The organism is Pseudomonas jinjuensis (genome assembly GCF_900103845.1).
GTDB classification, from domain to species: domain Bacteria; phylum Pseudomonadota; class Gammaproteobacteria; order Pseudomonadales; family Pseudomonadaceae; genus Pseudomonas; species Pseudomonas jinjuensis.
The window spans coordinates 344,298-401,968 of record NZ_FNIJ01000001.1 but is presented as its reverse complement, the minus strand read 5'-3'; the positions used below and the strand labels follow the sequence as shown (position 1 = coordinate 401,968).

The 57,671-nt window shown below is 67.6% G+C and carries 37 protein-coding genes, 1 other RNA gene and 1 pseudogene; 14 read left to right on the top strand and 25 right to left on the bottom strand.

Features of this window, described 5'->3' with window-relative positions:
* Positions 1-36 precede the first annotated feature (36 nt).
* The 10 genes from BLR75_RS01790 to BLR75_RS01745 form a co-directional block, all read right to left on the bottom strand.
* Entirely contained in the window at positions 37-597 is a 561-nt protein-coding gene (locus tag BLR75_RS01790) for a response regulator (protein ID WP_084310294.1), read from the bottom strand.
* A gap of 227 nt (positions 598-824) precedes the next feature.
* The gene (locus BLR75_RS01785; protein WP_139206986.1) at positions 825-1,772 is read right to left on the bottom strand and encodes a peptidylprolyl isomerase; all 948 of its coding nucleotides are present in this window, start codon (positions 1,770-1,772) and stop codon (positions 825-827) included.
* A gap of 16 nt (positions 1,773-1,788) precedes the next feature.
* Positions 1,789-3,351 carry a cytochrome c/ABC transporter substrate-binding protein gene (locus BLR75_RS01780; RefSeq protein WP_174688558.1) on the bottom strand — a complete coding sequence of 521 codons (1,563 nt, stop codon included), beginning with the start codon at positions 3,349-3,351 and terminating at the stop codon, positions 1,789-1,791.
* Positions 3,352-3,353: 2 nt separating this feature from the next.
* The gene (locus BLR75_RS01775) at positions 3,354-4,010 is read right to left on the bottom strand and encodes an SCO family protein (protein WP_084310497.1); all 657 of its coding nucleotides are present in this window, start codon (positions 4,008-4,010) and stop codon (positions 3,354-3,356) included.
* Entirely contained in the window at positions 4,010-4,681 is a 672-nt protein-coding gene (locus tag BLR75_RS01770; protein ID WP_084310297.1) for an SCO family protein, read from the bottom strand. The genes BLR75_RS01775 and BLR75_RS01770 overlap by 1 nt, the downstream gene beginning before the upstream one ends.
* A gap of 28 nt (positions 4,682-4,709) precedes the next feature.
* Positions 4,710-6,629 (bottom strand): YncE family protein, encoded by a 1,920-nt coding sequence (locus tag BLR75_RS01765; RefSeq protein WP_084310298.1) that lies wholly within the window; start codon positions 6,627-6,629, stop codon positions 4,710-4,712.
* Between the two features lie 364 nt (positions 6,630-6,993).
* Positions 6,994-12,750, bottom strand: coding sequence for a manganese-oxidizing multicopper oxidase MnxG (mnxG, locus tag BLR75_RS01760; RefSeq protein ID WP_084310299.1), 5,757 nt, complete (start codon positions 12,748-12,750; stop codon positions 6,994-6,996).
* Positions 12,751-13,180: 430 nt separating this feature from the next.
* Complete coding sequence (mnxG, locus tag BLR75_RS01755; RefSeq protein ID WP_084310300.1) at positions 13,181-18,925, bottom strand: manganese-oxidizing multicopper oxidase MnxG; 5,745 nt, start codon at positions 18,923-18,925, stop codon at positions 13,181-13,183.
* A 358-nt stretch (positions 18,926-19,283) separates the two neighbouring features.
* Positions 19,284-25,064 (bottom strand): manganese-oxidizing multicopper oxidase MnxG, encoded by a 5,781-nt coding sequence (gene mnxG / locus BLR75_RS01750; protein WP_084310301.1) that lies wholly within the window; start codon positions 25,062-25,064, stop codon positions 19,284-19,286.
* 168 nt (positions 25,065-25,232) lie between these two features.
* Entirely contained in the window at positions 25,233-25,847 is a 615-nt protein-coding gene (locus tag BLR75_RS01745; protein WP_084310302.1) for a lytic transglycosylase domain-containing protein, read from the bottom strand.
* 194 nt (positions 25,848-26,041) lie between these two features.
* Between BLR75_RS01745 and gspG the strand changes: the two genes are divergently transcribed.
* Entirely contained in the window at positions 26,042-26,479 is a 438-nt protein-coding gene (gspG, locus tag BLR75_RS01740; RefSeq protein WP_084310303.1) for a type II secretion system major pseudopilin GspG, read from the top strand.
* A 14-nt stretch (positions 26,480-26,493) separates the two neighbouring features.
* Entirely contained in the window at positions 26,494-27,684 is a 1,191-nt protein-coding gene (locus tag BLR75_RS01735) for a type II secretion system F family protein (RefSeq protein ID WP_084310304.1), read from the top strand.
* A 12-nt stretch (positions 27,685-27,696) separates the two neighbouring features.
* Here BLR75_RS01735 and BLR75_RS01730 read toward each other — a convergent pair whose 3' ends face one another.
* From BLR75_RS01730 to BLR75_RS01720, 3 genes are all read right to left on the bottom strand, one after another.
* The gene (locus BLR75_RS01730) at positions 27,697-27,942 is read right to left on the bottom strand and encodes a DUF2790 domain-containing protein (protein WP_084310305.1); all 246 of its coding nucleotides are present in this window, start codon (positions 27,940-27,942) and stop codon (positions 27,697-27,699) included.
* Between the two features lie 326 nt (positions 27,943-28,268).
* Positions 28,269-28,865, bottom strand: a complete 597-nt coding sequence (locus BLR75_RS01725) for a nucleotidyltransferase domain-containing protein (protein WP_084310306.1) — start codon at positions 28,863-28,865, stop codon at positions 28,269-28,271.
* A 211-nt stretch (positions 28,866-29,076) separates the two neighbouring features.
* Positions 29,077-29,988, bottom strand: a complete 912-nt coding sequence (locus tag BLR75_RS01720; protein ID WP_084310307.1) for a LysR family transcriptional regulator — start codon at positions 29,986-29,988, stop codon at positions 29,077-29,079.
* Between the two features lie 107 nt (positions 29,989-30,095).
* Between BLR75_RS01720 and BLR75_RS01715 the strand changes: the two genes are divergently transcribed.
* The 4 genes from BLR75_RS01715 (at position 30,096) to BLR75_RS01700 (ending at position 35,191) form a co-directional block, all read left to right on the top strand.
* Positions 30,096-31,823 carry an amidohydrolase gene (locus tag BLR75_RS01715; RefSeq protein WP_084310308.1) on the top strand — a complete coding sequence of 576 codons (1,728 nt, stop codon included), beginning with the start codon at positions 30,096-30,098 and terminating at the stop codon, positions 31,821-31,823.
* Positions 31,824-31,889: 66 nt separating this feature from the next.
* Positions 31,890-32,966: a C45 family autoproteolytic acyltransferase/hydrolase gene (locus BLR75_RS01710; protein ID WP_084310309.1), complete on the top strand. Its 1,077-nt coding sequence runs from the start codon at positions 31,890-31,892 to the stop codon at positions 32,964-32,966.
* A 71-nt stretch (positions 32,967-33,037) separates the two neighbouring features.
* Positions 33,038-34,357: an MFS transporter gene (locus tag BLR75_RS01705; RefSeq protein WP_084310310.1), complete on the top strand. Its 1,320-nt coding sequence runs from the start codon at positions 33,038-33,040 to the stop codon at positions 34,355-34,357.
* A gap of 102 nt (positions 34,358-34,459) precedes the next feature.
* On the top strand, positions 34,460-35,191 hold the full coding sequence (locus BLR75_RS01700; protein WP_084310311.1) for a TorF family putative porin: 732 nt from the start codon (positions 34,460-34,462) through the stop codon (positions 35,189-35,191).
* Positions 35,192-35,575: 384 nt separating this feature from the next.
* Here the strand turns inward: BLR75_RS01700 and BLR75_RS01695 are convergent, their stop codons facing one another.
* Positions 35,576-36,037, bottom strand: coding sequence for an Lrp/AsnC family transcriptional regulator (locus BLR75_RS01695; RefSeq protein ID WP_084310312.1), 462 nt, complete (start codon positions 36,035-36,037; stop codon positions 35,576-35,578).
* Positions 36,038-36,330: 293 nt separating this feature from the next.
* On the opposite strand from BLR75_RS01695, the gene BLR75_RS01690 reads away from it, so the two are divergent.
* From BLR75_RS01690 to lpdA, 4 genes are read left to right on the top strand one after another with little or no spacing between them, the layout of a single operon-like run.
* Positions 36,331-37,563, top strand: coding sequence for a 3-methyl-2-oxobutanoate dehydrogenase (2-methylpropanoyl-transferring) subunit alpha (locus tag BLR75_RS01690; RefSeq protein ID WP_084310313.1), 1,233 nt, complete (start codon positions 36,331-36,333; stop codon positions 37,561-37,563).
* Entirely contained in the window at positions 37,560-38,612 is a 1,053-nt protein-coding gene (locus BLR75_RS01685) for an alpha-ketoacid dehydrogenase subunit beta (protein ID WP_084310314.1), read from the top strand. Before BLR75_RS01690 ends, BLR75_RS01685 begins: the two co-directional genes overlap by 4 nt.
* Positions 38,613-39,896 (top strand): dihydrolipoamide acetyltransferase family protein, encoded by a 1,284-nt coding sequence (locus BLR75_RS01680; RefSeq protein ID WP_084310315.1) that lies wholly within the window; start codon positions 38,613-38,615, stop codon positions 39,894-39,896.
* A 6-nt stretch (positions 39,897-39,902) separates the two neighbouring features.
* Positions 39,903-41,303 carry a dihydrolipoyl dehydrogenase gene (lpdA, locus tag BLR75_RS01675; protein WP_084310316.1) on the top strand — a complete coding sequence of 467 codons (1,401 nt, stop codon included), beginning with the start codon at positions 39,903-39,905 and terminating at the stop codon, positions 41,301-41,303.
* A gap of 156 nt (positions 41,304-41,459) precedes the next feature.
* On the opposite strand, the gene BLR75_RS01670 is transcribed toward lpdA, so the two are convergent.
* The 4 genes from BLR75_RS01670 to dnaX all read right to left on the bottom strand — a co-directional run bounded on the left by BLR75_RS01670 (position 41,460) and on the right by dnaX (position 45,802).
* Complete coding sequence (locus tag BLR75_RS01670) at positions 41,460-42,608, bottom strand: acyl-CoA dehydrogenase family protein (protein WP_084310317.1); 1,149 nt, start codon at positions 42,606-42,608, stop codon at positions 41,460-41,462.
* Between the two features lie 69 nt (positions 42,609-42,677).
* Positions 42,678-43,277, bottom strand: coding sequence for a recombination mediator RecR (gene recR / locus BLR75_RS01665; protein WP_084310318.1), 600 nt, complete (start codon positions 43,275-43,277; stop codon positions 42,678-42,680).
* Positions 43,278-43,404: 127 nt separating this feature from the next.
* Complete coding sequence (locus tag BLR75_RS01660; protein ID WP_017516839.1) at positions 43,405-43,731, bottom strand: YbaB/EbfC family nucleoid-associated protein; 327 nt, start codon at positions 43,729-43,731, stop codon at positions 43,405-43,407.
* 37 nt (positions 43,732-43,768) lie between these two features.
* On the bottom strand, positions 43,769-45,802 hold the full coding sequence (gene dnaX, locus BLR75_RS01655) for a DNA polymerase III subunit gamma/tau (protein WP_084310319.1): 2,034 nt from the start codon (positions 45,800-45,802) through the stop codon (positions 43,769-43,771).
* Positions 45,803-45,949: 147 nt separating this feature from the next.
* On the opposite strand from dnaX, the gene BLR75_RS01650 reads away from it, so the two are divergent.
* From BLR75_RS01650 to BLR75_RS01640, 3 genes are all read left to right on the top strand, one after another.
* Complete coding sequence (locus BLR75_RS01650; protein WP_084310320.1) at positions 45,950-46,672, top strand: substrate-binding periplasmic protein; 723 nt, start codon at positions 45,950-45,952, stop codon at positions 46,670-46,672.
* Positions 46,673-46,771: 99 nt separating this feature from the next.
* Positions 46,772-47,581: a DUF2092 domain-containing protein gene (locus BLR75_RS01645; RefSeq protein ID WP_084310321.1), complete on the top strand. Its 810-nt coding sequence runs from the start codon at positions 46,772-46,774 to the stop codon at positions 47,579-47,581.
* Positions 47,578-47,796 (top strand): hypothetical protein, encoded by a 219-nt coding sequence (locus BLR75_RS01640; protein WP_084310322.1) that lies wholly within the window; start codon positions 47,578-47,580, stop codon positions 47,794-47,796. The genes BLR75_RS01645 and BLR75_RS01640 overlap by 4 nt, the downstream gene beginning before the upstream one ends.
* Positions 47,797-47,856: 60 nt before the next feature.
* On the opposite strand, the gene ffs is transcribed toward BLR75_RS01640, so the two are convergent.
* An RNA gene (ffs, locus tag BLR75_RS01635) (signal recognition particle sRNA small type) lies at positions 47,857-47,953 on the bottom strand.
* A 220-nt stretch (positions 47,954-48,173) separates the two neighbouring features.
* On the opposite strand from ffs, the gene BLR75_RS01630 reads away from it, so the two are divergent.
* Positions 48,174-48,503, top strand: coding sequence for a hypothetical protein (locus BLR75_RS01630; RefSeq protein WP_084310323.1), 330 nt, complete (start codon positions 48,174-48,176; stop codon positions 48,501-48,503).
* 43 nt (positions 48,504-48,546) lie between these two features.
* Here BLR75_RS01630 and BLR75_RS01625 read toward each other — a convergent pair whose 3' ends face one another.
* The 6 genes and pseudogenes from BLR75_RS01625 to BLR75_RS01600 form a co-directional block, all read right to left on the bottom strand.
* Complete coding sequence (locus BLR75_RS01625) at positions 48,547-48,921, bottom strand: hypothetical protein (protein WP_084310324.1); 375 nt, start codon at positions 48,919-48,921, stop codon at positions 48,547-48,549.
* A 49-nt stretch (positions 48,922-48,970) separates the two neighbouring features.
* A complete protein-coding gene (locus tag BLR75_RS01620; protein ID WP_084310325.1) occupies positions 48,971-49,249 on the bottom strand; it encodes an HU family DNA-binding protein in 279 nt (92 codons plus the stop codon).
* A 42-nt stretch (positions 49,250-49,291) separates the two neighbouring features.
* Complete coding sequence (ligA, locus tag BLR75_RS01615; RefSeq protein ID WP_084310326.1) at positions 49,292-51,676, bottom strand: NAD-dependent DNA ligase LigA; 2,385 nt, start codon at positions 51,674-51,676, stop codon at positions 49,292-49,294.
* A gap of 92 nt (positions 51,677-51,768) precedes the next feature.
* Positions 51,769-52,641, bottom strand: coding sequence for a cell division protein ZipA (gene zipA, locus BLR75_RS01610; protein ID WP_084310327.1), 873 nt, complete (start codon positions 52,639-52,641; stop codon positions 51,769-51,771).
* Between the two features lie 261 nt (positions 52,642-52,902).
* Complete coding sequence (smc, locus tag BLR75_RS01605; RefSeq protein ID WP_084310328.1) at positions 52,903-56,391, bottom strand: chromosome segregation protein SMC; 3,489 nt, start codon at positions 56,389-56,391, stop codon at positions 52,903-52,905.
* Positions 56,392-56,563: 172 nt separating this feature from the next.
* Positions 56,564-57,520 (bottom strand): annotated as a pseudogene (locus tag BLR75_RS01600) (LysR substrate-binding domain-containing protein).
* Between the last annotated feature and the right edge of the window lie 151 nt (positions 57,521-57,671).

Below are 57,671 nucleotides of genomic sequence, written 5' to 3'. Positions count from 1 at the left end.
CCCGACGCCACAACCATGCCCAGCGCACCGGGTACTTCATTTATTGTAGTTGTGACCCTTTTCCCCGTTCGGCCGCCGATCGCCCTCATCACCCTCGGATTCCGGCTCCGAACGCCGGCGATCCGTGAGTACCCAGCTGCCGTCGTAGAGGCGCAAGGGGAAACTTTCCGCTGTTGCCTTGCGCCGCTCGACGAACTCCTCGGCTCGTACTGCTCCTTCCTCTGGCCCGGTGTCGCTCCGCCTGCCCAGCAGCCTGTTGATGACCCCAGCCAGTTCAACCAGGGGAAAGGGTTTGAACAGGATGTGGCCGATTCCCAACTGCGCTGCCCGTTCACACACCTCGCTGGTCGGATGACCTGTCATCAGCACGAAGCGGCAGTCCCGCTCCTTGCGGATGGCGGCGAGTACTTCGAACCCTTCCATGTCGGGCAAACGGTAATCGAGCACCACCACCGCCGCCGCGAAGCTTCTTGCCACGCGGATGGCACTCCCGCCATCGAAGGCGATCTGAACCTCCATGCTCTGTGCCTCGAGGTACGCCCCCAGGTTCTGAGCAAGGATCTGTTCATCCTCGACTACCAGAATTTTGTTCCTCAAGGTGGACTCCTGTATCTGGGTAGATCCCGCTTCCCGGCCAGGGAGCACCAGCCTCGTCCTGACCGATGCACTCCCTGTACCAAGTATGGAATCTTCCGCTCGCGGCCTTGTTACGCGGGATTGCGCCCATCTCGCGGCGCCAGCCCCTCCGGCTTTCCCCACTTCCGAGGGGAACTTTGACCCACCCGAAACGCTTTTCCCCGGAAGCGGGGGAATATCCCCAATTGCTACTGCCCCCTGGCCAGCTCGATCCTGCTGGCATCCCGCAGGCGCTGCAGCGCCTCCTCGCTGGCGCGGCTGCGGTTCTGTTCGGCAAGGTAGTCGCGCACGATCGCCAGGCCCTGGCTCTCCTCGATCGGCTCGGCCGGCTGGCGGCCCTCCAGGCGGATCAGGTGCCAGCCGTACACGGTGCGCACCGGCATGCTGGTTTCACCCGGCTGCAGGGCGAAGGCGGCTTCCTCGAACGGCGGCTGCATGCTGCCGCGGGCGAAGAAGCCGAGGTCGCCGCCGCTGGCCGCGCTGGAATCCCGGGAATGCTTGCGCGCCTCTTCGGCGAAGTCGGCGCCGGCGAGGATTTCCCCGCGCAGGGCGAGGATGCGCTGCTCGACTTCCGCCGCATCCTGGCCCGGCTCGATCTTCAGCAGGATGTGGCGGGCATGGACCTGCTCCGGCCGCTCCAGGCGCGCGCGGTTCTCCTCGAAGAAGCGCCGCACCTCTTCGTCGCTGGGCGGCTTCGGCTGGCTCAGCTCGGCGAGCATCCGCTGCGACACCTGCTCGCGGCGCAGGTACTCCGTGTAGCTCGCTTCGTCGAAGCCATCCTCGGCCAGCCGCTCGGCGAAGCGCTGCTCGTCGCGGAAGGCCGCGCGGGTCGCCTGGAACTGCTGCTGCACCGCCGCCTCGTCGGCCACCAGGCCGCGGCGCCGGGCCTCCTGCCAGAGCAGTTCCTTGTCGATCAGCTCGTCGAGGGCGGCGCGGCGCAGGCGCTTGTACAGGTTGGGGTTGCGGATGGCGCCGATGCTGCGCCCCTGGGCTTCCAGGTAGTCGTTGAAATAGCGCTCCAGGCGGAACTCGCCGATCTCCGCGCCGTTCACCCGTGCCACCGCCTGGCCGTCGTCGGCCTGGGCCAGGGCGGCACTGCCCAGCAGCAGCGCCGCAAGAAGATTCGCGTACGTCATCATCCCTGCTCCACTCCTACAGCGGCGTATCCAGCCGGATCAACGGCCCCACCGGACGGAAACGCTGTTCCACGATGTCCACTTCCACCACATGGGCGCCGTCCATGCCGACCCGCTGCCCGGGGCCGAAGCCCAGCGGCGGGGTCAGCCCGGTAGCGAAACCCTGCAGGCCTTCCAGGGCCTGCACCAGCTTCTCCCGGCTGAGATCGCGGCCGGCACGCTTGAGCCCCTCGCTCAGCAGCATCAGCGAGCAATAGCTGGCCACCTGCATTACAGCGTAGCGGCCATCCAGCCCGCTGCGCTGGCGAATTGCCTGCAACGCCTGGGTGCCGGCCGGCGTCCAGTCGCCGGGGACGAAGGGATAGGCCAGCAGCAGGTGGCCGTTGAAGCGCTCCGGCAGCCGCGCCAGGGCGCCGGCGACCTGGGTCGAGGCGGCGAACAGGTACGGCGTCTGCCCCGCCTCGCGGAAGGATTCGGCGAGCCCGCTGAAGTCCGCCGCGCTGCCGAGGAAAAACACCGACTCGACCGGCTCCTGCGCCAGCTCGGCGCCCGGCCCGCCGCTGCGGTAGCCCTGCAGGCGCACCGAACTCCAGCCCTGCCCGCGCAGGCGTTCGGCGAGGTTGCGGGCGAGGCTTTCCTGGCTGTCGTCCAGCGGGTAGGCCACCAGCGCGTCGCTGCCGTAGCGCGACAGTTCGGAGGAGGCGTAGTTGCCCAGCACCAGGATCTGCTCGCGCACGCCGGGCAGCGGCTCGAAGACCATCGGGCTGTCCTCGCTGGCGCCGAACAGCGACTGCACGCCCAGCAGCGGCACCTTGCGCGGCTCCAGCAGCGCGCCCAGGCCGTCGCCCAGGGCCGGCGCCAGCGGCGCGACGAGGGCGAACACCTGTTCCTCGTCGAGCAGCCGGCGCAGCGCGGCCTCGGCGCCCAGGCGGTCGGCGCCGGGGTCGGCGACCACCAGCTCCAGGCGCCGGCCGTGGATGCCGCCGGCTTCGTTGATCGACTCGATGCCGCCGTTGAGCACTCCCGCCACCGTCTCCGCCACGCCCGCCAGCGGGCCGCTGGACGGCAGCAGGGTGCCGATGCGCAGCACGCCCTGCTCGATGCCGGGGTCGCGCTCGTCCTGCAGGCGCTTGAGATAGGCGATCAGGTTGGCCTGGTCGCGCATGGACAGGACGAAACGCGGCATCGCCGGGTCGAGCGGATTGCCCGCCGGGTCGACGCCCTCGCCGATGGCGCGGCCGAACGCCGCCGCGTCGTAGGCCGGATAGCTGCGGCCGTTGGCCAGGGTCTGGCCGTAGGGAGTGGTCAGGCGCTGCCAGGTGATGTCCGGCGGGCGGATGCCGCCTTCCGGACGGCCGCGGCCGTCGTTGCCGTGGCAACTGGCGCAGGGCACCGCGCTGGCCGGCAGCAGCATGCCGCTGCCGAGGCCGACCCGTGCGCTGATCTCGTCGCCGCTGGCGGAAATGCCCTGCTGGAACACCCGCTTGCCGGCCGCCTCCTCCGGCGTCAGCTCCAGCGCCGCCAGCGGACCGGACACGGCCAGCCAGGCGCCGAGCAACAGCGCTACCGGGCGCAGCATGGTCAGCGCCCCGCCACGGGCTCGGCGAGGAACTGCAGGCGCTGGGCGATGGCCGCCGGCGGCGAGTCCGGGCGCACCTTGCTCCAGCGCTTGTTGGCCACGTCGCCGACCACGATCAGCGTGGAATGCTGCTCGGGGGTCGGCACCAGCTGGCCGAGGCGCGACAGCACCAGGTCCATGGACATCTTGTCGCCGGTAAGGAACAGCCAGTTCGGATCATCCGCGCCATTCTTGCGGGCGAACTCCTTGAGCTTCTCCGGCGTGTCGTTGGTCGGATCGACGCTCAGCGAGACGAAGTACACCCGCCTGGCCAGGTCCTCGCCCATCGCCGTGCGCACCTCCTTGAGCTTGCGGGTGATCAGCGGGCAGGCGTCGCCGCAGCTGGTGAACACCACGTTGAGCAGCACCACGCGGTCCTTCAGCACGTCGCTGTAGAAGCGCAGCTCGCGGCCGTCCTGGTCCTGCAGCAGGCTGTCGGTGAAATAGGTGGCGGCGTCGCGGGTCGCCGCGCCGGGCTGGCCCGGCGGGATGGCGGGTGCGGCCTTGACGGCCTTGTCCTTGCCCTCGGCGCCGTGCCCGGCGTGTCCTTCGTGGGCGGTGGCGCTGCCGGCGAGCAGGCAGAGGCCGAAGGCGAGGGCCTGCAGCGGGGAACGGCTCATCATTGCGCCCCTCCGCTGACGTCGGTCACGCCGGCGGCCTTGAAGCCGCGCAGGGTCTCGAGCTCCCTGACCTTGGCGACCAGCACCGAGGGATCGGTGAAGCCGTAGAAGCGCGTCCAGTGCTGGCTGTTGCCGTCGCCGACCATGATCAGCGGCGGGTGGCTCTCGTAGTCGGCCGACCAGGCGCCGAGGGCCCTGAGAGTTTCCTCGATGTTCGGCTGGGTGCCGGTCACCCAGCTCCAGCCCGGCCCCGCCTTGTAGCGCCGGGCGTAGGCCTCCAGCCGCGAGGGCGTGTCGCGCTGCGGGTCGACGCTGATCGACACCAGCTGCACTTCCGTGCCGACGCGGTCGCCCAGCTCGGCCTGCACCTTGCTCATGATCGACGACACCAGCGGGCAGATGGTCGTGCAGCTGGTGTAGACGAAGCCCATGACGACGATGCGGTTTTCCACCAGGTCCTGCTTCAGGTGGATCTCCCTGCCCCGCTGGTCGAGCAGCGGCACGTTGGCGAAGCTGACCTCGCTGGCTTCCTGGTGTTTCACCTCCTCCATCATGTGCCCGGAGTGGCCGGCGTGCTCTCCATGTTCGCCGGTCGAATGGGCATGGCCGTTGGCGCTGAATGCCAGCAGGCCGAGGAATGTCAGTGCGATACCCGCGGGGAACCTGTTCATCGCCTTCTCCTTGACTCGTTCGTCGTCTTCAGCGGACCAGTCCGGTGGCTACCGACTGCTCCGGAACCACTCGCAGGCTGGAGAAGGTCTGTTCCTTCGGCCCCAGCCCGAGTGACTGGGAACGGACATGCAAGTAGTAGGCCCCCGCCTCGTCCAGCTTCACCACGGCCTCGTAGACGCCGTCCCCGGCCTCCTTCGCCGGCACTTCCAGCGGCCGCGACGAGGGGGCGAGGAAGTAGCGCAGGCGCAGGTCGGTTACCCCGGTTCTGGGGATATCCCCCCGACCCTGGACGATCTGGAAGCGCACCGGCACTTCGCTGCCGGCCTTCACCACCGGCTTGTCGATGAGGAACTTGATGCGCGGCGCCACCAGCCGCTGCTCCATCGCCGGGTCGACCGCCACCTCGGTGGCGAAGCAGTGGACGATCTGCGGCTGGTTGAGGATGAAGGCGACGTCGAAGCGGCCGGCGGCCGGCAGCTTGATCCGCGCGCTGTACACCCCCGGCTGTTCCTCGCGCAGGCTGTGGTCGACGATCCGCGCGCCGCGCGGGGCGTTGCCGCGGTTGAGGTAGCCGGTCATCGGCGCGTTCATGCCCTCGGCGTAGTAGTAGGTGGTGTTGTCCACCGGGTTGACCACGAACACCGACTGGTCGTCGCGGCCCACCGTCAGGCCGTCCGCCAGCGGCAGGTTGCCGGCCGCCCGCGGCGCCGCCGGGCCGGCATCGAAGGCCTGCAGGATCGGCTTCTTGCCCTTGCCCAGGGAGGACAGGTTGAGCATGGTCACCTTCTGCGTGGCCAGCCCGCGGATGAAGGCATAGGCGCGGGTGAACACCAGCTGGTAGGGCTCGGCGGCGACTTCCAGATCATGGATGATCTCGTCGCTGGCGGCGTCGATCACCTCGGCGCGGTTCTCCAGGGTGTTCAGCACGATGGCGAAGCGGCCGTCGCGGCTGAAGCGCATCGGCCCCAGGCCCTGCCTGCTCCTGATCACCTTGCGCAGCTCCAGGCTCTGCGCGTCGATCACGACGATGCTGCCGTCCTTGCCGTCGGCCACGTAGACCGCCTGGGACAGCGGCGAATAGGCCACCGACAGCGGGTGCGCGCCGGTCTCGATGGTCTTCAGCAGCTTCTGCGTGGTGACCTCGTAGACGCTCAGGGTGCCGCTGTCGCGGTTGCTGACGAAGGCCAGGCGCGAGTCGCCGCTGAAGGCGATCTCGTGGTGGCCGGCACCGCTCGGCAGGTGCGCCACGGTCTTCAGGGAGCGGGTGTCGATCACCGTCACCCCGCTCTTGTCATCCCTGGCGTTGTTGCCGACCCACAGGTAGCGCTCGTCCGGCTGCAGGACCACGCGCACCGGGTTGCTGCCGGCGGGGATGTTGCCGACCACCTGGAACTTCTCGGTATCCACCACGGCGATCTCGCCGGATTCCGGCATGCTGACGAACACCCGCTTGCTGTCGGCGGTGCCGACCCAGTCCATCGGCGTGCCCTTCAGGCGGATGCTGGTCAGGGTGCTGGTGGTGCCGCCGACCAGCACGGTGGGGTCGATCACCGTCAGGCTGTTGTCCTTGTTCAGCACCATCAGGTAGTAGCTGTTGAGGTCGAGCAGCGGGCGGATGCCGATGCTGCTCTTCAGGTAGAGGCCGGTGCGCGCGCGGCATTCCTGGTCGCTCTGCTCCTTCGACAGGCCCGACTTGGCCTGGTCGAGCCAGGCGCCGGGGACGATGCCGGACAGCGGCTGGCCGGAGTTGCTGTCGGTGATGCGGAAGCGCAGGTCGGCGAAGGCGCCTTCGGTGAGCTGCTCGCCGGCGTTGAGCGGCTTCGCCTCGAACTCCACCGTCACGCCGTCGCGCACCAGGCGCTGCGCGCCGGAGGCCGCGATGGACGTGGTATCCGGCGGTGCGGCCTTCTTCTGCTCGACCGGCCGGGGTTTCACCTGGCTGGCCATACCTCCGATGATCAGGCAAAGAAGCAGAGCAAACAGAACGCAAAATCCCTTGAGTACGGCATTCACTTCTGTGTCCCTCCATGATCGCCCACCCCGCGCGGGCGCTTCGTGACAGCCGGAAGACCGCCATCGCAGCCTTCCGCACCTCTGCCAGAGTGTCTGGTGCAAGCGTTATGCCATCGACATTTTTCCAGGAAATTCAGTGAGTTGCTCTGGGGAGCGAAAACAGGATTGGGGAATTGACCCAGGTTTTCCCCACTTGATCAGGACTCCCGTAGGGCGAATAACGCGCCAGCGTTATCCGCCGAAAGAATCGCAGCCGGGAATGGCGGATGACGCCTGCGGCGTCATCCGCCCTACTTCCTCACCGCACCGGCACCTGCGCCGGGTCGGGTTCGTCGCTCACCCGCAGGATGCCCCACAGTCCGGAGAGATTCCCGAATCCAGCATAGTCGCGGAACAGGTAGTCGCCCGGCACCGCGTTGACGCCACCCGCGCTGGGGAACATCAGGCTGAGGTGGGACGCCGGCAGGACGCTGTCCTGGGCACCGATGTACTTGGACAGCGGGTTGTAGCCGAAGCGGGTCGAGCTGACCCCGGTCGGATACATCGCGTAGCCCTCGCCATCGGTCTTCTCCGACTGGTAGGGGTTGAACGCCCAGACGTGGCCGCCGAGCTGGAAGGTGGTGCCGCGGCTGCCACCGATGCCCATCAGGATGTGCATGCGGAACGGCTGGCCAGGCTTGACCTTCAGCACCGGGGTGAGCGGATCGCCGCCCACCAGGGCGTTGCTGTGCGCCATGTGCGCGTCGACGATGTCCGCCAGGCCGAAGCCCTGGGCGCTCGGGAACGGCGAGTCCGGAGCGACGCCGAAGCGGTACCACAGCGGTTCGGTCCGGTAGTTGATCGCCATGTTGGTGTTGTCCTGCGGGTCGGTGGCCAGACCCGCGCCCTCCGCGGCGATGTTCTCCACCGGCGCGCCGTTGGCCCAGCGCATGTTCAGCGCCTTCTGCCAGACCATGGTGAAGTCGCGGTACGGCACGCCCGGCGCCACCGGTTTCACCGTGGCGTTGGCCCGCGAATTGGTGTCCTCGGTCCAGGTGGATGCCAGCGGCATCACGCCCATGGCGCCGGCCAGGCCTTTCTGCGGCTGCTTGATGACGTCGGCCGGCGACAGGTTGAGGGCACCGAACTCCACCGGAGTGGCGATGATGTTGTCGACGTTGCGCCCGGACTGGGTGACCGGCTTGCCTTCGCGCTCCAGGTGACCCGCGTAGTACTGGTAGCTGCGGGTCGGCCAGGCGCCGCTGCTGCCGGCGCGCGGCGGCACGGTCTGCACCCAGTTGCGGCCGACGTTGACGCCGTCCGACTTGGTCACGTCGTAGGCCAGCAGCTGCGCATGCAGGCCGACGTGGCTGGAAGGACGCATCAGGTTGTTGCCGAAGGTGGTCGCGCCATGCGAGTCGAAGCGGTTGCGCTTGACCACGCCATGCATGGTGGCGAGCGTCGGCAGGTCCGGCATCACTGTCGGCAGGCGGTTCTCCAGGGTGACGTTGATGCAGTCGCCGGCGTTCACCCGCAGGGTCAGCGGCTCGATCGGTACCCCCGGCTTGAGCTTGCCGGTGGCCGGGTCGAGATCGGCCTTGCGCACGTACATGATCGCGGTCGGGTCATGCAACGGACCGGACTGCCCGCCGATGGTGATCACCTCGCCCTCCTCCGGCTCGACGATGGTCACCTGCGGGATGCTCACCGGACGCGGGTTGTACACCAGGGTGCCGCCGTTCGGGTTGAGCGGGCCGCCGACGTGCTCGGTCGGACGGGCCGGATCGCCGATGGTCAGGCCCAGCGGGTTGGGCAGGATGTCGTTGACCAGCGCCGCCACCACCTCGAAGTTGCGCTTCACCGTCGGCCGGCTGCCGATGCCGGTGGGGTTCGGCGTGACCCGCGGGCAGATGCCGTCGAACGCGGTGGTGTTGCGCGCCACCAGCGGCCGCGGGTTGTTCGGCAGCGCCGCCAGGTCGGTGCGCGGGGTCGAGTAGTTGCGCATCACGCCCCAGATGCCGTTCCAGTAGCCCTCCAGCGAGGCGTCCATGGAGTACAGGTAGTCGGCGGTGTCGCCGTCCGAGCTGGACATCATCGCCACCGGGGCGATGAAGCCCATCTGCTCGGATATACCGACCATCTGCGCCGAACGCCAGCCCGAGTTGGAACTGCTGCCGTAGCCGGTGCCCTGGTGCAGCCACTTCACGCCGTGCAGGGTGACGTTGTGCTCCTCCTCGTAGCCGCCGGCGTTGACGCGCAGGCGCACGTTGTCGCCGGTGTAGGCGCGCAGCATCGGGGTGAAGGGATCGCCCGGCTCGTCGCCCTGGTTGATGTGCGGCGGGAAGGTGGTGGTGCCGCCGGTGGGGCCGACCGCGTAGGTCACCTCGCTGGGCCGCTTGTTGAGCGCCTCGATCCTGCGGTCGGTGCGGCTCTGCAGGGCGAAGGCGAGGTCGCCGGCATCGCCGTCGGCCTGCATGCCCGCCTTGCCGTCCGGGCCGACCTTGAGCGGATCGTAGATGCGCAGGGCGAGCGGCTCGTTGCGGTAGTTGACGGTGAACATGCCGGGGTCGTCCACCGAGATCGCCTGCGGGCAGGGACGGATCGGGCAGAACGGCAGGCGGCTGGTGTTGAGCTCCACGTTGCCGTCGAGCAGCGTGCCCTGCTGGCCACGCACCGGCGGGTTGATGGTGTAGCGGAAGGTGTCGGTGGTCACCGGATAGGCCGCCCCGTTGGGGATGCCGTCCGGCCCCGCGCCGACATACACGCCGGCCTCGAAGGCATGCTGGAAGTCGCTGTACTCGAGGAAGAACTCGCGGAAGCTGTCGTTCTTGCCGTCGCCGTCCAGGTCGCCGGTGGTGATCATCGCCTGCCACGAGGTCGGCCCGCCGTCATGCCGGGTGTACAGCGGTTCCCCGGTTTCCGAGTGGGCCCAGGTGGAACCGGCCGGTTCCGCCAGCACCGTGGCGTAGAGGCCGAGCTGCTGGTGGGTGGACGGGCCGAAGTGGTCGTGGGTGAAGATGTTGCCCAGGCCACGGTCGATGCCGCGGACGTTCACCACCGGGTCGGCGAACCAGCGCTGCATCGCGGTGCGCGCACCCAGCCAGTCGCCGCGGCCGTAGTTGCCGAAGAACGGGTGCTGCCTGGCTTTCGGGCAGGTGGCGGACTCGTCGCCTTCGGCGCACTGGTTGAACTCGCGGATCGCATGGATGCGCTCGACCACGGTGGCCGGGGAAAGCACGCCATCCTCGTAGTTCCAGCCGTTGGCGGCGCCGTCGGCGGATACCACGTCCCACTTCGGCAGGTGGATGTGCTGGCCGACCACGTCGGTCGGGGTGCGCACCTGGTAGTCGTCCAGCTCGTAGTAGGACGGGATCAGGTTGGTCTGCTGGTACATCACGCAGTCGAAGGTGTTGATCCGCATGACCAGCGGCTCCGGCGCCTTCTGCTTGGTGATGATCGGCCAGGCGTCCTCCCACAGGGCGACGCTGCGCGCCTGCGGGAAGTGGTAGCCGACCTTGTTGAACACCGCGTCGAACTGGATGTTGGCGGCCTTGTATACGCGCGGGCGGTCGGCGCTGAACGGCGAGGCGCCGCTGAAGCTCATCGCGCCCAGGCTTTCGCCGCTGAAGAACTGGCCGGCGCCGGCCGACAGGGTCAGGCGCTTCTGCCGGTCATCCATGCACGGCTCGTAGAACGGCGCACCGGCCACCGGCGCCGAGCCGTTGGTGCGGAACGCCGCCGGCTGCGGCTGCTGTCCCGGCAGCAGCTTGTAGCTGGCGTGCTCGGGCTTGGCGTGGTAGGCCATGGCGGCCTGTTCGACGTCGGTGCCCTCCTCCGGCAGGAAGATCGCCTTGGCGCGGGTGATCTCCTTGGAGAAGTCCAGGTGGGTCATGGCGAACACCGCTTCACCGCCGGAGGCCACGCCATCCAGCACGTGCCGCGACAGGCCGCCGTCCCAGCCGGCCACCTGCTCGGGGTCGAGGTTGGCCCACAGCGGGTTGCCGGAATCGCGCAGGGCGCGGGCCTTGTCCGGGTCGAGCATGTCCAGCGGCGGGGTCGGCGGACGCTGGCCGACGCTGCTTTCCATGCCGCCGATCCAGAACGGGTAGCCCGGGTTCTTCAGGCTGCCGTCGGCGTTGTAGTTCTCCGGGCTGCGGTCGATCTTCGCCAGCGAGCCGATGGCGCCCATCACGCTGGAATGGTCGTCGCCGCCTTCCTCGCCGTCGTCGTCAGCCACCAGCCGTTCGCCGATCTTCGGCACCACGCTCACCTTGCCCGGCATCGGCGGCATGGCCTTGCCCGGCAGCGGGACGATGGCCGGAATCGGCGTGCCGGCGATGATCTCGCCATCCGGCAGCGCGCGGGCGCCCGGCGCCGGCAGGCCGCTGCGCAGGGCGAACGGGGTGTCGTGGAAGCCGTCCTCGCCTTCCTGGGAGACCGCCAGTTGGGTGCCTTCCTCGAAGACGTCGTGGACCCGCCACATGTTCCACATGCCCTGGGCGAAGTGCGGATAGAAGTGGCAGTGGTAGATGGAGTCGCCGGATACGCGGTTGCGGTTGCCGGAACCGCCGTTGGCGATCTCGTAGGTGTAGGCGCCACCCGGGCCGATGGCCTGGGCGTCCATGTAGTCGGAGTTGTCGTCGTTGGGGTTGAACAGCCACTGGTGCGAATGCAGGTGGAAGATGTGGTGTTCGTAGCCCTGGTGGGTGTTGTGGATCTTGACGAAGTCACCGATGTAGCTGTGGTTGACGTTGGACGGCTCGGCCGGATACAGCGCCATGCTCGCCTTGATGCCGATGGCTTCCGGCGGCGGCGCCTGGCCGGGCGGCAGGGTTTCCAGGCCGACGTTGGCCGGGACGTCCACCAGCATGCCGGCATCGCCCACGGTATGCGCGCTGAGGAAGAACTCCTCGTAGGCGCAGGACAGGCAGTCGTGCATCGGCCCGACGCCCAGGCGGTTGCCGATCAGCTCGGCGCCGATGGCGTTGGAGCCGTAGTTGATGAAGAAGGAATCGCGGGTCGGCTCCAGCACGTGGCCGAACACCGGGTCCGCGTAGAAACCCGGGAACGCCTGGGTGACCACGGCCTCGTCCTGGAACATCACGGCGAAGTCGCGGAAGGCTTCCAGTCGGTTGGGCAGCGCCGGGTTGCGCTTGCCCTTGCTTTCCAGCGGGTAGGTGGACGGCGGGAAGCTGCCGTCGGCCTCCGGGCCCATGACCAGGGCATCGCTGTTGCTGGCGACGATCTCGCTGCCGTTGACCATGTTGATGATCGGCAGCCCGGCCCGGCCTTCGCTGATCCACGGCTCGCTGTTCGGGTAGCGCGCCTCGTAGTCGATCACCGGCTGGCCGGTGGCGGTGCGGCCGGTGGTGGCCAGGCGCATCTCTTCCTCGGTCAGGGTGTTGCGGTAGGCGCGGCCTTTCTTCGGCAGCACCACCACCTGGGCGAACAGGCCGTTGCCGACGTTGCCGGCACTGCCTTCGCCACCGAAGCTGGTGGCCGGGTTGCCGACGGCGAAGGCGCCTTCGCGCTCGGCGTAGAGGGTGTAGCTGCGGCTGCTGCCCGGCAGAACCATGTAATTGCCGTTGCGGCCGACGTTGCCGGCGACATCCTCGATGGAATTCACCGCCTGCATGCCGTTGACGTGGAAGCCGACGTAGCGGTTGGCGACCTGGTCGTTGGCTTCCAGCGGCAGGAGTTCCGGCTCGTGCTCTTCCAGCCCGCCCTCGGGGTGGCTGCCGTTGGGGTTGGCCTGCAGGGCCAGGAGGTTCTGCAGGTTCACCTGCAGGCACTCGCCGGCGGCCAGGCGCAGCACCAGCGGGCGCGGACGCTTGTCCGGGCGCAGGCTGACCCTGCCGGGAACCGCCGCGCCGCCGCGGCTCAGGGGCACGCCCTGGTCGTCCACCACGTCGCTGCGCAGGGCGTACATCATGCCGTTGATGTTCTGCGCGCCCATGCGGTTGAACATGAGCGGCTGGTCGAGCGCGACCACGTTGGCGACCAGGGTGCGTTCGCAGCTGGCTGCCGCTTGCGCTTCTTCCGCCTCACCGCCTGCGAACAGAAGCGCCAGGGTCATCAGTCCCTTGCCGCCCCAGCGGGCAAGGACCCTGTCCCTGAAAGTCGATAGATGGCTTTGCATGACGTGTCTCCCCTGAGCTGTGCATTCACAGTCCTGCAACAGGCCAGGTGCAATCGCTATGCCATCAGATTTTTTCTTGCGGATTCAGTGACTTGCGGATTCAAACCAAAAAATAAGGGGGAAACCACCCGGTTTCCCCCACCCACTATCGGCGAACCTCGGCAAACTCGATTTCTGTGGCAACGTAGAGTGGATCACGCTTCATCGATCCACCATGGCCGCCCACGCGGCCCAGGAATGGTGGTGCTTTTGTAGGAGCGAGCTTGCTCGCGATCCGGTGTTTCCCCAGGTGATGGGGTGCCGGTCGAAACCACGGATCGCCAGCAAGCTGGCTCCTACACGTCCTCCGCCCTACGTCGCGGCCACCTCACTGCACCGGTTCGTCGCTCACCCGCAGGATGCCCCACAGCCCCGAGAGGTTGCCGAAACCGGCGTAGTCGCGGAACAGGTAGTCCCCCGGAACCGCGTTGGCGCCCCCGGCACTGGGGAACATCAGGCTGAGGTGGGTGGCCGGCAGGATGCTTTCCTGGGCGCCGATATAGAGCGCCATCGGGTTGAGGCCGAAGCGCGTCGAGCTGACCCCGGTCGGGTACTGCGGATAGCCCTCGACATCCGATTTCTCCGCCTGGAAGGGGTTGGACGCCCACAGGTGGCCGGCGAGCGCGAAGGTGGTGCCACGGTTGCTGCCGGTGGCCATCAGCACATGGGTGCGGAACGGCTGCCCCGGTTTCACCCGCAGGATCGGCGTCACCGGATCGCCGCCCACCAGCGCATTGGCGTAGGCCATGTGCGCGTTGGGCACGTCCGCCAGGCCGAAGCCCTGGGCGCGGCCGAACGGCGCGTCCGGCGCCAGGCCGAAGCGGAACCACATCGGCTCGGTCCGGTAGTTGATCGCCATGTTGGAGTTGTCCTGCGGGTCGGCGGCGATGCCCAGCCCTTCCGCCGCCGAGTTCTGCACCGGGGTTCCGTCGGCCCAGCGCATGTTCAGCGCCTTCTGCCAGACCGTGAGGAAGTCGCGGTACGGCACGCCCGGCGCCGCCGGTTTCACCGTGGCACTGGCCCGCGAGCTGGTGTCCTCGGTCCAGGTGGATGCCTGCGGCATCACGCCGATGGTGCCGGCCAGGCCTTTCTGCGGCTGCTTGATGACGTCGGCCGGAGTCAGGTTGAGGGCGCCGAACTCCACCGGAGTGGCGATGATGTTGTCGACGTTGCGCCCGGCCTGGGTGGCCGGCTTGCCTTCGCGCTCCAGGTGCCCCGCGTAGTACTGGTAGCTGCGGGTCGGATACGCGCCGCTGCTGCCGGCGCGCGGCGGCACGGTCTGCACGTTGTTGCGGCCGACGTTGGCGCCGTCCGACTTGGTCACGTCGTAGGCCAGCAGCTGCGCATGCAGGCCGACGTGGCTGGACGGACGCAGCAGGTTGTTGCCGAAGCTGGTGGCGCCGTGCTGGCCGAAGCGGTCGCGCTTCACCACCGGGTGCAGCGCGGCCATGGTCGGCAGGTCCGGCATCACTGTCGGCAGGCGGTTCTCCAGGGTGATGCTGATGCAGTCGCCGGCGTTCACCCGCAGGGTCAGCGGCTCGATCGGCACGCCCGGCTTGAGCTTGCCGGTGGCCGGGTCGAGGTCCGCCTTGCGCACGTACATGATCGCGGTCGGGTCATGCAGCGGGCCGGAATGACCGCCGATGGTGATCACCTCGCCCTCCTCCGGCTCGACCACGGTCACCTGCGGGATGCTCACCTGGCGCGGGTTGTAGACCAGCGTGCCGCCGTCCGCCTTGAGCGGGCCGCCTACGTGCTGGCCGGTGTACAGCGGGTCGCCGATGGTGAGGTTCAGCGGGTTGCCGAGGATGTCGTTGGCCAGCGCCGCCACCACCTCGAAGTTGCGCTTCACCGTCGGCCGGCTGCCGATGCCGGTGGGGTTCGGCGTGAACCGCGGGCAGATGCCGTCGAACGCGGTGGTGTTGCGCGCCACCAGCGGACGCGGGTTGTTCACCAGCGGCGACAGGTCCGGACGCGGCGTGGCGTAGTTGCGCATCACGCCCCACACGCCGTTCCAGTAGCCCTCCAGCGAGGCATCGATGGAGTACAGGTAGTCGGCGGTCTCGCCCTCCGAGCTGGACAGCATCGCCACCGGGGCGATGAAGCCGAACTGCTCGGAGATGCCGGCCATCTGCGCCGAACGCCAGCCGGAGTTGGAGCTGTTGCCGTAGCCGGTACCCTGGTGCAGCCACTTCACGCCATGCAGGGTGAGGTTGTGTTCCTCCTCGTAGCCACCGGCATTCACCCGCAGGCGCACGTTGTCGCCGGTGTAGGCGCGCAGCATCGGGGTGAACGGATCGCCCGGCTCGTCGCCCAGGTTGATGTGCGGCGGGAACAGCGTGGTGCCGCCGGTGGGGCCGACCGCCGCAGCGATCTCGCTGGGCCGCTTGTTCAGCACGTCGATCTTGCGGTCGGTGCGGCTCTGCAGGGCGTAGGCGAGGTCGCCGGCATAACCGTCGGCCTGCATCCCCGGCTTGCCGTCCGGGCCGGTCTTCAGCGGGTCGTAGACGCGCAGGCCGAGCGGCTCGTTGCGGAAGTTGACGGTGAAGATGCCGGGCGATTCGACATCGATGACCTGCGGGCATGGACGCTGCGGACAGCCGGGTTTCAGCCCGCCCTGCAGTTCCACCACGCCATCGATCAGGGTGCCCTGCTGGTCGCGCACCGGCGGGTTGAGGGCATAGCGGAAGGTCTCGCTGGTCGCCGGGAAGGCGTTGCGGTCGGGGATGCCGCCCGGCCCGGCGCCGACGTACACGCCGGCCTCGTAGGCGTGCTGGAAGTCGGTGAACTCCAGGAAGAACTCGCGGAAGCTGTCGTTCCTGCCGTCGCCGTCCAGGTCGCCAGCGGTGATGGTCGCCTGCCACGAGGTCGGCCCGCCGTCATGCCGGGTGTACAGCGGCTCGCCGGTTTCCGAGTGGGCCCAGGTCGAGCCGGCCGGTTCCGCCAGCACCGTGGCGTAGAGGCCGAGTTGCTGGTGGGTGGACGGGCCGAAGTGGTCGTGGGTGAAGATGTTGCCCAGGCCACGGTCGACGCCACGGGTGTTCACCACCGGGTCGGCGAACCAGCGCTGCATGGCGGTGCGCGCACCCAGCCAGTCGGCCCGGCCATAGTTGCCGAAGAACGGGTGTTCCCTGGCTTTCGGGCAGGTGGCGGACTCGACGCCATCCGCGCACTGGTTGAACTCGCGGATCGCATGGATGCGCTCGACCACGCTGGCCGGGGAAAGCACGCCGTCCTCGTAGTTCCAGCCGTTGGCCGAACCGTCGGCGGAGGTCAGGTCCCATTTCGGCAGGTGGATGTGCTGGCCGATCACGTCGGTCGGGGTGCGCACCTGGTAGTCGTCCATCTCGTAATAGGACGGGATCAGGTTGGTCTGCTGGAGCATCGCGCAGTCGAAGGTGTTCAGGCGCATGACCAGCGGCTCCGGCGCCTTCTGCTTGGTGATGGTCGGCCAGGCGTCTTCCCACAGGGCGATGGTGCGGGTCTGCGGATAGTGGTAGCCGACCTTGTTGAACACCGCGTCGAACTGGATGTTCGCCACCTTGTACACGCGCGGATTGTCGGCGGTGTACTGCGACGAACCGGCGAAGCTCACCGCGGCCAGGCCTTCGCCGCTGTGGAACAGGCCGGCGCCGGCGGCGCTGGTCAGGCGCTTCTGGCGGTCATCCATGCACGGCTCGTAGAACGGCGCGCCGGCCACCGGCGGAGCGCCGTTGGTGCGGAACGCCGCCGGCATGGGCGGCTGCCCCGGCAGCAGCTTGTAGCTGGGATGTTCCAGCTTGGCGTGGAAGGCCATGGCCGCCTGTTCGACATCGGTGCCCTCTTCCGGGAAGAACACCGCGCGGGCGCGCAGCAGCTCCTTGGAGAAGTCCAGCGGCGTGGTGGTGACTGCCGCCTCGCCGCCGGCGGCCACGCCATCCAGCGCATGCCGCGGCAGGCCGCCATCCCAGCCGGCCACCTGGTTCGGGTCGAGGTTGACCCACAGCGGGTTGCCGGAATCGCGCAACTGCTGGGCCTTCTGCGGGGTCAGCATGTCCAGCGGCGGGGTCGGCGCGCGCTGGCCGACGGTGGCTTCCATGCCGCCGATCCAGAACGGGTAGCCGGGGTTCTTCAGGCTGCCGTCGGCGTTGTAGTTCTCCGGGCTGCGGTCGACCTGGGCCAGCGAGCCGATGGCGCCCACTACCGTTTCGCCGTCGCCGCCGTCGTCGTCAGCCACCATGCGCTCGCCGAGCTTCGGCACCACGCTCACCTTGCCCGGCATCGGCGGCAGCGCCTTGCCCGGCAGCGGCACGATGGCCGGAATCGGCGTGCCGGCGATGATCTCGCCATCCGACAGCGCGCGGGCGCCCGGCGCCGGCAGGCCGCTGCGCAGGGCGAACGGGGTGTCGTGGAAGCCGTCCTCGCCCTCCTGGGAAACCGCCAGCCTGGTGCCTTCCTCGAACACGTCGTGCACCCGCCACATGGCCCACATGCCCTGGGCGAAGTGCGGATAGAAGTGGCAGTGGTAGATGGCATCGCCGGACACGCGGTTGCGGTTGCCGGAACCGCCGTTGGCGATCTCGTAGAGATAGGCGGCGCCCGGACCGATGGCCTGGGAGTCGATGTAGTCGGAGTTGTCGTCGTTGGGGTTGTACAGCCACTGGTGGCTGTGCAGGTGGAAGATGTGGTGCTCGTAGCCCTGGTGGGTGTTGTGGATCTTGACGAAATCGCCCAGGTAGCTGTGGTTCACGTTCGACGGCTCGGCCGGGTACAGCACCATGCTGGCCTTGACGCCGGTGGCTTCCGGCGGCGGCGTCTGGCCGGGGGTGAGGTTTTCCAGGCCAACGTTGGCCGGCACGTCCACCAGTTGGGCGATATCCCCCACCGTGTGCGCGCTGAGGAAGAATTCCTCGTAGGCGCAGGACAGGCAGTCGTGCATCGGCCCGACGCCCAGGCGGTTGGCGAGGATTTCCGCGCCGATGCCGCCGGCGCCGTAGTTGATCATGAAGGAGTCGCGGCCGGCCTCCAGCACGTGGCCGAACACCGGGTCGGCCCAGTAGCCGGGAAAGGCCTGGGTGACCGCGTTCTCGTCATGGAACATCACGGCGAAGTCGCGGAAGGGTTCCAGCCGGTTGGGCAGCGCCGGGTTGCGCTTGCCCTTGCTCTCCAGCGGGTAGGTGGACGACGGGAAGCTGCCGTCGGCTTCCGGGCCCATGACGATGGCATCGCTGTCGCTGGCGACGATTTCCGTGCCGTTGACCATGTTGATGATCGGCAGCCCGGCCTTGCCTTCGGCGATCCAAGGCTCGCGGTTCGGGTAGCGCGCCTCGTAGTCGATCACCGGCTGGCCGGCGGCCGTGCGGCCGGTGGTGGCCAGGCGCATTTCTTCCTCGGTGAGGGTGTTGCGGTAGGCGCGGCCCTTCTTCGGCATCACCACCACCTGAGCGAACAGGCCGTTGCCGACGTTGCCGGCGGTGCCCTCGCCGCCGAAGGTCGCTCCCTGGCTGCCGACGGCGAAGGCGCCTTCGCGCTCGGCGTAGAGGGTGTAGCTGCGGCTGTTGCCGGGCGCGACGAGGAAGTTGCCGTTGCGGCCGACGTTGGCGGAGATGTCCTCGATGGAGTTCACCGCCTGCATGCCGTTGGCCAGGAAGCCGACATGCCGGTCGGTGACCTGGTCATCCACCTTGAAGGAGTTCTCGCCCTGGTTTTCCTCCTCCAGCTCGCCTTCCTCTTCCTCGAACTCGTCGTGATCGCTGTTCGGGTTGGCCTGGAACGCCAGCAGGTTGTGCAGGTTCACCTGCAGGCACTCGCCGGCGGCGAGGCGCAGCACCAGCGGGCGCGGACGCTTGTCCGGGCGCAGGCTGACCTTGCCGGGAACCGCCGCGCCGCCGCGGCTGAGCGGCACGCCCTGGTCGTCCACCACGTCGCTGCGCAGGGCGAACATCATGCCGTTGGCGTTCTGCGCACCGAGGCGGTTGAACATCAGCGGCTGGTCGAGCGCGACCACGTTGGCGACCAGCGTGCGCTGGCAACTGGCCGCGGCGGCCTGCGCTTCTTCCGCCTCGCCGGCGGCGAACAGGCAGGCCAGGGCCATGAATCCGGTGCCGCTCCAGCGGGCAGCAGCCTGTCGGTGAATGTTGGTTTGTCGCATCGCATGGCGAATCCCTCCCCTCCCGAAGTAGCGGGATATCACCATGCAATCACCAAGCCATTAAATTGACGCGTTAAAATTCAAATACTTGTGAAATCCGCCATTGAAAAACTGGGGAATCGACGGGTTTATGTCCCCAATTCCGGTATGACACCCCTGTGACAGCCGGCAGCCGCCGCGACCCACGGCCCGGCGGTCTGCCGCACACTCCCCCCTGCCATTGGCCGAAGCTCCCACGAGGTCCCTCCCTGCCTCAATCGTTCCCACGCGGGAGCGTGGGAACCATGGGATTCCCCTGCCCTCACTGCCCCGCCTCATCCGTCACCCGCAATATCCCCCACAGTCCCGAGAGGTTGCCGAACCCCGCATAGTCGCGGAACAGGTAGTCCCCCTTCACCGCGTTGGCGCCCCCGGCGCTGGGGAACATGAAGCTGAAGTGCGCCGCCGGCAGGATGTTCTCCTGCGCGCCGATGTAGGCGGCCAGCGGATTCAGCCCGAAGCGCGTCGAGCCGACGCCGGACTGCGCCAGCGGGAATCCCTCGGCATCGGTCTTCTCCGCCAGGAACGGGCTGGACGACCAGACGTGCCCGGCCAGCTGGAAGGTGGTGCCGCGGCTGCCGCCGCCCGGCAGCAGCAGATGGGTGCGGAACGGCTGCCCCGGTTTCACCCGCAGCACCGGCGTCACCGGGTCGCCGCCCACCAGCGCGTTGCTGTAGGCCATGTAGGCGTTGGGCAGGTCCGCCAGCCCGGAGCCGCCGGCATGGCCGAAGGGCGTGTCCGGCGCCAGGCCGAAGCGGAACCACAGCGGCTCGCTGCGCGAATTGATCGCCATGGCGCCGCTGTCCTGGGTGTCGGCGGGAATGCCGGCGCCCTCGCCGCCGATGTTCTCCACCGGCGCGCCGTCGGCCCAGCGCAGGCCCAGGCTCTTCTGCAACACCAGGGCGAAGTCGCGATAGGCCGGCTCCGGGGCCGGCGGCTGCACCGTGGCGCTGGCCCGCGAGCTGGCGTCCTCGGTCCAGGTCGCGCCGGCCGGCAGCACCACCATCGCCCCGCCGAGGCCCTTCTGCGGCTGCTTGATGAGGTCCGCCGAGGTCAGGTTGAGGGCGCCGAACTCCACCGGGGTGGCGGTGATGTTGTCGACGTTGCGCCCGGCCTGGGCGACCGGCTTGCCTTCGCGCTCCAGGTGGCCGGCGTAGTACTGGTAGCTGCGGGTCGGATACGCGCCGCTGCTGCCGGCCCGCGGCGGCACGGTCTGCACGGCGTTCAGGCCGACGTTGAAGCCATCCGATTTCGTCATGTCGTAGGCCAGCAGCTGCGCGTGCATGCCGACATGGCTGGACGGGCGCATCAGGTTGTTGCCGAAGGTGGTGGAGCCGCGGGCGTCGTAGCGGTCGCGCTTGATCGCGTTCTGCGTCACCGCCATGGTCGCCAGGTCCGGCATGACTTCCGGCAGGCGGTTCTCCAGGGTGACGTTGACGCAGTCGCCGGCATTCACCCGCAGCACCAGCGGCTCGACCGGCACGCCGGGCTTGAGCCTGCCGCTGGCGGGATCGAGGTCGGCCTTGCGCACGTAGAGGATCGCGGTCGGATCGTGCAGCGGGCCGGCGTGACCGCCGATGGTCGATACCGTGCCTTCTTCCGGCTCCACCACAGTGACCTGCGGAATGCTCACCGCGCGCGGGTTGTACACCAGGGTGCCGCCGTCCGCCTTGAGCGGCCCGCCGACGTGCTGGCCGGCGTTCCGCGGATCGCCGATGGCCAGGTTCAGCGGGTTGGGCAGGATGTCGTTGGCCAGCGCCACCACCACCTCGAAGTTGCGCTGCGGCGTCGGCCGGCTGCCGATCCCCGTCGGATTCGGGGACAGCCGCGGGCAGATGCCGCTGAACGCGGTGGTGTTGCGCGCCGCCAGCGGTTTCGGATTGTTCGGCAGCGCCGCCAGGTCGGCGCGCGGGGCGGTGTAGTTGCGCATGATCCCCCAGATGCCGGACCAGTAGCCTTCCAGCGAGGCATCCATGGAGTACAGGTAGTCGGCGGTGTCGCCGGCCGCGCTGGAGAGCATGCTCACCGGCGTGTTGAAGCCCATCTGCTCGGAGATGCCGATCATCTGCGCCGAGCGCCAGCCGGAATTCGGGCTGCTGCCGAAGCCGCTGCCGGAATGCAGCCACTTCACGCCGTGCAGGGTGACGTTGTGGGTTTCCTCGTAGCCGCCGGCGTGCACGCGCAGGCGCACGTTGTCGCCGGTGTAGGTGCGCAGCATCGGCGTGAAGGGGTCGCCGGGCATGTCGCCCTGGTTGATGTGCGGCGGGAAGGTGGTGGTGCCGCCGGTGGGGCCGACCGCATGGGTGATCTCGCCGGGCCGCTTGTTCAGCGCGTCGATCCTGCGGTCGGTGCGGCTCTGCAGGGCGAACGCGAGGTCGCCGGCATAGCCATCGGCCTGCATGCCGGCCTTGCCGTCGGGCGCGGTCTTCAGCGGGTCGTAGATGCGCAGGCCGAGCGGCTCGTTGCGGTAGTTGACCGAGAACATGCCGGGGTCCTCGCCGTCGATGATCTGCGGGCACGGCCGGCTCGGGCAGCCCGGCATCAGGCCGCCGGCGAGGTCGGTGCCGCCGTCGATGAGGCTGCCGGAACCGCCGCGCATGGGCGGGTTGATCGCATAGCGGAAGCTGTCGCCGCCGGCCGGATAGGCCGCCGGGTCGGGCACCCCGTCCGGCCCGGCGCCGACGTACACGCCGGCCTCGTAGGCGTGCTGGAAGTCGGTGTATTCGAGGAAGAACTCGCGGTAGCTGTCGTTCCTGCCGTCGCCGTCGAGGTCGCCGGTGTTGATCAGCGCTTCCCAGGAGGTCGGCCCGCCGTCGTGCCGGGTGTACAGCGGCTCGCCGGTTTCCGCCTGGGCCCAGGTGGAGCCGGCCGGCTCGGCCAGCACGGTGCCGTAGAGGCCGATCTGCTGGTGGGTCGAGGGGCCGAAGTGGTCGTGGGTGAAGATGGTGCCGAGGCCGCGGTCGATGCCGCGGGTATTCACCACCGGGTCGGCGAACCAGCGCTGCATGGCGGTGCGCGCGCCCAGCCAGTCGGCGCGGCCGTAGTGGCTGAAGAACGGATGCGCCCTGGCCTGCGGGCAGTCCGCCGTGCCGTTGCGCGGGTCGTTCGGCTGGCAGGCGTCGTACGCGCGGATGGCGTTGATCCGCTCGACCACGGTGGCCGGGGAAAGCACGCCGTCCTCGTAGTTCCAGCCGTTGCCGGAGCCGTCGGCGGCGGTCAGGTCCCACTTCGGCAGGTGGATGTGCTGGCCGACCACGTCGGTGGGCGTGCGCACCTGGTAGTCGTCCATCTCGTAGTAGGCGGGGATCAGGTTGGTCTGCTGGTACATCACGCAGTCGAAGGTGTCGATGCGCATGACCATCGGCTCGGGCGCCTTCTGCTTGCTGATCACCGGCCAGACGTCCTCCCACAGGGCGATGGCGCGGGACTGCGGGAAGTGGTAGCCGACCTTGTTGAACACCGCGTCGAACTGGATGTCGGCGGCCTTGTACACGCGCGGGTGGTCGGCGGTGAACGGCGAGGCGCCGCTGAAGGTCATGGCGGCGAGGCTTTCGCCGCTGTTGAACAGCCCCGCGCCGGCACTGCTGGTCAGGCGTTTCTGGCGGTCGTCCATGCACGGTTCGTAGAAGGGCGCGCCGGCCACCGGCGGGGCGCCGTTGGTGCGGAACGCCGCCGGGCGGGTCTGGCGGCCGGGCAGGATGGCGTAGCTCGGGTGGTCGAGCCGGGCGTGGTAGGCCATGGCCGCCTGCTCGACGTCGGTGCCCTCCTCCGGCAGGTAGATGGGCCTGGCGCGGGTGATTTCCTTGGTGAAGTCCAGCGGCGAGGTGGTGACCAGCGCTTCGCCGCCGGCGGCGATGCCGTCCAGCGCATGCCGCGGCAGGCCGCCGTCCCAGCCGGCCACCTGGTTCGGGTCGAGGTTGGCCCACAGCGGGTTGCCGGAATCGTGCAGGGCGCGGGCCCTGTCCGGATCGAGCATGTCCAGCGGCGGGGTCGGCGGGCGCTGGCCGACGCTGCTCTCCATGCCGCCGACCCAGAACGGGAAGCCGGGATTCTTCAGGCTGCCGTCGGCGTTGTAGTTCTCCGGGCTGCGGTCGATCTTCGCCAGCGAACCGATGGCGCCCACCACGGTTTCGCTCTCATCGTCGCCAGCCACCAGGCGCTCGCCGAGCTTCGGCACCACCGTCACCTTGCCCGGCATCGGCGGCATGGCCTTGCCCGGCAGCGGGACGATGGCCGGGATCGGCGTGCCGGCGACGATTTCCCCGTCCGGCAACGCCCGCGCCCCCGGCGCCGGCAGGCCGCTGCGCAGGGCGAAGGGCACGCTGTGGAAGCCATCGGCGCCCTGGGCGGAAACCGCCAGCCTGGTGCCTTCCTCGAACACGTCGTGGACCCGCCACATGTTCCACATGCCCTGGGCGAAGTGCGGGTAGAAGTGGCAGTGGTAGATGGCGTCGCCGGCCACGCGGTTGCGGTTGCCCGAGCCGCCGTTGGCGATCTCGTAGGTATAGGAAGCGCCGGGGCCGATGCCCTGGGCGTCCATGTAGTCGGAGTTGTCGTCGTTGGGGTTGTACAGCCACTGGTGGGCGTGCAGGTGGAACACGTGCTGTTCCTTGCCCTGGTGGGTATTGCGGATCTTCACGAAGTCGCCGATGTAGCTGTGGTTGACGTTGGACGGCTCGGACGGGAACAGCGCCATGCTCGCCTTGACGCCAGTGGCTTGCGGCGGCGGCGTCTGCCCCGGCCCGACGTTTTCCAGGCCGACGTTGGCCGGCACGTCCACCTGCATGCCGACGTCGCCCACCGCGCTGGCGCTTAAGAAGAACTCCTCGAAGGCGCAGTCCAGGCAGTCGTGCATCGGCCCGACGCCGAGGCGGTTGGCGACGATCTCCGCGCCGATACCGCCGCTGCCGTAGTTGATCATGAAGCCGTCGCGGCCCGGCTGCAGCACGTGGCCGAACACCGGGTCGGCCCACCAGGCGGGGAACGCCTGGGTCACCACGCCCTCATCCTCGAACAGCGCGGAGAAATCGCGGAAGGCTTCCAGGCGGTTGGGCAGCGCCGGGTTGCGCTTGCCCCTGCTCTCCAGCGGATAGGTCGAGGGCGGGAAGCTGCCGTCGGGCTGCGGGCCCATGACGATGGCGTCGCTGCCGCTGTCGATGATCTCGTTGCCCTCGACCATGGCGAGGATCGGCATCCCGGCCCTGCCTTCGGTGATCCAGGGTTCGCGGTTCGGGTAGCGCGCCTCGTAGTCGATCACCGGCTGGCCGGCCGGCGTGCGGCCGGCGCTGGCCAGGCGCATCTCTTCCTCGGTGACGGCGTTGCGGTAGGTGCGGGCATTCCTCGGCTCGACCACCACCTGGCCGAACAGCCCGTTGCCGGCGTTGCCGGCGCTGCCCTCGCCGCCGAAGGTGGCGCCCTGGCTGCCGACGGCGAAGGCGCCTTCGCGCTCGGCGTAGAGCACGTAGCTGTGGCTGGCGCCGGGTTCGACCAGGTAGTTGCCGTTGCGCCCGACGTTGCTGGCGATGTCGGCGATGGAGCCCACCGCCTGCATGCCGTTGACGTGGAAGCCGACGTGGCGGTCACTGACCTGGTCGTCCTCCTCCACACCCGGCTCCGGCGCCTCGTCCTCTTCCTCCCCTATGCCGCCCTGCCCGTGGCTGCCGTGCGGGTTGGCCTGGTAGGCGAGCAGGTTCTGCAGGTTGACGGTCAGGCAGTCGCCGGCGGCGACGCGCAGCACCAGAGGGCGCGGGCGCTTGTCCGGGCGCAGCGCGACCCGGCCGGGAACCGCCGCGCCGCCGCGGCTCAGCAGCACGCCCTGGTCGTCCACCACGTCGCGGCGCAGGGCGTAGATCATGCCGTTGACGTTCTGCGCGCCGAGGCGGTTGAACATCAGCGGCTGGTCGATGGCGACCACATTGGCCACCAGGTTGCGCTGGCACTGCACCGCCGCCTGCGCCTGGCCGCCGCCCAGCAGCAGCGAGAGGACCGCCAGCCCGGTGCCGCTCCAACCGAAAATCCCCTGCTGCCGACCGCGTTCGCTCATGACGCTCTCCCCCAGGCCTCCAGGGCCGATATGAGCGCCACGTCAATTAGCGTGCCATCCATTCGGAATGGCGGAAGTCGCTGTATTTCAATTTGTTTCCAAACATGTGGAAACTTTCCACTGGGGCAAATCCCCCGATGCGGGGGGCAGCTTTCCCCAATCAGCGGGTCAGAGCGGAGCGTCCGGTTTCAATCCACGCAAGCGCCGATATTCGCCCAGCACGCTGGGCACGTAGCGCTGGGTTTCCGCATAGGGCGGGATCACCCGGCCGCTGCGGGCGACGGCGGTCGGTCCGGCGTTGTAGGCCGCCACCGCCAGGGGAATGTCGTTGTCGAACATCTGCAGCAGGCTCTTCAGGTAGCGCGCGCCGCCCTGGATGTTCGCCGCCGGGTCCCAGACGTCGGCCACGCCCATGTCCCGCGCGGTGTCCGGCATCAGCTGCATCAGCCCGGCGGCGCCCTTGGGCGACAGCGCCGAGGCGTTGTAACGCGATTCGGTACTGATCACGGCATGCAGCAGGGCCGGCGGCAGGTCATTGGCGTCGGCCGCGGCGCTGACGATTTCCGCGTAGGGCCGCTGCTCGGCGGGACGCTTGTCGACGGCGGCTTTCGCCGCCACGCGCACCGGCGGCGGCTCGCGCACCACCCTGATGTAGCTGCGCCCGGGACGCTTGATGTTCGACAGCGTGAGGCTGCCATCGGCGCCCTGCGACACGTAGATGTCCGCGGCGGCCTGGTTGCCGGCGACCAGGGCGAGCAGCAATGCGGCGATGAGTCCACGCATCCCCCGAACCTCCTGTGTTGCGCACTCCGGGGAAATTCCCCACTGCCGAAACACCGAGGCAAGGCCCGTGCCGCCCCTGTATCGCCGGCGTTACAAGCGCTCCACGGCATTTCGACGGGTTCGTGCATGGCTCTTGCAGGGACGGACTATGCTCGGTCATGCAGCATCAGAAAAAAACAGCATTGGAGGCGACCATGAATTACCGCGCACGGTTCGCGCATTCCCGCCAGCGTGCTTTCACCCTGCTTGAACTTCTCGTCGTGCTCGTGGTGCTCGGCCTGCTGGCCGGCATCGTCGCGCCCAAGTACTTCAGCCAACTGGGCCGCTCAGAAGTAAAGGTAGCCCGTGCGCAGGTGGAAAGCCTGGGCAAGGCGCTGGATCTCTACCGCCTCGAACTCGGCCACTACCCTTCCACCGAACAGGGTCTGCAGGCGCTGGTGGTGCGCCCCAATGACGAAGCGAAATGGCAGGGTCCGTACCTGCAGAAAAGCGTACCGAAGGACCCCTGGGGTCGCGACTACCTGTACAAGGCGCCGGGCGACAACGGCGACTACGACCTCAGCTCGCTGGGCAAGGACGGCCAGCCGGGCGGCGATGGCGAGAACGCGGACGTGAACAGCTGGCAGCAGTAGGCGGGGGCATCGGCATGCGCTTTCTCGTGAAGGGTGTCGGAAAGCAGTCCGGGGTGGTGTCGCTGGTGGTCGACGCCAACAGTGCGGCCGACGCCCGGCGCCAGGCCGAGGACCAGGGGGTGCGGGTCCTCGCGCTGCACAACGAACAGCGCTGGTCGCTGGCCAGCCTGCGCGGCAAGGAACAGTTCCCGCTGGTGCTGTTCAGCCAGGAACTGACCACCCTGCTGAACGCCGGCCTGCCGCTGATCGACGCGCTGGAAAGCCTGGCGGAAAAGGAATCCTCGCCAGGCGCGCGCAAGACCCTCGAAGAGCTGGTGCGCCTGCTCTACGAGGGCAAGTCGTTCTCCCAGGCGCTCACCCAGTTCCCGGCGATATTCCCGGCGCTGTACGTGGCGCTGGTGCAGTCCAGCGAGAAGACCGGCGCGGTGGGCGACGCGCTGGGCCGCTACGTGGCCTACCGCAACCGCATGGACGAGGTGCGGCAGAAGATCGTCAGCGCCTCGGTCTACCCGCTGCTGCTGCTGCTCGTCGGCGGCGGCGTGATGCTGTTCCTGATGGGTTACGTGGTGCCGCGCTTCAGCCTGGTATTCGAAGGGCTGGGCTCGAACCTGCCATGGCTGTCGCGGGTGCTGATGAATACCGGGCTGTTCCTCAACGCGCACCAGACCGAAGTGTTCGGCGGCGCCGCGCTGGCCCTGGCGGTGCTCGCCCTGCTCTGGCGCCAGCCACGCTTCCGCGCCCTGCTCGGCCGGCAACTGGAGAGGATCCCGGCGGTGCACCAGCGCCTGCTGATGTACGAACTGGCGCGCTTCTACCGCTCGCTGGGCATCCTGCTGCAGGGCGGCATCCCGATCGTCACCGCCATGGGCATGGTGCGCAATCTGCTGGGCGCAGCCTCCCGCAGCCGCCTCGACCACGCCGCCGCCCGCATCCGCGAGGGCTATGCGCTGTCGCGTGCGCTGGAGGAATACGGCCTGTCCACCCCGGTCTCGCTGCGCATGCTGCGGGCCGGCGAACAGTCGGGAAATCTCGGCAAGATGATGGAACGCACCGCCGACTTCTACGACGAGGAGATCAGCCGCTGGATCGAATGGTTCGTGCGCCTGTTCGAACCGCTGCTGATGGCCTTCATCGGCCTGATCATCGGCGTCATCGTCATCCTGATGTACATCCCGATCTTCGAACTGGCCGGGAGTATCCGCTGAGTACGACGGGACTCAGACGTCGCTGCACATCTCGGTCTGGCGCAGGTATTCGAGGACGTGCACCTGCCCTTTCGAGTCGACGTAGGTCATCTGCGCCGGGCTCACTTCGCAACGGTCGTTGGGCTGCTCGATGCTGATCACATGGTCGATGTCGAGCTGCATGCCGTACTGGTAGACGACTGGGGTTTCGGCAGCGCCGGCAGCCATCCCGTACAGCATCAGCGGCGCAGCCAGCAGGCAGAGTGAAGTGCGTTTCATGGTGGAACCTCCGGTGTTCGGGCCACGAGCGATGCGCCCCGGCCACACCTGCAATCTAGTGTAGGACGCGTCTGACACACAGAGGGGTTTTGGAAAGGGATTGGTGCGCAGGTTGCAATAATCGAGGGTTGCGTTCGGGGATGGCGTTGTATTGATACGTCCCGCAAAGGACGCAGGAGCGTCCGGGATGCATTCCCACGCGCGTGGGAACGATGAACGACGGTGGTGCCGGCTGGCGTAGGGTGGATGAGGCTTTTTTCATCCACCTCCTGCACGGCACGATGGCTCGATCGCTTCCAGCGACAGGCCGAGAAGATTTTCGAGAGTCATCCTTGTGCTCCGATCATGTGGAGTTCGTCCTCGCTACCCAATACGAACAGCCGGGACTTGCCGAGGACATCCCGAACGAACGCCCCCTGCTGAACGACCAGATTCTGCCATTCAGCCACGCTGTAGACCTTGGGGTTGATCTCACGACGCAACTGCGCCTGCAGCGGGTACAGCCGCTCGACCACATCCGCGAAGCCGCAATCGCCGATCAGCATCAGGTCGATATCGCTGCTGGCGGAAGCCTTGCCGCTGGCCATCGAGCCGAACACGAAAGCTGCCTCCACCTGTTCGGCGATCCCCAGCAGCGCTTCCCGCAGGACATCGGCGAGCCCGCTGGTCTTGCGGAGGATGCTCGCCAACTCCTCGAAGACCGGGCATTCCCGGTTCGCCGAATAGAGCAGTTGATTGCCCTGGCGCTCCTTCAGCAACACGCCGGCATCGGCCAGCTTGCCCAGTTCGCGCGTGAGCGTGCCCGGCTGGGTTCCGGTAAGGCGGGAAATCTCCCTCAGGTGATAACGCGCCTCGGGATGCAGCAACAGCAGCCCCAGCACCTTTCGCCGATAATCGCTGAACAACAAGGTCGCCAGAGACATGCCCACTCCAATTTCGTTGCCTTAACAGCAACATTTGTAGCCCAAAAGGCAACAGATGGGGAAGTGATCCATATTGGCGGCGCGATTCATCGGTTCGAACGCATGGGCGATGAACGACGGTGTTGCCGGCTGGCGCAGGGTGGATGAGGCTTTTTTCATCCACCTTCCGCACGGCACGATGCTCGATCGATGGAGCGCGATTCCTACCGAATCAAAGGCTCCGCTCCCGCCAGTGCTCCTTCAGGTATTCGATGAACACCTTCACCTTCCGCGTATTGCGCCGGTGGAACAGGTAGAGCATGTAGACCCACGGCCCGAAGTCGCTGGGTTCGCGCCAGTACTCCGGCATCACCTCCAGCAGTTCCCCGCGCGCCAGGTAGGGCGCGGCGCTCCATTGCGGGATGAACTGCAGCCCCTGGCCGTCCAGCAGGCAGGCAAGGAGGAAGTCGTAGTTGTCGCTGGCCAGGCGCGGGACCGGCTGGGTCAGGCGGATGCGCTGGTCGCCCTGGGTCACCCACCAGAAATGCCGGTTGAGCAGCGGGTGGCGGAAGATCAGCCAGTCGTGCTGCTGGTAGTTCTCCAGGGTCACGTCGCCACCCTTGCGCTGCAGGTAGGCCGGGCTCGCGCAGAGCAGGATGCGGTTCTCCACCAGCGGCTGGGCGATGACGCCGGGCAGGTCGGTGGGACCGTCGCGCAGGGCGAGATCGCAGCCGCCTTCCACCAGGTCGACATAGGTATCGCTCAATTCCACTTCCAGGTTCACCTGCGGATGGTCGCGCATGAAGCGGCAGCACACCCGGGTGAGGAAGGCCGGGCCGAACGACGGCGGCGCGGTGATGTGCAGGCTGCCGCGCAGTTCGTGCTGCAGCTGCTCGACGCCCTCGCTGGCCAGGCGCAGCTGCATCAGCGCCTGACGCGCGCCTTCCAGGTAGAGATGACCGGCTTCGGTCAGCGCCATCCGTCGGGTGGTGCGCTCGAACAGCCGCGCGCCCAGCTCGTCCTCCAGCTGCGCCACGGCCTTGGTCAGGGCGGAAGGCGTCCTCCCCAGTTGCTCGGCGGCGCGGCTGAAATTGCCGTACTCGGCGGTGGCGACGAACATGGTCAGGGCGCTCAGTTTGTCCATCGATCTATTCCTGACAGGCACAGAAGTTGTGCGGGAGATGGCATTCTTCAATCGCCACCGGTTGTTTAGCCTTCGCTACAGACTAACAAAAACCGAAGGCCAACCCGATGAAGCCGATCTTCCCCTTGCTGCTCACCAGCGCGCTCGCCTGTTCCCCGTTGGAAACTATGGCCGCTGTCGACCTGATCCTGCACAACGCCAGGGTCTACACCGCCGAACCGGGCCAGCCCCTGCAGCAGGCGGTGGCGGTGGAGGACGGCAAGCTGCTGGCGGTGGGTTCCGACGCCGAGGTGCTGCGCCTGAAACAGCCGTCGACCCGGGTCCTCGACCTCGACGGCAAGGTGCTGATGCCGGGCTTCATCGACTCCCACGCCCACGTCGCCAAGGGCGGGCTGCAGATGCACCAGGCCAATCTCGACGGCAAGCTGCTGCCTCTCGACGAACTGGAGCAGCGCCTGCGCCAGTGGCGCGACGACGGCAAGGCGCGTCGCGGGGAATTCCTCGTGGTGGGCGGCCTGCCGACCAGCTACTGGGACCGGCTCGACGAACTGGAACGGCGCTTCAACGCCGGCGAGTGGGCCGCCACGCCGATCCTCTTCGCCGGCTGGGACTTCCACACCGGCTGGGCCAACCAGGCCATGCTGAAGCGCGCCGGCATCGACGCCGCCAGGGTGAAGAGCCTGAAGGGCGAGGAACTCGCCACCATCGGTCATCACCCGGACGGCCGCCCCAACGGCTTCCTCGTCGACGCCGGCCTGTACGCCGCGCAGGAACTGCTGCCGCTGCCGAGCGACGAGGAACTGCTGACCGGCGCGCGGGATGCGCTGCGCTACTACAACAGCCTCGGCATCACCGCCTGGATGGACCCGCTGGCCAACGAAATCCCCGGCGGCCCGATCGGCAACAATTCCCTCGGCGTGCTGCCGACCTACCGCACGCTGGCGCAGAAGGGCGAACTCAGCGCCCACGTCGCCGCGCTGCTGATGGCCGACTCGAAAGCCAAACCGGCCGACCTCGACGAACTGGACAAGGTGCGCCAGCAGTTCCGGGGCGTGCCCAACCTGACCCTGCCCGGCATCAAGGTCTTCGCCGACGGCGTCGCCGAGCACCCGGCGCACAGCGCGGCCATGCTCGAACCCTACAGGGGCTCGGAGAAGAGCGGCGAGTTGCTGTTCGATCCCGAGGGCTTCGGCGCGCTGGTCGACGCCGCCGATGCCCGCGGCTGGCTGGTGCACGTGCACGCCATCGGCGACCGCGCGGTGCGCGAATCGCTGAACGCCATCGAGCACGCCCGCAAGGCGCGCAGCAGCGGCATTCCCCACTCCATCACCCACCTGCAGATGGTCAGTCCGCAGGACTTCGCGCGCTTCAGGCCGCTCGACGTGATCGCCTCGATGCAGCTGTTCTGGGCCAGCGCCGACGAGCTCAGCGTCGACCTGGTCAAGCCCTACGTCAGCGACACCGCCTTCCGCTACCAGTACCCGGCGCATTCGCTGCTGAAGAACGGCGCCACCATCGCCGGCGCCAGCGACTGGCCGATCACCACCCCCGATCCGTGGCCGGCCATCTACCAGGCGCTCAGCCGCAAGGGGCCGGAAGGCGTGCTGAACGCCGACGAGGCCATCGACCGCGAGACCATGTTCCAGGCCTACACCCTCAACGCCGCCCGCGCGATCCGCCTGGACGACAGCATCGGCTCGCTGAAGCCCGGCAAGCAGGCCGACATGATCCTGCTCGATCGCGACGTGTTCCAGGCCGAAGCGGAAGCCCTGCGCGACACCCGGGTACTGCGCACCTGGTTCGCCGGCCGCGAAGTCTTCGCCCGCAATCCCTGATCCCTCGCCTTGCCGCCGGGGCGCTCCGGCGGCGTTTTTTCGTCAATCCGAACAGGTACACCCGCAGTGAAAGTCCATACCTTCGTCACCGAAACCCGAGACCCGCAGGCCCGTGGGCGCCAGATCGGTGAGCAATGGGCGGAGCAGATCCGCCACACCACCTCGCTCTACCTCGACTTCTTCACCCAGGTCGGCGTGGAGCCGGAGCGCGTGCGCAGCCTCGGCGAAGCCAGCCTGGGCAGCCTGGAGGCATGGAGCCCGGCCCTGGCGCAGGAAGTGGCGGCGGTGGCCGACGCGGCGCAGTTGCCCCTCTGGCAACTGGCGAGCCTGAATGCGCGCACCGAGATCCTCGCGGTGATGCCGGCCTCGAAGGAAGGCGAATGCTCCACCGCCGTGTTCGCCCCGCGGGGCGCGCAGCTTCCGCGGACCATCCAGACCTGGGACTGGCACGATTCGCTGGTGCCCCACGGCCTCATGCTGCAGCTCGTTGGCAGCGCCGGCCACAGCGTCAAGCTGTTCACCGAATTCGGCATGCTCGGCAAGATCGGCGTGAACAGCGCCGGCCTCGGCCTGCACTTCAACATCCTGCACCACGCCAGCGACGACGGCAGCGCCGGGGTGCCGGTGCACGCCATCGCCCGGCGCATCCTCGAGGAGGCGACCAGCGTCGACGAAGCCATCGCCCTCGCCCGCTCCGCGCGGGTCAGCGCTTCCACCGTGCTGACGGTGTTCTCCCGCGAGGATGCGTCGCCGCGGGTGGCGAGCATCGAGATGTCGCCGCAGGCCATCGCCGCGGTGCCGCCGCGCGCGGATGGCTGGATCACCCACACCAACCACTTCCTCGATGCCGGCCTGACCCTCGGCGAGCGCACCGCCGACGTCTCCACCACCTACGCCCGTCTCGACCATGTGAACGCGCAGCTCGAACGGATGACCACCGCCGACCTGCGCGCCCGCGCCGACGCCATGTGCGGCGCCGCCGGCGAGAACGCGCCGATCTGCTTCACCCCGGACCCCGGCCTGCCGGCCACCGAGCGCTGGGAGACCCTGCTGACCATCGCCATCGATACCGGGAACTGCGCGCTGGAATACGCCGCCGGCAATCCGAAGTTCCTCGCCGCGAACGGCTACCAGCGCTTCTAGCGCCCAACTGCGAGCCGCCGGAAACGGCGGCTTCGCGCATGGCCCCGACAAGTACAAGAAAGGTAAGGCAAATGACCAACGACAATCAGGCGGCGCCCTCCGCGCTGCGGACGTTCTTCGTCTCCGGCATGGGCACGGCGCTGGAGTTCTACGATTTCGTGATCTACGGGACGGCGGCGGCGCTGGTCTTCCCGCAGGTGTTCTTCCCCGACATGGACCCGCTCACCGCCACCCTGGTGGCGTTCGGCGCCTTCGGTTCCGGCTTCTTCGCCCGCCCGCTGGGCGGCATGGTCTTCGGCCACTACGGCGACCGCATCGGCCGGCAGAAGGCGCTGGTCATCACCCTGCTGCTGATGGGCCTGAGCACCCTGCTGATCGGCTGCCTGCCCAGCTACTCCTCCATCGGCCTCGCCGCGCCGGCGCTGCTGGTGCTGCTGCGGCTGATCCAGGGCTTCGCCGCCGGCGGCGAATGGGGCGGCGCGGCGCTGTTCGGCATCGAGTCGGCGCCGCCCGGCAAGCGCGGCCTGTGGGGCAGCTTCACGAGCATGGGCATCGGCATCGGCGGCATCCTCGGCGCGGCGGTGTTCGCCATCGTCAGCACCGCCTTCGACGACGACCTGGCCAGCTTCGCCTGGCGCATCCCGTTCTGGCTCGGCGGCGTGCTGGTGCTGATCGGCCTCTACGCGCGCCTGCAGAACCCGGCGCAGAAGAAGGCCCTGGAGCACCGGGAGCCGGCGCACATCCCGCTGGTCGAGGCGTTGCGTTCGCGTCCGCGGGAGATGCTGCTGTGCACCGGCATCGCCTTCGGCTACGTGACCATCGCCTACATCGGCAGCACCTTCTTCCTCGCCTACGCCACCCAGGTCGGCTACGGCAGCACGGAGGCGCTGATGTTCGACCTGGCGCTGTCCGTCGCCATCGTCATCACCGCGCCGCTGTTCGCCCTCCTCTCCGACCGCCTCGGTCGGCGCAGGGTGATGATCCTCGGCTGCGTGATCATGGCGCTGGGGCTGTTCGCCTTCTTCCCGCTGGTAAACCAGCACAGCCTGCCGCTCTCCTGCGCGGCCTACATCGCGGTGGGCGCCTTCATGGGCGCGACCCAGGGCCCGATCCCGGCCTTCCTCGCCGAGCAGTTCCCGCAGTCGATGCGCTATTCGGGGATGTCCGCCTGCTACCAGATCGGCGCGGCGCTGGGCGGCGGCACCGCATCCAGCGCGGCCACGGCGATCCTCATCGCCACCGGCCACGACACCCTGGGCGTTTCGCTGTACGGCGCCTTCGCGCTGGGCATAGTCGCGCTGTGCTCCTTCCTGCTGCGGGAAACCGCCGCGCTGAGCATGGCGGAGATCGACGAAGAAGCGTGGACGCCCGCGCCCTGCCCCACCTCCTGATTCCCCTCCCGCAACTCCATCGCAGCACGGGTCCTCCTGCCGGGAGGGCTGCCCGGGGCCCGTGCGCATCCGCAGTCATCACAATAACAACGGAGACTTCCGATGAAACGCTGCATCCCCCTCGCACTCGCCGGCAGCCTGCTGGCGTCCTGGACGCCGGCCCAGGCCATCGAGCTCGACGACGACTTCAGCCTGGCGCTGGAAGCCGGCCTGTTCAGCGACTACCGCACCCGCGGCATCTCGCAGACGCAGAACGACCCGGCCATCCAGGGTTCGGCCACCCTGATGCATGCCAGCGGGCTGTACCTCGGGGTCTGGAGTTCCAACGTCGACTTCGGCTTCGGCAGCCGCACCCGCCAGGAACTGGACTACTACGCGGGCTACTACTGGCAGATCAGCGACGATATCGCGCTGGATGTGTCGTACATCGACTACGTCTATCCGCGCCTGAGCGACTTCAACTACAGCGAGTACCACGCGGACCTCAACGTCTACGGCGCGCGCGTGGGCGCCTACTACTCCGACGACCTCGCCGGCGACCAGAGCATGCTCTACAGCTACCTCGGCTACGGCACCACGCTGCCCTGGGACGTCGGGGCGGAAGTGCGCTACGGGGTGGTCGACTACAAGGACCCGCTGCTCGTCTCCCGTGGCGGCAGCGCGCGGGACAGCTATCACGAATGGGAAGCCAAGTTGAGTCGCACGCTGCTGGGGCTGGACTGGTCGTTGAGCTACATCGACACCGACCTGTCCGAGGCGGAGTGCGCCAGCTACATGGGCTTCGATGACGTCTGCTCGGCGACGGTGGTGGCGGGGGTCAGCAGGAGTTTCTGATATCCCGCAGGAACGGGCCATGCCGGCGCCGCCGATGTCGCGGGCATGGCCCGCTCCTACAGGACATTCGGCGTTGGGGATTCCCTCACCCCAGCCCTCTCCCAAGGGGAGAGGGGGCAGATTGGCGTCAGGATAAATGACGTGCCAACCGGCAACTCAGGACAGTCCCCTCTCCCTCCGGGAGAGGGTTAGGGTGAGGGGCTGCGCCGCGCAGATGTGAAGACAGTTGCTCCTACACGATTCCGCTGGAATGTCCGGGTAGGGTGCATAACGCGCCAGCGTTATCCGCCATCCCATCGGCGTGGCGTTATCGGCGAAGACCGTTGCTCCTGCAGGAACCAGGCGAATCCCCAGCATCGTTCCCCCGCGCCCGCTCCGGCCCCGCTAGATCGGCGGCGCCGACCTCAGCATCACCGACTTCAACGCGAACGCCGACTTGATCCCCGCCACCCCCGGAATCTGCGTCAGGGTATTGGTGAGAAACGCCTGGTAGGCCGCCAGGTCCTTGACCACCACGCGCAGCATGTAGTCGGCGTCGCCGGTCATCTGGAAGCAGCTCATCACCTGCGGCGCGTCGACGATGCGTTCCTCGAAGCGGGCGAGGTAGTCGCCAGTCTGCTTTTCTAAGGAGACGGAGACGAACACGCTCATCGCCCCGGACAGGCGCTCCTCGTCGAGGCTCGCGAAATAGCCCTGGATGTAGCGCTCCTCTTCCAGGCGGCGCACCCGGCGCAGGGTCGGGGTCAGCGACAGGCCCACCTTCTGCGCCAGATCGCGCCAGCTCAGGCGGCCGTCCTCGGCCAGGGCGCGGAGAATCTTCAAGTCGATGCGGTCGAGTTCGGCCATGGCTGCTCAGTTCTACCAATCAAGGATTTTATGGTTCAAAGATACTAATCAGACAGGTTCCACCTAGTCAATTTGGAGCAAAAAACTAGCAGCCGAAGCATATACTGAATTCACAAGAACAAACGACGAGGGCCTCACCATGAGTGATGTCACGCACCAACACCTCCCCCGCCGCACCCGCGCGCATCGTTTCTCCCCTCCCGCCCGGCCGGGCCCGCTGCATCCGCCCGCCACGCTCGTTCGTTCCTGATCCCATTCGATCAACCTTGAGCCATCGAGGCTGGAGGCAACCCATGAGTGACTACGCACCCTTGCGCCTGCACGTGCCGGAACCGACCGGACGACCGGGCTGCAAGACCGATTTCTCCTACCTGCATCTGTCCGACGCCGGCACCGTACGCAAGCCGGCCATCGACGTCGAGCCGGCGGCGACCAGCGACCTGGCCTACAGCCTGGTGCGCGTGCTGGACGACGAAGGCCGCGCCGTCGGCCCGTGGAACCCGCAGCTGGGCAGCGAGCAGCTGCTGCGCGGCATGCGCGCCATGCTCAAGACGCGCATCTTCGACGCGCGCATGACCACCGCGCAGCGGCAGAAGAAGATGTCCTTCTACATGCAGTGCCTGGGCGAGGAAGCCATCGCCACCGCGCACACCATGGCGCTGAAGGACGGCGACATGTGCTTCCCGACCTATCGCCAGCAGGGCATCCTGATCACCCGCGAGTACCCGCTGAAGGACATGATCTGCCAGCTGCTCTCCAACGAGGCCGACCCGCTCAAGGGCCGCCAGCTGCCGATCATGTATTCCAGCCGCGAATACGGTTTCTTCTCCATCTCCGGCAACCTCGCCACCCAGTTCATCCAGGCGGTGGGCTGGGGCATGGCCTCGGCGATCAAGGGCGACACGAAGATTTCCTCGGCCTGGATCGGCGACGGCGCCACCGCCGAAGCGGACTTCCACACCGCCCTCACCTTCGCCCACGTCTACCGCGCGCCGGTGATCCTCAACGTGGTCAACAACCAGTGGGCGATCTCCACCTTCCAGGCCATCGCCGGCGGTGAAGGCACCACCTTCGCCAACCGCGGCGTGGGCTGCGGCATCGCCTCGCTGCGGGTCGACGGCAACGACTTCCTCGCCGTCTTCGCCGCTTCGCAATGGGCCGCCGAACGCGCCCGGCGCAACCTCGGGCCTAGCCTGATCGAGTGGGTCACCTACCGCGCCGGCCCGCACTCGACCTCGGACGATCCGTCGAAATACCGCCCGGCGGACGACTGGACCAACTTCCCGCTGGGCGACCCGATCGCCCGCCTGAAGCAGCACATGATCGTCCTCGGCATCTGGTCCGAGGAGCAGCACGAAGCGCTGCAGAAGGAGCTGGAAGCCGAAGTGATCGCCGCGCAGAAGGAAGCGGAAAGCCACGGTTCGCTGGTCGACGGCCACGTCTTCAGCGCCGCCAGCATGTTCGACGACGTCTACAAGGACCTGCCGGAACACCTGCGCCGGCAGCGCCAGGAGCTCGGGGTATGAATGCCATGAACCCGCAAACGGAAAACGCCCAGGCAGTGACCAGCATGACCATGATCCAGGCGCTGCGCTCGGCGATGGATGTCATGCTCGAACGTGACGACAACGTCGTGGTGTTCGGCCAGGACGTGGGCTACTTCGGCGGCGTGTTCCGCTGCACCGAAGGCCTGCAGAAGAAGTACGGCACCTCGCGGGTGTTCGACGCGCCCATCTCCGAGAGCGGCATCATCGGCGCCGCCGTCGGCATGGGCGCCTACGGCCTGCGCCCGGTGGTGGAAATCCAGTTCGCCGACTACGTCTACCCGGCCACCGACCAGTTGGTGTCCGAGGCGGCGCGCATCCGCTACCGCTCGGTGAACGATTTCATCGTGCCGATGGTGGTGCGCATGCCCTGCGGCGGCGGCATCTACGGCGGCCAGACCCACAGCCAGAGTCCGGAGGCGATGTTCACCCAGGTCTGCGGCCTGCGCACGGTGATGCCGTCCAACCCCTACGACGCCAAGGGCCTCTTGATCGCCTGCATCGAGAACGACGACCCGGTGATCTTCCTCGAACCCAAGCGCCTGTATAACGGCCCGTTCGACGGCCACCACGACCGCCCGGTGACGCCCTGGTCCAAGCACCCGGCCAGCCAGGTGCCGGAGGGCTACTACAGCGTGCCGCTGGACAAGGCGGTGATCGCCCGCCCCGGCTCGGAGCTCACCGTGCTGACCTACGGCACCACCGTCTACGTGGCGCAGACCGCCGCCGAGGAGACCGGCATCGACGCCGAGATCATCGACCTGCGCAGCCTCTGGCCGCTGGACCTGGACACCATCGTCGAGTCGGTGAAGAAGACCGGCCGCTGCGTCATCGTCCACGAGGCCACCCGCACCTGCGGCTACGGCGCCGAGCTGATGTCGCTGGTCCAGGAAAACTGCTTCCACCACCTCGAAGCCCCCATCGCGCGCGTGACCGGCTGGGACACCCCCTACCCGCACGCCCAGGAATGGGACTACTTCCCCGGGCCGGCGCGGGTCGGCGCCGCCTTCAAACGTGCCATGGAGGTCTGAATGGGCATTCACGTCATCAAGATGCCGGACATCGGCGAAGGCATTGCCGAAGTGGAGCTGGTGGAGTGGCACGTACAGGTCGGCGACGAGGTCCATGAGGACCAGGTGCTGGCCGAAGTCATGACCGACAAGGCCACGGTGGAGATCCCCTCGCCGGTGGCCGGGAAGATCCTCGCCCTGGGCGGCCAGCCGGGCCAGGTGATGGCCGTGGGCGGCGAGCTGATCCGCCTGGAAGTGGAAGGCCAGGGCAACCTGAAGGAAGCCGCGCAGCCGAAGGCGCAGGAAGAAGCGCCGGCCAAGGCGGAAGCGGTTGCGCAGCCCGCACCTCAACCAGCCAGGGCTGAACCGCGCGTGGAGCACAAGCCGGTCGCCCCGGCAGTCCGCCCTGCTCCAACACCGGCTCCGCGCCGGGCGCCGGGCGAGAAGCCGCTGGCCTCCCCGGCCGTGCGCCAGCGCGCCCGCGACCTGGGCGTCGAGCTGCAGTTCGTACAGGGCAGCGGCCCGGCCGGACGCATCCTGCAGGACGACCTGGAGCATTACCTGACCCACGGCGGCGCCACCGTGGCCTCCGGCTACGCCGCGCGCCACGACGAGCAGAAGATCCCGGTAATCGGCCTGCGCCGGCAGATCGCCCGCAAGATGGCCGAGGCCAAGCGGCGCATTCCGCACTTCAGCTACGTCGAGGAAATCGACGTCACCGACCTGGAAGCCCTGCGCCAGCACCTCAACGGCAAATACGGCGCGGCGCGCGGCAAGCTGACCCTGCTGCCCTTCATCGCCCGCGCGATGGTGGTCGCCCTGCGCGAGTTCCCGCAGCTCAACGCCCGCTACGACGACGAGGCCGACGTGGTCACCCGTTACGGCGCGGTGCACCTGGGCGTCGCCACCCAGAGCGACAGCGGCCTGATGGTGCCGGTGCTGCGCAATGCCGAATCTCGCGACCTGTGGGGCAACTCCGCGGAAGTCGCGCGCCTGGCGGAAGCCGCGCGCCACGGCAAGGCCAGCCGCGAGGAACTGTCCGGCTCGACCATCACCCTGAGCAGCCTCGGCGCCCTCGGCGGGATCGTCAGCACGCCGGTGATCAACCATCCGGAAGTGGCCATAGTCGGGGTCAACCGCATGGTCGAGCGGCCGATGGTGGTCAACGGCCAGATCGTCGTGCGCAAGATGATGAACCTGTCCTCGTCCTTCGATCACCGGGTGGTCGACGGCATGGACGCGGCGGCCTTCATCCAGGCCGTGCGCGCCCTGCTCGAACACCCCGCCACCCTGTTCCTGGAGTAAGCGTCGATGGCTCAAGTAACTGAAACCACACTCCTGGTCATCGGCGGCGGCCCCGGCGGCTATGTCGCCGCCATCCGCGCCGGGCAGTTGGGCATCCGCACCGTGCTGGTGGAAGGCGCCGCCCTCGGCGGCACCTGCCTGAATATCGGCTGCATCCCGTCCAAGGCGCTGATCCACGCCGCCGAGGAATACCTCAAGGCCCGCGAGTTCGCCGGCAAGTCGGCGCTGGGCATCAGCGTGCAGGCGCCGGGCATCGATATCGCCCGCACCGTGGAATGGAAGGACGGCATCGTCGACCGCCTGACCACCGGCGTCGCCGCGCTGCTGAAGAAGCATGGCGTCAGCGTGGTGCATGGCTGGGCCAGGATCGTCGACGGCAAGACGGTGGAAGTCGATCTCGCCGATGGCGGCAGCCAGCAGATCCATTGCGAGCACATGCTGCTGGCGGCCGGCTCGAAGTCGGTGGAACTGCCCTTCCTGCCGCTGGGCGGCAACGTCATCTCCTCCACCGAGGCACTGGCGCCCAAGGCTCTGCCCGGGCGCCTGGCGGTGGTCGGCGGCGGATATATCGGCCTGGAGCTGGGCACTGCCTATCGCAAGCTGGGCGTCGAGGTGACGGTGGTGGAAGCGCAGCCGCGCATCCTGCCGACCTACGACGAGGAGCTGACCAAGCCTGTCGCCGCCGCGTTGCGCAAGCTGGGCGTCGAGCTCTACCTCGGCCACAGCGTGATGGGCCTGGAACCGGGCGGCCACGGCCTGCGCGTGCGCGATGTCCAGGGCGCACAGCGGGTGATCGAGACCGACCAGGTACTGGTCGCGGTCGGCCGCCACCCCAACACCGCCGGCTGGAACCTGGAAGCCCTGCACCTGGACATGAACGGCCGCGCCGTGAAGATCGACGAGCAGTGCCACACCTCGATGCGCAACGTCTGGGCCATCGGCGACATCGCCGGCGAACCCATGCTGGCGCACCGGGCGATGGCGCAGGGCGAGATGGTCGCGGAAATCATCGCCGGCAAGCGCCGCGCCTTCACCCCCACGGCGATCCCGGCGGTGTGCTTCACCGATCCGGAAGTGGTGGTGGTCGGCCTGTCGCCGGATCAGGCCAAGGCCGCCGGCCACGACGTGCTGACGGCGACCTTCCCCTTCGCCGCCAATGGCCGCGCCATGACCCTGGAATCCCACGACGGCTTCGTCCGCGTGGTGGCGCGCAAGGACAACCACCTGATCCTCGGCTGGCAGGCCGTGGGCAAGGCGGTGTCGGAGCTGTCCACGGCCTTCGCCCAGTCGCTGGAAATGTGCGCGTGCCTGGAAGACATCGCCGGCACCATCCACGCCCACCCGACGCTGGGCGAGGCGGTGCAGGAAGCGGCGCTGAAGGCACTGGGGCACGCCCTGCATATCTGAGTCGATACAAGGCGGGCCATCAACGGCCCGCCTTCGTATCAGAGCGGCGAAACGCCGCTGCTCCCTTCCCCGATACCGGCGCCTCCAGCCAACGTATGCAGCGTACCGAGCCGCACTACTACGTCGGCTCGCTGACCGCGCGCCGGACCGTTCGCCTCACAGGCCAAGCTGCTTGCCGATGATCTCGTTCATGATCTCCCGCGTGCCGCCGCCGATGGAGAGGATGCGATTGTCGCGGTACAGGCGCTCCACCAGGCTGCCGCGCATGTAGCCCATGCCGCCGAGCAGTTGCACGGCGTCGTGGACCACGCGGTCGGAGACGTCGGTGGCGAAGTTCTTGGCCATGGAAATTTCCCGGATCGCACTCTGCCCTGCCGCCATCCGCGCCGCCTGTCGATAGGTGAACTCGCGGGACACCTCGACCTGCGTGGCCATTTCCGCAAGGCGATGGCGCAGCACCTGGAAACCGGCCAGCGGCTTGCCGAAGGCTTCGCGCTCGCCGGCCCAGCGCAGCGATTCCTCCAACGCCAGTTGCGCGGTCATGTTGGCCATGATGGCCAGCGCCAAACGCTCGCTCTGGAAGTTCGCCATGATGCAGGCGAAGCCCATGTTTTCCATGCCGATCAGGTTTTCCGCCGGCACGCGGCAATCGTCGAAGAACAGTTCGGCGGTGTCCGAGGCCCACCAGCCCATCTTCTTCAGCTTGCGGCCGACGCCAAGGCCCGGTGTGCCCTTCTCCACCAGCAGCAGGCTGACGCCGCCGTATCCCTCGCTGCCGGTGCGCACCGCCACCGTGTAGTAGTCGGCACGAACGCCGCTGGTGATGAAGGTCTTGCTGCCGGTAACGCGGTAGCAGTCACCATCGCGAACTGCGCGAGTATTCAGGTTGGCGACGTCGGAGCCGCCGGACGGCTCGGTCACCGCCAGCGCCATGATCTTCTCACCGGCCAGCACCTGCGGAACCACTCGCTCACGCAGCTCCGGCCGTCCCCATTTGAGCAGCGGCGGCAGGCCGATATCCAGCGAACAGAGCCCCGCCACCAGACCGCCTGAACCCGAGCGCATCAGCTCCTCGCTCGCCGCCACCTTGGCGAACAGGTCGAGCTCATGACTGCCGCCGAACGCTTCCGGATAACCGATGCCGAGAATGCCGGCAGCGCCCGCCTTGCGGTACAGCTCGCGGGGGAATTCCTCGGCCTCTTCCCAGTCGTCGATGTACGGCAGGATTTCCCGCTCGACGAAACGGCGAACGGAATCCCGCACCAGTTGATGCGACTCGTCGAAGTATTTCTGGAATACGGGCATGGCGAGGTTCCTGGATGAGATCCAGGAAACTTACCTAGCGCTTGCTTGGTTTACAAGATCAGCGGGATTTCACGACCCGATCGGGCGCCGTCCCGCGAGGGCATGGGCAAGCGTGCCGCCGTCCACCAACTCCAGCTCGCCACCCAGCGGTACGCCATGGGCGATGCGCGACAACACCAGTCCCTTGCCGGACAGCAGCTGGGCGATGTAGTGGGCGGTGGCCTCGCCTTCCACGGTGGGGTTGGTGGCGAGGATGACCTCGCTGAACTGGCTGGCATCGACGCGCGCTTCCAGTTCGGGAATGCCGATGGCTTCCGGACCGAGGCCATCCAGCGGCGACAGGTGCCCCTTGAGCACGAAGTAGCGGCCGCGATAGCCGGTCTGCTCCACGGCGAACACGTCCAGCGGGCCTTCCACCACGCAGAGCAGCGAGTCGTCCCGGCGCGGGTCGGCGCACTGCGGGCAGAGATCCTCTTCGCTCAGGGTGCGGCACTGCTTGCAATGTCCGACCCCTTCCATCGCCCGGGTCAGCGCCTGCGCCAGCCGCAACCCGCCGCTGCGATCACGCTCCAGCAGTTGCAGCGCCATGCGCTGGGCGCTCTTCTGCCCGACTCCGGGAAGAATGCGCAGGGCGTCGATCAGTTGGCGGATCAGGGGGCTGAAGCTCATGGAAGGAACCGGGAAGAATGGGTGGGCTGGATAGACGCAGGAGCGAGCTTGCTCGCGAACGCTCTGCAAGGAAGCCATTCGCGAGCAAGCTCGCTCCTACAGGATGACGATTCTGCGCGGGACGGGCTCAGAACGGCATCTTGAAGCCGGGCGGCAACTGCATGCCGGCGGTCATGCCGGACATTTTCTCCTGGTTGTTCTGCTCGATCTTGCGCACGGCGTCGTTCACCGCGGCGGCGATCAGGTCCTCGAGGATTTCCTTGTCTTCCTGCATCAGGCTGTCGTCCAGGCTGACGCGCTTGACGTCGTGGCGACCGGTCATCACCACGCTCACCAGGCCGGCGCCGGACTGGCCGGTGACTTCGGCGTTGGCCAGCTCTTCCTGCATCTTCTGCATCTTTTCCTGCATCTGCTGGGCCTGCTTCATCAGACCGGCCATGCCACCTTTCATCATTTCGATCACCTCGATTATCTATGTCAGGAAGGCCGGGTCAGGCCTTCGCTTCCAGGGGTTCGATGGTACCTGTGCGGACCACCGCGGCGAATTGTTGCTTCATCTGCTGGATGTACGGATCGGCCTCGATCGACGCCTCGGCCTCGCGCTGGCGCTCGGCACGCTTGCGCGCCGCGGCCTGGGCCGGGGTTTCCTGCTCGGGCTTGTGCAGGGTCACTTCGAGTTTCAGCGTACGCCCATGGTACTGGTTCAGCGCATCGTTCAGGCGGCGCTGCTGGTTGGCGTTGAACAGCGCGCTCTGCCCCGGGTCCAGGTGCAGGTGCCAGACGTCGTCCTGCACCGAAACCAGGCTGCAGTTGGCGGCGATGCTCGCGGTCATGCCGGCCAGGCCGAGGCGCGGGAACAGGTCCAGCCATTCGGCGGCGAGACCGGTCGCCGGCATAGCGGCGGGTTCCGGTTCGGGCTCGGCCTGCGCCTGGGCATCCTCGCCGTCCAGGTAGGACAGCGAGTCCATGTCGACTTCGTAGTAGTCCTCGGCCGGCGGCGGCTCCTCGTCGCGCTCGTCGTCATCGGCCTCGGACTGCTCGACGGCGACGGCGGCCGGCTCGACGGCAGGAGCCGGCGGTTCCGGCGCGGGAGCTGCGCTGGCCACGGGTTGCGGCGCGGCGGGCTCTTCCCAGGGCAGGTCGACGACTTCGGCGGCCGGCGTTTCGATGGCTTCTGCCGCTACGGCAGGCGCCGGCGTTTCCGCCATGGGCACAGGTTCGGGTTCGGGTTCGGGTTCCGCGGGCGCAACGGGCTGCGGCTGGGCGACCGGCTGCGCCGGAGCGGCGGCCGGCACGGTGCTGACCACCGGAATGCTCGCCGTGGACGGCGCAATGACCGGCGCCGCCACGCTGGCGCCGGCCACTGGTTTGTTGTCGGGATCAGCCGTGGCCGTGCTGATCCCCAGGTCCTTTAGTGGCGATCCCGGCGCGCCGTCGGCATCGGCCGGACGGAACGCCAGCATGCGCAGCAGGACCATCTCGAAGCCGCTGCGCGGGTCCGGCGCCAGCGGCAGGTCGCGGCGGCCGATCAGGCCCATCTGGTAGTAGAACTGCACGTCCTCGGCGGGCAGCGCGCGGGCCAGCGCGAGCACCTTTTCGCGGTCGCCCTGGCCGTTGTCCACCGCCTCCGGCAACGCCTGGGCGATGGCCACGCGGTGCAGCACGTTGAGCAGCTCGGCGAGCACGCCGCTCCAGTCGGGGCCCTGCTCGGCAAGATGACGCACCGCTTCCAGCAGCGCGCGGGCATCGCCTTCCAGCAGGGCATGCAGCACGCCATAGACCTGGCCGTGGTCGAGGGTGCCGAGCATGGCGCGCACGTCGGCGGCCAGCACCTTGCCTTCGCCGAAGGCGATGGCCTGGTCGGTGAGGCTCATGGCGTCGCGCATCGAGCCGTCGGCGGCGCGGCCGAGCAGCCACAGGGCGTCTTCCTCGAAGGGCACGTTCTCGGCGTTCAGCACGTGGCTGAGGTGCTCGACCACCCGCTCCGGCGGCATGTTCTTCAGCGAGAACTGCAGGCAGCGGGACAGAATGGTCACCGGCAGCTTCTGCGGATCGGTGGTGGCGAGCAGGAACTTCACGTGCGGCGGCGGCTCCTCCAGCGTCTTCAACAGGGCGTTGAAGCTGTGGGTGGAGAGCATGTGCACTTCGTCGATCAGGTAGACCTTGTAGCGGCCGCGGGTCGGCGAGTACTGCACGTTGTCCAGCAATTCGCGGGTGTCCTCGACCTTGGTGCGGCTGGCGGCGTCGACTTCGATCAGGTCGACGAAGCGGCCCTCATCGATCTCGCGGCAGACCGAGCACTGCCCGCAGGGCGTGGAGCTGACGCCGGTCTCGCAGTTCAGGCACTTGGCGAGGATGCGCGCGATGGTGGTCTTGCCGACCCCGCGGGTGCCGGTGAACAGGTAGGCGTGGTGCAGGCGCTGGTTGTCCAGAGCGTTGATCAGGGCCCTGAGCACATGGGTCTGGCCGACCATTTCGCGGAATGTGCGCGGACGCCATTTGCGCGCGAGAACCTGATAACTCATTGAATTTCCATTGCATCGGGGGAATCGGCTAATCGTAGCGAAGAGGGGCATAAATTGCACCCGATGCTACACCGTACGCATTTTGCAACTTGGCAGCCCGACGACCGACAGGCATTGTGTCCGGACCCTGCCGTTCACGGTGCCTCGATGCGTGTCCTGACCCTCGCCCTGCTGCTGCTCGCCACCCTGGCCCAGGCCGAACCCCGGGTCCTGCGCTTTTCCGTGGTGGACAGCTGGGCGATGCCGCTGGCGCGCATCGAGGAAGGCCGGCTGACCGGCGGCATCCTTTTCGACTTCTTCACCGGCACGGCGCAGCGGGTCGGGCTGAAGCCGGACTTCCGCATCCTGCCGCGCGCCCGGGTCGAGCAGGCGCTGCTCAGGCACGACATCGACGTGCGCTGCTACGTGGCGCCGGAATGGGTCGAACACCAGTTCCAGGACTACCGCTGGAGCGCCCCGCTGATGGTACAGCGCGACCTGCTGGTCGGCCGCGGCCTGATGCCGGCCCGCATCGACCAGCTGACCGGCGAGCCCGTCGGCACCGTCCTCGGCTATCGCTACCCGCGCCTGCGGCCGCTGCTGCAAAGCGGCCGGCTGGTCCGCGACGAGGCGCGCAACCAGGAACTGGTACTGAAAAAGCTGCTGGCCGGCCGCTATCGCTACGCGATCAGCAGCGAAATCGCGCTGGACTGGTTCAATCGCGAACTGCCGGAAGCCCGCCGCCTGCAGCCGGTGGACGTGATCGAGGAAACCGCGCTGGGCTGCCTGGTGCTCGACTCGCCGGAACTGCCCACCCAGTCCATCCTCGACGCTCTCGCCGCGATGAAGGATTCCGGCGAGATCGAGCGCATTCTCCAGCATTACCGCTGACGCAGCGGCTATCCGCCAGGCGGCGCTGCGCCGCGCCAGCCCTCGGCTATACCTGTGGCTTGCAGATGTTTCCTACATCGATCCCATGGGTGCCATCAAATGAACAAGATCGCCCGCAAGTTGCGTAGAACGTCCGCTTTCCGCCTCGCTTCCATGGCCCTGGCCATTCTGCTCGGCGCCGCAGTTCCCCTGGCCGCACTGGCCGACGAGGCCGACGCCAGGAACCTGCTGAAAAAGATGTCCGACTTCCTGGCTGCGCAGAAGGCGCTGTCGTTCAGCTACGACGCCGATCTCGAAGTCGTCACCAAGGATGACCAGAAACTCGCCCTGGCCAACTCCGGCGACGTCACCCTCACCCGCCCGGACAAGCTCCACGCCACGCGCCATGGCGGCTTCGCCAACATGGAAATGTTCTTCGACGGCAAGACCACGACCCTGCTCGGCAAGAACGCCAACGCCTACGTGCAGGTCGAGATACCAGGCGACATCGACCATCTGGTCGACGAACTGCGCGACAAGTACAACCGCCCCCTGCCCGCTGCCGACCTGCTGCTGTCGGATGTCTACGGCGAGCTGATGGCCGACGTCACCGACGTCAAGGACCTGGGCAGCGGCGTGATCGGCGGCACCGAATGCGATTACCTGGCCTTCCGCACCAAGGAAGTCGACTGGCAGATCTGGATCGCCCAGGGCGACAAGCCCTACCCCTGCCGCTACGTCATCACCTCCAAGCACGTCGCCCACAGCCCGCAATACAGCATCAGCTTCCGCGACTGGAAAGGCGGGGATGAAGTGGCCGCGCAGGACTACAGCTTCAGCGCGCCGGCGAACGCCAGGAAAGTCGACCTGAAAGAGCTCGCCGAATCCGACGAGTTGCCGAAGAACTTCGTGATGGGAGGCAAGAAATGAGCATCTTCCGGTATTTTGGCGGCTTCCTGCTCGTCACGGCCATCGGCTACGGCGCCCAGCAACTGGGCGAAACGCTCTCGGTTCCCGGACTGGTCGGCTTCCACCTGATCCCACCCGCCGAAGCGGTGATCGGCCGTCCGCTGACGCCAGTGAGCGTGGCCGGCGTGGCACGACGCACGGCACGGCGTTGCGCGGTGGGCGTCTACAACTGCTAGGGATTTGCTGCGGCTGGCGCAGGAGGCCGCAGAGATTTCGGCAGCCCGAAATGGAGGCGGCCCCGCCAGCCACACCCCGGCACACGATGTTCCCGCTATGGCTGCTTCCTTCCGGACCTGACCAGGTTAACGGGTAATCGTTGCGGGGGGACCGACGGGGCCACCATAACGACGCCCGCCAGTCGGCGGGCCGCGCCATTGTACCGGCTTGCGCACAAGTTACAACTACTTCAAGCACTTACGGCGCCATGAAGTATTCGCAGACATACTTGGATGCAGCTTTCCTACAAAAATTAGCCAGTGCCCTACATGGACCTCTGAGGATGCTGCCTACGCTGAATACGGGATTTTCCCCAATAGCGTGCGGAGAAATCAGAATGTCGCAGATAAAAATCATCGGCGCGCTGCTTCTGGGCTGCAGCGCAAACGCCCTCGCCGAGAACGGGATCATAAGGTTCCACGGGGCGGTGGTAGAGCCCTCCTGCATCATGCAAGCCGGCCCTGCGCGGAATGTCAGCTTCCAGCTCGGCGGATGCAGCGTCGTGCCACAGGTGAGCGCCGTCGACCCGGGCACCCCGCATCGACCGGTACGGATCACGGTCACCGAGCTGGGCGGCCAGCCTTCGGAGGCAATGGACGATGGCCTGGCATTCCGCATCCACGGGCAGTCACCGAAGAATCTGCTGGTGAGGCTGGACTACCTGTGAAGCGGCAGGCGGCGGCCGCCCGCAAGGACGGCCGCCGCCAGGGTCATTGCGCGGGGATCAGCCCCTCGGGCAGCGGCTGGGTGGAGACTTCCAGATCCGGCCCGAGGTACAGGTCGAGCTTGCCGTAGCCGGGACGGCTGCTGAAGCTGGCGTACTTCTCGGCGCCGCGATGGAAGCTGAAGGCGATCCGGTATTCGCCGCTGCGCCACAGCCGCAGCGGGAACTGGCGGGTTTCGCCGGGGCGGATTTCGCCAGCCAGGCGTTCCTCGCCATTCTCCTTGAAGCTGTAGCTCACCGCCGAACCGCCCTGCGGGTAATGCAGGAGAACCTGCGGGCGCTCGCTCCAGGCCAGATACAGCCCGAACAGCAGAACCAGGGCGAGGACGCCCAGCAGCCGCTGTCTTCTTGCCTTGTCCATGTCGTCCTCTTGCGCAATGCGCCCGCCGCACCGGCGACGGGCAGGAAGATCAGTTCAGCGAGTCGGCCAGCGCCTTGGCGGGCACGAAGCGCACCACCTTCTTCGCGGCGATCTCGATGGTCTTGCCGGTCTGCGGATTGCGCCCCTGGCGCGCCGCGCGCTCGCTGACCTTGAGCTTGCCGATGCCTGGCAGGGTCAGTTCGCCGTCGTTCTCCAGGCTGTCCTGGGCGATCTGCGCCAACTGCTCGAACACGCCGCGCACGGATGCCTGGGTGAGGTCGAGGGATTCGGCGATATCGCGAACCAGTTGGTCCTTGGTCAAAGCCATGTCGTTACTCCGTCATTGATAGATTTCAGATTGGCTGGATGCTCAGGCATCCAGCCCATGTTCGGCGAGCAGCTTCAGCAGCCCGTCTTCGTCCATTACCCGCACATTCAGCTCCTGCGCCTTGGCCAGCTTCGAACCCGCGCCGGGGCCGGCGACCACGCAATGGGTCTTCGCCGAAACCGAGCCGGCCACCTTGGCGCCCAGGCTCTCCAGCTTCTCCTTGGCCACGTCGCGGCTCATGGCCTCCAGGGTGCCGGTCAGCACCCAGGTCTGGCCGGCCAGCGGCAGGCCTTCGACCGTCTTGCGCTCGCTCTTCCAGTGCATGCCGAACTCGCGCAACTGGGCTTCCACCTCGCGGGCGCGGCTGACTTTTTCAGCGTCGGCAAAGTATTCGCGCAGCGACTGCTTGGCCCTTTCGTTCAGTCCCTTGAGCACGCTGAGGGTCAGCCAGTCCTGGCTGAGGGCGATGATGCCGTCCAGATCGCCGGCATTCTCCGCCAGTTTCTTCGCGCCGGTGGCGGCGATACCGGAAACGTTCAGCTTGTCGATGAAGTCCGGCAGGGTCGCGCAGGCGGCGAATTCCGCAGCCACCTCGCCTTCGTCCTGCAGTTCGATGCCGCGCTCGAGCAGTTCGGCGATGACCTTGCGGTTGTGTTCGTCGTCGAAGAAGTTGCGGATCTCGTAGGCCACTTCCTGCCCCACGTCCGGCAGGTAGGTCAGCACTTCCGGCAGCGCCTTCTGGATGCGCGCCAGCGAACCCAGGGCACGGGCCAGCAGCTTGGCGGTCTCCTCGCCGACGTCGGGGATGCCTAGTGCGTAGATGAAGCGCGCCAGGGCCGGGCGCCTGCTGCCGGCGATCGAAGCCAGCAGGTTGCGCGTGGAGAGATCGGCGAAGCCTTCCAGCTCGACCACCTGCTCGTAGGTCAGCAGGTAGAGGTCGGCCGGCGACTTCACCAGGCCCTTGTCCACCAGTTGCTCGACGATCTTGTCGCCAAGGCCGTCGATGTCCATGGCGCGGCGCGAGACGAAATGGATGATCGACTGCTTGAGCTGGGCCTGGCAGAACAGCCGGCCGACGCAGCGGTAGATCGCCCCCTCGCTCACCGACTCCTTGCCCTTGCTGCGCTTGACCAGTTGCGTGCGTTCGACGTGCGAGCCGCACACCGGGCACACGCTGGGCACAGGAACCGGACGGGCGTCCGCCGGGCGGCGCTCGGTCACCACCTGCATCACCTGCGGGATCACGTCGCCGGCGCGACGGATGATCACCGTGTCGCCGATCATCAGGCCCAGGCGCGCCACTTCATCCATGTTGTGCAGGGTGGCGTTGGAGACCGTCACGCCAGCCACCTGCACCGGCTTCAGGCGTGCCACCGGGGTCACCGCGCCGGTGCGGCCGACCTGGAATTCCACGTCGAGCAGCTCGGTGAGCTCTTCCTGCGCCGGGAACTTGTAGGCAACGGCCCAATGCGGGGTGCGCGCCCGGAAGCCCAGTTGCTGCTGGTCCTCGATATTGTTGACCTTGAACACCACGCCATCGATATCGTAGGCCAGGCTCGCACGGCGCTCGCCGATGTCGCGGTAGTAGTCCAGGCAGGCCTTCACACCCCTGGCCAGCTTCAATTCGCGGCTGATGGGCACGCCCCAGGCCTTGAGCCGCTCCAGCATGCCCACCTGGGTGCCCGGCAGTTCGCCCTCCACCCGGCCGACGCCATAGGCGCAGAACTCCAGCGGCCGGCTGGCGGTGATCTTCGCGTCGAGCTGGCGCAGGCTGCCGGCAGCGGCGTTGCGCGGGTTGGCGAAGGTCTTGCCGCCGGTTTCCATGGCGCGGGCGTTGAGCGCCTCGAAGCCGGCCCTGGACATGTATACCTCGCCGCGCACTTCCAGCACCGCCGGCCAACCCTCGCCCTGCAGGCGCAGCGGGATGTTGCGCACGGTGCGCACGTTGGCGCTGATGTCCTCGCCGGTGCTGCCGTCGCCGCGGGTGGCGCCGCGCACCAGACGGCCGTTCTCGTAGAGCAGGCTGACCGCCAGGCCGTCGAGCTTGGGCTCGCAGCTGTATTCCACTTCCGCCCCGCCGCCGAACAGGTCGCCGGCCGGCAGCAGCTCACCCAGGCCCTCGCGCACGCGGCGGTCGAAGTCCAGCAGGTCCTGTTCCTCGAAGGCGTTGCCCAGGCTGAGCATCGGCACTTCGTGGCGAACCTCGCCGAAGGCCGAGGCAGCGGCGCCGCCCACGCGCTGGGTCGGCGACTCCGGGGTCACCAGTTCGGGATGCGCCTCTTCCAGGCCCTGGAGTTCGCGGAACAGGCGGTCGTATTCGGCGTCTGGAACGCTCGGCTCGTCGAGCACGTAGTAGCGGTAGTTGTGCGCGTCGAGCTCGCTGCGCAACTGCGCGATTCGCTCGGCGGCGGTCTGGGAATCGGTCATCGGAAAGCCTCGGGCGGCAATTGGCGAGCGGCCGGAAAAGCAAAGCCCCAAGTTTGGCTTGGGGCTTCAGGCTTGCCGCTCGCAGCTGGATTCTAGCGTTTCTGCGTCAGGGCGCGGCGTTCGAACTCGATGATGCGCTGACGGTAGTGCTCGATGGTCTGGGCGGTCAGCACGCTGCGCTGTTCGTCCTTCAGTTCGCCGTTCAGCTCGTGGGCGAGCTTGCGCGCCGCCGCCACCATCACGTCGAACGCCTGTTTCGGATGGCGCGGGCCGGGCAGGCCGAGGAAGAAGCTCACCGCGCGGGTGCTGAAGTTGTCGATGTCGTCCAGGTCGAAGGTGCCCGGCTTGACCGCGTTGGCCATGGAGAACAGCACTTCGCCGTTGCCGGTCATGCTCTCGTGGCGATGGAAGATGTCCATCTCGCCGAAACGCAGGCCGCTTTCCAGGATGTTCTGCAGCAGCGCCGGCCCCTTGAAACCGCCCTCTTCGCGGGAGATCACGTTGATGATCAGCACTTCCTCGACCGGAGCGGCAGGCGCCGACGAAGCGGCAGCGGCCTGGCGATCCTTCTTGCGCTCCTTGCCCCGGGGCTTCTCCTTCGGCGTTTCCTCCAGCGGATCGGGGAAGTCCTCTTCATCCAGCGGTCCGAGCAGGTTCGGTGCCGGATCGCCGAGGTTCAGGTCGCCCTGGCGCGGTTCGCCGCGGCCCTTGCCGCGCGCGTCCCTGGCGCCGACCTTGGGCAGCTCGTGCTCGTCCAGCGAGGGTTCGCGATGTTCCACCACTCGCGAAGGACCGAGCAGTTCCGGATTGTCGTCGCCGTCATCCGGCTGGTTGGCGAAATGCCGGTCCAGCTTGAAGCGCAGCTTGCCCTTCCCGCCCCGCATGCGTCGCCAACCGTCGAACAGAATGCCGGCGATCACGATAAGCCCAATGACGATCAGCCATTCGCGTAGACCGATATCCATGTAATCCCATTGCCCCTGATGAAAATGATGATGAAAAAAAACGGGAGTTCCTATCCCTTGAACCGTGGCCTGAACTTCAAGTAAAGCATGAGGTTTGCCACGCAATACAAAGTGGGCATTAAGCTAGCATGCCAAGGTATAACTTTACACTCACCCCGGCGAGTGCTGTAGGGGTCTTTGCAACTTTCTGCGAACAGCTTCGGTACACGCTACAACTCCCATTGAATCAACAGGTTATGTAATTGCTCGGAAAACTCCGAGTCAGGCTTCCGCCAGTGCCACGGCCTCTTCCACGTCAACCGCCACCAGGCGCGAACATCCCGGCTCGTGCATCGTCACCCCCATCAGTTGATCGGCCATTTCCATGGCGATCTTGTTGTGGGTGATATAGATGAACTGCACTTTCTCCGACATTTCCTTTACCAGGCGGGCATAACGCCCGACGTTGGCGTCGTCCAGCGGCGCATCGACTTCGTCGAGCATGCAGAACGGCGCCGGATTGAGCTGGAAGATGGCGAACACCAGCGCCAATGCGGTCAGCGCCTTCTCCCCGCCGGACAGCAGATGGATGGTGCTGTTCTTCTTGCCCGGCGGGCGCGCCATGATCGCCACCCCCGTATCGAGTAAATCCTCGCCGGTAAGTTCCAAATAGGCGTGACCGCCGCCGAAAACCTTGGGAAATAGTGCCTGAAGGCCAGCATTGATCTGGTCGAAGGTTTCCTTGAAGCGGTTGCGGGTTTCCTTGTCGATCTTGCGGATGACGTTTTCCAGGGTTTCCAGCGCTTCCACCAGGTCGTCGTTCTGCGCATCCAGGTAGCGCTTGCGCTCGGACTGCTGCTGGTACTCGTCGATCGCCGCCAGGTTGATCGGGCCGAGGCGCTGGATGCGCGAAGCGACGCCTTCCAGGCGCTCCTCCCAGGCCTTCTCGCTGGCTTCCGCTGGCAGGGTGCCAAGAACGGTGTGCAGGTCGTAGCCGTCCTCGTGGAGCTGTTCCTGCAGAGACTTGCGCCGCACGGTCAGCCCCTGCCATTCCATGCGCTGCTGCTCCAGCTGGCTGCGCAGCAGCTGCGACTGCTGCTCGGCCTGGGTGCGGCGCTTCTCGGCGTCGCGCAGCTGGCGGTCGGCGTCCTCCAGGGTCAGGCGCGCCGTCTTCAGCTCTTCTTCCACCTCCATGCGCCGGTCGAGCAGCTCTTCCAGGCGCAGGCGCAGTTCTTCCAGCGGCGCGGCGCCCTCCTCCAGATTGAGGCTGAGCTGCTCGCAGCGCTCGACCAGGCGCACCGCCTGGCCGTCCAAACGTTCCAGCGCCTGGCGGGTGGATTCGTGCTGGGCGCGCAGCGAACCGACCCGCACCGCCAGCTGGTGCGCATGGTCCTTGTGCTGGCGGGCCTCCTGGCGGATGCGGTCGAGGCGTTCGCGCAGGGCGTCACGCTCGGCGAGCATGGCTTCGCGGCGCTCGGTGTCCATCGCCATGGAATCCAGCGCTTCCTGCAGCTGCATGCGCGCTTCGGCGAGTTGTTCCTGCTCCAGCGCGCGCTGCTCGGCCAGTTCGGCCAGTTCCTCGTCCAGCCGGCGGCGACGCAGCACAAGCTGCTCGACCTTGGCCTGCTGCGCGGACAGCTGCGCCTTCAGCTCGCCCTGCTGGCGGCCTTCCTCCTGGATGCGCCGGCGCAGCTGCTCGCGGCGCTCCTCGGCCTGGCGCTGCTCGTCGCGCTGGCGGGCCAGTTGTTCGTCGATCTCGCCGAGACGCATCTCCAGTGCCTCGCGGTCCTGCTGCAGACGCTCCAGCTCCTGGCCACGGGCCAGCACGCCACTGTCGGCGGAGTCGCCACGGCGCACGCGCAGGAAGTGCCTGCCGACCCAGTAGCCGTCGCGACTGACCAGGCTCTCGCCCTCGCCCAGCGCGGCGCGCCCGGCCAGCGCGTGCTCCAGGCTTTCCACCGGACGCACCTTGCCCAGCCAGGGCGACAGGTCGAACGCCGCCTGCACCTTGTCCAACAGGCTGCCCGCAGCTCCGGCGACGCTGCGTCCCAGTTCGAGCAGGCGCAGCTCGCCCTTCTCCAGGCTGTCGAACGCCAGCCCGGCGAAATCGTCCAGCAGCACGCCGTGCAGATCGGCGCCGAGCACGGTTTCCACCGCCAGCTCCCAGCCCGGCTCCACGCGCAGCCCTTCGGCGAGACGCGGCCGCTGGGCCAGATCCTGTTCGCGCAGCCAGTCGGCCGCACCGGCACCCGGATCGAGCGCCGCCTGCTGCAGCGCCTCCAGCGAGGCGATGCGGCCGTTCAGCCGTTGCAGTTCGCCCTGCGCCTGGTGCTGCTGCGCGGAGCCGTCCTGCAGGGCCTGGCGCACCTGCTCCAGGCGCTCGACCAGTTCCAGCTCCTGAATCTGCAGCTCTTCCAGGCTCAGTTCGGCGGCGGCCAGTTGTTCGTTGAGTTCGAGAATCGCCGCATCTTCCGGATCGGCCGCAAGTTGCCCACGCTCCTCGCCGAGACGGCGTTCGCGCTCGCCCTGGCGTTCCAGGCTCTGTTCCAGATGCTGGATGCGCGACTGCTGCACCTCCGCCTCGCGGCGCGGCTCGGCGCTCTGCTGGTTGAAGGCATCCCAGCGCTGCTGCCATTCGTGCATGCGCTGCTCGGATTCCTCCAGCCCGGCGCTCGCCTCTTCGGCGGCGGCGGCGCTGGTTTCCTGTTCCGGCGCGAGCATTTCCAGCTCTTCGCCGAGAGTCGCCAGCAGGGTGCGGTCGTGGTCGAGGTGGGATTCGGTTTCCTGACGGGAACGCTCGGCCTCGCGCAGATCATCCTGCAACTGGCGCAGACGCTGCTGGCCATGCTGGATGCTCTGCTCGACGCGGGCGATATCGCCGCCCACCGAGTAGAAGCGCCCCTGTACCTGGTTGAAGCGTTCCGACAGCTCGTGATGGCCGTCGCGCAGGCGCTCGATGCTGGCGTCGGCGCTGCGCTGCTCGGCCACCAGCGCCTCGAACGCCACTTCCTGGTCGCCGATGATCCGCTCGCGCTGGCCGACCTGCTCGTTCAGGTCGCGCCAGCGCAAGGCGCCGAGCTGCGCGCGCAATTGCCGCTCCTCGGCCTTGTATTCCTGGTACTTCTCCGCCGATTGCGCCTGGCGGTGCAGCCGATCGAGCTGCCGCTCCAGTTCCTCGCGCAGGTCGCTCAGGCGCGCCAGGTTTTCCTGGGTGCGGCGGATGCGGTTCTCGGTCTCGCGGCGGCGCTCCTTGTACTTGGAGATGCCCGCGGCTTCCTCGATGAAATTCCGCAATTCCTCGGGTTTCGCCTCGATCAGCTTGGAAATCATCCCCTGCTCGATGATCGAGTAGCTGCGCGGCCCCAGGCCGGTGCCGAGGAAGATGTCGGTGATGTCGCGGCGGCGGCACTTGGTGCCGTTGAGGAAATAGGTGTTCTGCCCGTCACGGGTGACGCGGCGGCGGATGGAGATTTCGGCGTAGGCGGCGTATTCGCCGATCAGCGAGTTGTCGGAGTTGTCGAAGATCAGCTCGATGGAGGCCTGGGTCACCGGCTTGCGGGTGTTCGAGCCGTTGAAGATGACGTCGGTCATCGACTCGCCACGGAGGTTCTTCGCCGAACTTTCGCCCATCACCCAGCGAACGGCGTCGATGATGTTGGACTTGCCGCACCCGTTGGGGCCGACCACCGCCGCCATGTTGCTCGGGAAACTCACCGTCGTCGGATCGACGAAGGATTTGAACCCCGCCAGTTTGATGCACTTCAGCCGCATGCGCTCCCCCGTTCCAGCGCTTCATGGTTTCAGCCGCGACCGGCTATCTTGCCGGTTCGATTCCTGCTTTATCGCTGCAAATGACCGATATTTCGCGGCGTCCCGGACGAATCCCGGACTCCCTGGACAGGCTGACATAGCGGCGCAGTGTAACACGCGCCCGGCGCCGCCTTCAGTCGCTCGGAGGGCCGAATTCCATGTCGGCGACCCTGCGGATCGGCTCGCGCGCGGCCTGGCGCAGACTCTCCAGCAGGTCGAGCAGCGCGCTGTCCTGGTGCTGCTCGTCGCGCCAGCACATGCCGATCAGTCCGTCCGCCTCCAGGGAGAAGTCCAGCGAGCGCAGCAGGCCGCGGCGGGTGAAGTGTTCGGCGACGCGCATGGACGCCGCGGAAAGCATGTCGCTGTTCTGCATCAGCCAAAGGTTGGCCATCAGCGACGAGGACTCCACCCGGCACGACAGCGGCTTGCGCCCGGCGTGGCTCAGCGCCATGTCCAGGCTGCTGCGCAGCGGCGTGCCGGCGGGCCAGAGTATCCAGTCGTAGCGGCACACATCGTCCCAGCCGATGTCGTCGCGCCCCATCAGCGGATGCCCCGGCCGCGCCACCACGCACATCGGCTCGCGGAACAGCGTCTCGTGGTGCAGCGTCTCGCGCGGCTGGTAGTTGTCCAGGCGGCCGACCACCACGTCCAGCTTGCCCTACTCCAGCCGGTCGAGGAGCACGTTCATGGTGCTTTCCTGCAGCGAGACGTGGGCGCGGGGATGGCGCCCCAGGTAATACAGGATGGCGTCCGGCACCAGGCTCGGCGCCGAGGCCGGCGAGGTGCCGATGGCGACGTTCGGCGCGAAGCCCTCGCGCAGCGCGTCGAGATTGCTCTGCGCCCGCTCCATCTCGCTGAGCAGGCGCCGCACGTGACTGAGCAGCACCTCGCCCTGCGCCGTCGGCCGCAGCCCGCGGGCATGGCGTTCGAACAGCTCGGCGCCGGCGTCCTCCTCCAGTTCCTTCAGCCATTTCGACAATCCCGGCTGGGTGGTGTGGGCGAGCTTGGCGGTGTCGCTGAGGCTGCCGGTCTCGGCGAGGCTGACCAGCAGTTGCAGGTGACGCAGACGCAGGCGGCGAGTCCAGTTCATGGCTTTCCCATACCCGAAAACATATAGGTTCATCCGGAAATATCATTATTCCAGCATACGACCGAGGCGTATTAATTCCCTCACAAACGGACCGGACTTCATCCGGCCAACAACAAAGCTCCCGCGCCCCGCCGCCGGAAGCGCTTCGCAA

Bases quoted from the DNA above. Each gene is read 5' to 3' on its own strand.
- BLR75_RS01735 (WP_084310304.1), top strand. From the start codon at position 26,494: ATGCGCTTTCTCGTGAAGGGTGTCGGAAAGCAGTCCGGGGTGGTGTCG.
- BLR75_RS01630 (WP_084310323.1), top strand. From the start codon at position 48,174: ATGTCGCAGATAAAAATCATCGGCGCGCTGCTTCTGGGCTGCAGCGCA.
- BLR75_RS01620 (WP_084310325.1), bottom strand. From the start codon at position 49,249: ATGGCTTTGACCAAGGACCAACTGGTTCGCGATATCGCCGAATCCCTC.
- BLR75_RS01770 (WP_084310297.1), bottom strand. From the start codon at position 4,681: ATGAACAGGTTCCCCGCGGGTATCGCACTGACATTCCTCGGCCTGCTG.
- BLR75_RS01670 (WP_084310317.1), bottom strand. From the start codon at position 42,608: ATGCCCGTATTCCAGAAATACTTCGACGAGTCGCATCAACTGGTGCGG.
- dnaX (WP_084310319.1), bottom strand. From the start codon at position 45,802: ATGAGTTATCAGGTTCTCGCGCGCAAATGGCGTCCGCGCACATTCCGC.
- BLR75_RS01640 (WP_084310322.1), top strand. From the start codon at position 47,578: ATGAGCATCTTCCGGTATTTTGGCGGCTTCCTGCTCGTCACGGCCATC.
- BLR75_RS01715 (WP_084310308.1), top strand. From the start codon at position 30,096: ATGAAGCCGATCTTCCCCTTGCTGCTCACCAGCGCGCTCGCCTGTTCC.
- mnxG (WP_084310301.1), bottom strand. From the start codon at position 25,064: ATGAGCGAACGCGGTCGGCAGCAGGGGATTTTCGGTTGGAGCGGCACC.
- BLR75_RS01780 (WP_174688558.1), bottom strand. From the start codon at position 3,351: ATGCTGCGCCCGGTAGCGCTGTTGCTCGGCGCCTGGCTGGCCGTGTCC.
- BLR75_RS01765 (WP_084310298.1), bottom strand. From the start codon at position 6,629: ATGGCCAGCCAGGTGAAACCCCGGCCGGTCGAGCAGAAGAAGGCCGCA.
- smc (WP_084310328.1), bottom strand. From the start codon at position 56,391: ATGCGGCTGAAGTGCATCAAACTGGCGGGGTTCAAATCCTTCGTCGAT.
- BLR75_RS01730 (WP_084310305.1), bottom strand. From the start codon at position 27,942: ATGAAACGCACTTCACTCTGCCTGCTGGCTGCGCCGCTGATGCTGTAC.
- BLR75_RS01725 (WP_084310306.1), bottom strand. From the start codon at position 28,865: ATGTCTCTGGCGACCTTGTTGTTCAGCGATTATCGGCGAAAGGTGCTG.
- BLR75_RS01625 (WP_084310324.1), bottom strand. From the start codon at position 48,921: ATGGACAAGGCAAGAAGACAGCGGCTGCTGGGCGTCCTCGCCCTGGTT.
- lpdA (WP_084310316.1), top strand. From the start codon at position 39,903: ATGGCTCAAGTAACTGAAACCACACTCCTGGTCATCGGCGGCGGCCCC.
- gspG (WP_084310303.1), top strand. From the start codon at position 26,042: ATGAATTACCGCGCACGGTTCGCGCATTCCCGCCAGCGTGCTTTCACC.
- recR (WP_084310318.1), bottom strand. From the start codon at position 43,277: ATGAGCTTCAGCCCCCTGATCCGCCAACTGATCGACGCCCTGCGCATT.
- zipA (WP_084310327.1), bottom strand. From the start codon at position 52,641: ATGGATATCGGTCTACGCGAATGGCTGATCGTCATTGGGCTTATCGTG.
- BLR75_RS01650 (WP_084310320.1), top strand. From the start codon at position 45,950: ATGCGTGTCCTGACCCTCGCCCTGCTGCTGCTCGCCACCCTGGCCCAG.
- BLR75_RS01690 (WP_084310313.1), top strand. From the start codon at position 36,331: ATGAGTGACTACGCACCCTTGCGCCTGCACGTGCCGGAACCGACCGGA.
- BLR75_RS01775 (WP_084310497.1), bottom strand. From the start codon at position 4,010: ATGAGCCGTTCCCCGCTGCAGGCCCTCGCCTTCGGCCTCTGCCTGCTC.
- BLR75_RS01680 (WP_084310315.1), top strand. From the start codon at position 38,613: ATGGGCATTCACGTCATCAAGATGCCGGACATCGGCGAAGGCATTGCC.
- BLR75_RS01705 (WP_084310310.1), top strand. From the start codon at position 33,038: ATGACCAACGACAATCAGGCGGCGCCCTCCGCGCTGCGGACGTTCTTC.
- BLR75_RS01695 (WP_084310312.1), bottom strand. From the start codon at position 36,037: ATGGCCGAACTCGACCGCATCGACTTGAAGATTCTCCGCGCCCTGGCC.
- BLR75_RS01685 (WP_084310314.1), top strand. From the start codon at position 37,560: ATGAATGCCATGAACCCGCAAACGGAAAACGCCCAGGCAGTGACCAGC.
- BLR75_RS01745 (WP_084310302.1), bottom strand. From the start codon at position 25,847: ATGCGTGGACTCATCGCCGCATTGCTGCTCGCCCTGGTCGCCGGCAAC.
- BLR75_RS01700 (WP_084310311.1), top strand. From the start codon at position 34,460: ATGAAACGCTGCATCCCCCTCGCACTCGCCGGCAGCCTGCTGGCGTCC.
- BLR75_RS01785 (WP_139206986.1), bottom strand. From the start codon at position 1,772: ATGACGTACGCGAATCTTCTTGCGGCGCTGCTGCTGGGCAGTGCCGCC.
- mnxG (WP_084310299.1), bottom strand. From the start codon at position 12,750: ATGACCCTGGCGCTTCTGTTCGCAGGCGGTGAGGCGGAAGAAGCGCAA.
- BLR75_RS01660 (WP_017516839.1), bottom strand. From the start codon at position 43,731: ATGATGAAAGGTGGCATGGCCGGTCTGATGAAGCAGGCCCAGCAGATG.
- BLR75_RS01645 (WP_084310321.1), top strand. From the start codon at position 46,772: ATGAACAAGATCGCCCGCAAGTTGCGTAGAACGTCCGCTTTCCGCCTC.
- ligA (WP_084310326.1), bottom strand. From the start codon at position 51,676: ATGACCGATTCCCAGACCGCCGCCGAGCGAATCGCGCAGTTGCGCAGC.
- mnxG (WP_084310300.1), bottom strand. From the start codon at position 18,925: ATGGCCCTGGCCTGCCTGTTCGCCGCCGGCGAGGCGGAAGAAGCGCAG.
- BLR75_RS01720 (WP_084310307.1), bottom strand. From the start codon at position 29,988: ATGGACAAACTGAGCGCCCTGACCATGTTCGTCGCCACCGCCGAGTAC.